Annotated in this window: 47 protein-coding genes, 2 tRNA genes and 4 pseudogenes (2 of these 53 cut by a window edge); 31 read left to right on the top strand and 22 right to left on the bottom strand. The window is 47.6% G+C overall.

Going from position 1 to position 57671, the window contains the following annotated elements; all coding sequences use genetic code 11:
- Both nrdA and ubiG read right to left on the bottom strand, forming a co-directional pair.
- A protein-coding gene (gene nrdA, locus PT300_11420) for a ribonucleoside-diphosphate reductase subunit alpha (GenBank protein ID MDF7681157.1) crosses the window boundary here: on the bottom strand, nt 1–268 show its beginning. The gene continues 2018 nt to the left of window position 1, outside the view; only the first 268 of its 2286 coding nucleotides appear in the window; its start codon is at nt 266–268; its stop codon lies off the left edge, out of view.
- A gap of 356 nt (nt 269–624) precedes the next feature.
- On the bottom strand, nt 625–1353 hold the full coding sequence (gene ubiG, locus PT300_11415; GenBank protein MDF7681156.1) for a bifunctional 2-polyprenyl-6-hydroxyphenol methylase/3-demethylubiquinol 3-O-methyltransferase UbiG: 729 nt from the start codon (nt 1351–1353) through the stop codon (nt 625–627).
- A 149-nt stretch (nt 1354–1502) separates the two neighbouring features.
- Here ubiG and gyrA point away from each other — a divergent pair, with 149 nt between their 5' ends.
- Nucleotides 1503–4136, top strand: coding sequence for a DNA topoisomerase (ATP-hydrolyzing) subunit A (gene gyrA / locus PT300_11410; protein ID MDF7681155.1), 2634 nt, complete (start codon nt 1503–1505; stop codon nt 4134–4136).
- 85 nt (nt 4137–4221) lie between these two features.
- A complete protein-coding gene (rcsC, locus tag PT300_11405) occupies nt 4222–7053 on the top strand; it encodes a two-component system sensor histidine kinase RcsC (protein MDF7681154.1) in 2832 nt (943 codons plus the stop codon).
- A 41-nt stretch (nt 7054–7094) separates the two neighbouring features.
- Here rcsC and rcsB read toward each other — a convergent pair whose 3' ends face one another.
- Nucleotides 7095–7745, bottom strand: coding sequence for a response regulator transcription factor RcsB (gene rcsB / locus PT300_11400; protein MDF7681153.1), 651 nt, complete (start codon nt 7743–7745; stop codon nt 7095–7097).
- 17 nt (nt 7746–7762) lie between these two features.
- Nucleotides 7763–10417, bottom strand: a complete 2655-nt coding sequence (gene rcsD / locus PT300_11395; GenBank protein MDF7681152.1) for a phosphotransferase RcsD — start codon at nt 10415–10417, stop codon at nt 7763–7765.
- A 543-nt stretch (nt 10418–10960) separates the two neighbouring features.
- On the opposite strand from rcsD, the gene ompC reads away from it, so the two are divergent.
- The 3 genes from ompC (at nt 10961) to mgtE (ending at nt 14843) form a co-directional block, all read left to right on the top strand.
- Nucleotides 10961–12061 (top strand): porin OmpC, encoded by a 1101-nt coding sequence (ompC, locus tag PT300_11390; GenBank protein MDF7681151.1) that lies wholly within the window; start codon nt 10961–10963, stop codon nt 12059–12061.
- A 79-nt stretch (nt 12062–12140) separates the two neighbouring features.
- On the top strand, nt 12141–13199 hold the full coding sequence (apbE, locus tag PT300_11385; GenBank protein ID MDF7681150.1) for an FAD:protein FMN transferase ApbE: 1059 nt from the start codon (nt 12141–12143) through the stop codon (nt 13197–13199).
- 207 nt (nt 13200–13406) lie between these two features.
- Nucleotides 13407–14843: a magnesium transporter gene (gene mgtE / locus PT300_11380; protein MDF7681149.1), complete on the top strand. Its 1437-nt coding sequence runs from the start codon at nt 13407–13409 to the stop codon at nt 14841–14843.
- Between the two features lie 227 nt (nt 14844–15070).
- On the opposite strand, the gene PT300_11375 is transcribed toward mgtE, so the two are convergent.
- The gene (locus PT300_11375; protein ID MDF7681148.1) at nt 15071–16183 is read right to left on the bottom strand and encodes an AI-2E family transporter; all 1113 of its coding nucleotides are present in this window, start codon (nt 16181–16183) and stop codon (nt 15071–15073) included.
- Between the two features lie 265 nt (nt 16184–16448).
- Here PT300_11375 and PT300_11370 point away from each other — a divergent pair, with 265 nt between their 5' ends.
- The 3 genes from PT300_11370 (at nt 16449) to rplY (ending at nt 18903) form a co-directional block, all read left to right on the top strand.
- Complete coding sequence (locus PT300_11370; GenBank protein ID MDF7681147.1) at nt 16449–16640, top strand: hypothetical protein; 192 nt, start codon at nt 16449–16451, stop codon at nt 16638–16640.
- 74 nt (nt 16641–16714) lie between these two features.
- Nucleotides 16715–18478, top strand: a complete 1764-nt coding sequence (locus PT300_11365; GenBank protein ID MDF7681146.1) for a DEAD/DEAH box helicase — start codon at nt 16715–16717, stop codon at nt 18476–18478.
- Between the two features lie 137 nt (nt 18479–18615).
- A complete protein-coding gene (gene rplY / locus PT300_11360) occupies nt 18616–18903 on the top strand; it encodes a 50S ribosomal protein L25 (GenBank protein ID MDF7681145.1) in 288 nt (95 codons plus the stop codon).
- A gap of 86 nt (nt 18904–18989) precedes the next feature.
- Here rplY and yejK read toward each other — a convergent pair whose 3' ends face one another.
- Nucleotides 18990–19997, bottom strand: a complete 1008-nt coding sequence (gene yejK, locus PT300_11355; GenBank protein MDF7681144.1) for a nucleoid-associated protein YejK — start codon at nt 19995–19997, stop codon at nt 18990–18992.
- A gap of 118 nt (nt 19998–20115) precedes the next feature.
- Here yejK and PT300_11350 point away from each other — a divergent pair, with 118 nt between their 5' ends.
- The 4 genes from PT300_11350 (at nt 20116) to PT300_11335 (ending at nt 22944) form a co-directional block, all read left to right on the top strand.
- Nucleotides 20116–20349 carry a DUF1414 domain-containing protein gene (locus tag PT300_11350; protein ID MDF7681143.1) on the top strand — a complete coding sequence of 78 codons (234 nt, stop codon included), beginning with the start codon at nt 20116–20118 and terminating at the stop codon, nt 20347–20349.
- A 19-nt stretch (nt 20350–20368) separates the two neighbouring features.
- Complete coding sequence (gene yejM, locus PT300_11345) at nt 20369–22132, top strand: LPS biosynthesis-modulating metalloenzyme YejM (GenBank protein MDF7681142.1); 1764 nt, start codon at nt 20369–20371, stop codon at nt 22130–22132.
- Between the two features lie 77 nt (nt 22133–22209).
- Nucleotides 22210–22286: transfer RNA gene (locus tag PT300_11340), tRNA-Pro, on the top strand.
- A 190-nt stretch (nt 22287–22476) separates the two neighbouring features.
- A complete protein-coding gene (locus PT300_11335; protein MDF7681141.1) occupies nt 22477–22944 on the top strand; it encodes an integrase arm-type DNA-binding domain-containing protein in 468 nt (155 codons plus the stop codon).
- Here PT300_11335 and PT300_11330 read toward each other — a convergent pair.
- The 3 genes and pseudogenes from PT300_11330 to PT300_11320 form a co-directional block, all read right to left on the bottom strand.
- Nucleotides 22936–23781 (bottom strand): IS5 family transposase, encoded by an 846-nt coding sequence (locus tag PT300_11330; GenBank protein MDF7681140.1) that lies wholly within the window; start codon nt 23779–23781, stop codon nt 22936–22938. The genes PT300_11335 and PT300_11330 overlap by 9 nt on opposite strands.
- 990 nt (nt 23782–24771) lie before the next feature.
- A complete protein-coding gene (locus PT300_11325; GenBank protein ID MDF7681139.1) occupies nt 24772–28023 on the bottom strand; it encodes a hypothetical protein in 3252 nt (1083 codons plus the stop codon).
- A gap of 102 nt (nt 28024–28125) precedes the next feature.
- Nucleotides 28126–28416: pseudogene (locus PT300_11320) on the bottom strand (tyrosine-type recombinase/integrase).
- Between the two features lie 275 nt (nt 28417–28691).
- Here PT300_11320 and PT300_11315 point away from each other — a divergent pair.
- From PT300_11315 to PT300_11295, 5 genes are all read left to right on the top strand, one after another.
- On the top strand, nt 28692–28898 hold the full coding sequence (locus tag PT300_11315) for an AlpA family transcriptional regulator (GenBank protein ID MDF7681138.1): 207 nt from the start codon (nt 28692–28694) through the stop codon (nt 28896–28898).
- Nucleotides 28899–28975: 77 nt separating this feature from the next.
- Nucleotides 28976–29669, top strand: a protein-coding gene (locus PT300_11310; GenBank protein MDF7681137.1) for an IS1 family transposase whose coding sequence is annotated in 2 segments (ribosomal slippage) — nt 28976–29229 and nt 29228–29669 — 696 coding nt in all. Because the reading frame shifts where the segments join, the coding sequence is not laid out codon by codon here.
- A 46-nt stretch (nt 29670–29715) separates the two neighbouring features.
- A complete protein-coding gene (locus PT300_11305) occupies nt 29716–29955 on the top strand; it encodes a hypothetical protein (protein ID MDF7681136.1) in 240 nt (79 codons plus the stop codon).
- Between the two features lie 44 nt (nt 29956–29999).
- Nucleotides 30000–30578 carry a DUF6402 family protein gene (locus PT300_11300; protein MDF7681135.1) on the top strand — a complete coding sequence of 193 codons (579 nt, stop codon included), beginning with the start codon at nt 30000–30002 and terminating at the stop codon, nt 30576–30578.
- Nucleotides 30579–30603: 25 nt separating this feature from the next.
- On the top strand, nt 30604–30954 hold the full coding sequence (locus tag PT300_11295; protein ID MDF7681134.1) for a hypothetical protein: 351 nt from the start codon (nt 30604–30606) through the stop codon (nt 30952–30954).
- 340 nt (nt 30955–31294) lie between these two features.
- On the opposite strand, the gene PT300_11290 is transcribed toward PT300_11295, so the two are convergent.
- Nucleotides 31295–31989 (bottom strand): IS1 family transposase gene (locus PT300_11290; GenBank protein ID MDF7681133.1). Its coding sequence is split into 2 segments (ribosomal slippage): nt 31295–31740 and nt 31740–31989, totalling 696 coding nucleotides; the frame shifts between segments, so codons are not numbered across the junction.
- A gap of 95 nt (nt 31990–32084) precedes the next feature.
- On the opposite strand from PT300_11290, the gene PT300_11285 reads away from it, so the two are divergent.
- The 3 genes and pseudogenes from PT300_11285 to PT300_11275 all read left to right on the top strand — a co-directional run bounded on the left by PT300_11285 (nt 32085) and on the right by PT300_11275 (nt 33143).
- The gene (locus PT300_11285; GenBank protein MDF7681132.1) at nt 32085–32294 is read left to right on the top strand and encodes an HNH endonuclease signature motif containing protein; all 210 of its coding nucleotides are present in this window, start codon (nt 32085–32087) and stop codon (nt 32292–32294) included.
- 3 nt (nt 32295–32297) lie between these two features.
- Nucleotides 32298–32582: a bacteriocin immunity protein gene (locus PT300_11280; GenBank protein MDF7681131.1), complete on the top strand. Its 285-nt coding sequence runs from the start codon at nt 32298–32300 to the stop codon at nt 32580–32582.
- A gap of 312 nt (nt 32583–32894) precedes the next feature.
- Nucleotides 32895–33143: pseudogene (locus tag PT300_11275) on the top strand (S-type pyocin domain-containing protein).
- Between the two features lie 43 nt (nt 33144–33186).
- On the opposite strand, the gene PT300_11270 reads toward PT300_11275, so the two are convergent.
- Nucleotides 33187–33881 (bottom strand): IS1 family transposase gene (locus PT300_11270; GenBank protein MDF7681130.1). Its coding sequence is split into 2 segments (ribosomal slippage): nt 33187–33623 and nt 33623–33881, totalling 696 coding nucleotides; the frame shifts between segments, so codons are not numbered across the junction.
- Nucleotides 33882–33935: 54 nt separating this feature from the next.
- Between PT300_11270 and PT300_11265 the strand changes: the two genes are divergently transcribed.
- Nucleotides 33936–34181, top strand: coding sequence for a hypothetical protein (locus PT300_11265; protein ID MDF7681129.1), 246 nt, complete (start codon nt 33936–33938; stop codon nt 34179–34181).
- Nucleotides 34182–34753: 572 nt separating this feature from the next.
- Here the strand turns inward: PT300_11265 and PT300_11260 are convergent.
- Nucleotides 34754–34841: transfer RNA gene (locus PT300_11260), tRNA-Ser, on the bottom strand.
- A gap of 275 nt (nt 34842–35116) precedes the next feature.
- Between PT300_11260 and PT300_11255 the strand changes: the two genes are divergently transcribed.
- Together PT300_11255 and PT300_11250 are read left to right on the top strand one after the other, a co-directional pair.
- Nucleotides 35117–35854: a phosphatase gene (locus tag PT300_11255; protein MDF7681128.1), complete on the top strand. Its 738-nt coding sequence runs from the start codon at nt 35117–35119 to the stop codon at nt 35852–35854.
- 143 nt (nt 35855–35997) lie between these two features.
- Nucleotides 35998–36558, top strand: coding sequence for a molecular chaperone (locus PT300_11250; protein MDF7681127.1), 561 nt, complete (start codon nt 35998–36000; stop codon nt 36556–36558).
- A gap of 45 nt (nt 36559–36603) precedes the next feature.
- Here the strand turns inward: PT300_11250 and mdoC are convergent, their stop codons facing one another.
- A complete protein-coding gene (gene mdoC / locus PT300_11245) occupies nt 36604–37797 on the bottom strand; it encodes a glucans biosynthesis protein MdoC (protein ID MDF7681126.1) in 1194 nt (397 codons plus the stop codon).
- A 257-nt stretch (nt 37798–38054) separates the two neighbouring features.
- Here mdoC and mdoG point away from each other — a divergent pair, with 257 nt between their 5' ends.
- Both mdoG and mdoH read left to right on the top strand, forming a co-directional pair.
- Nucleotides 38055–39608 (top strand): glucans biosynthesis protein MdoG, encoded by a 1554-nt coding sequence (gene mdoG, locus PT300_11240; protein ID MDF7681125.1) that lies wholly within the window; start codon nt 38055–38057, stop codon nt 39606–39608.
- On the top strand, nt 39601–42135 hold the full coding sequence (gene mdoH / locus PT300_11235; protein MDF7681124.1) for a glucans biosynthesis glucosyltransferase MdoH: 2535 nt from the start codon (nt 39601–39603) through the stop codon (nt 42133–42135). The genes mdoG and mdoH overlap by 8 nt, the downstream gene beginning before the upstream one ends.
- 107 nt (nt 42136–42242) lie before the next feature.
- On the opposite strand, the pseudogene PT300_11230 reads toward mdoH, so the two are convergent.
- Nucleotides 42243–42731: pseudogene (locus PT300_11230) on the bottom strand (Tn3 family transposase).
- Between the two features lie 45 nt (nt 42732–42776).
- Here PT300_11230 and PT300_11225 point away from each other — a divergent pair.
- From PT300_11225 to PT300_11210, 4 genes and pseudogenes are all read left to right on the top strand, one after another.
- Nucleotides 42777–42992: pseudogene (locus tag PT300_11225) on the top strand (resolvase).
- 63 nt (nt 42993–43055) lie between these two features.
- Complete coding sequence (locus tag PT300_11220; protein ID MDF7681123.1) at nt 43056–43580, top strand: PAAR domain-containing protein; 525 nt, start codon at nt 43056–43058, stop codon at nt 43578–43580.
- 3 nt (nt 43581–43583) lie between these two features.
- Entirely contained in the window at nt 43584–44747 is a 1164-nt protein-coding gene (locus PT300_11215) for a hypothetical protein (protein ID MDF7681122.1), read from the top strand.
- Nucleotides 44748–44749: 2 nt separating this feature from the next.
- Nucleotides 44750–45145, top strand: a complete 396-nt coding sequence (locus PT300_11210; protein ID MDF7681121.1) for a hypothetical protein — start codon at nt 44750–44752, stop codon at nt 45143–45145.
- A gap of 149 nt (nt 45146–45294) precedes the next feature.
- Here the strand turns inward: PT300_11210 and PT300_11205 are convergent, their stop codons facing one another.
- The 7 genes from PT300_11205 to mdtH form a co-directional block, all read right to left on the bottom strand.
- Nucleotides 45295–45621: a DUF1493 family protein gene (locus PT300_11205; GenBank protein MDF7681120.1), complete on the bottom strand. Its 327-nt coding sequence runs from the start codon at nt 45619–45621 to the stop codon at nt 45295–45297.
- Between the two features lie 3 nt (nt 45622–45624).
- Nucleotides 45625–46830, bottom strand: coding sequence for a multidrug efflux MFS transporter MdtG (gene mdtG, locus PT300_11200; GenBank protein ID MDF7681119.1), 1206 nt, complete (start codon nt 46828–46830; stop codon nt 45625–45627).
- A gap of 122 nt (nt 46831–46952) precedes the next feature.
- Nucleotides 46953–47873 carry an LpxL/LpxP family Kdo(2)-lipid IV(A) lauroyl/palmitoleoyl acyltransferasee gene (locus PT300_11195; GenBank protein MDF7681118.1) on the bottom strand — a complete coding sequence of 307 codons (921 nt, stop codon included), beginning with the start codon at nt 47871–47873 and terminating at the stop codon, nt 46953–46955.
- Between the two features lie 203 nt (nt 47874–48076).
- Nucleotides 48077–49195: an N-methyl-L-tryptophan oxidase gene (gene solA / locus PT300_11190; GenBank protein ID MDF7681117.1), complete on the bottom strand. Its 1119-nt coding sequence runs from the start codon at nt 49193–49195 to the stop codon at nt 48077–48079.
- Nucleotides 49196–49304: 109 nt separating this feature from the next.
- On the bottom strand, nt 49305–50360 hold the full coding sequence (gene pyrC, locus PT300_11185) for a dihydroorotase (protein ID MDF7681116.1): 1056 nt from the start codon (nt 50358–50360) through the stop codon (nt 49305–49307).
- 67 nt (nt 50361–50427) lie between these two features.
- The gene (locus PT300_11180; GenBank protein MDF7681115.1) at nt 50428–50991 is read right to left on the bottom strand and encodes a lipoprotein; all 564 of its coding nucleotides are present in this window, start codon (nt 50989–50991) and stop codon (nt 50428–50430) included.
- 114 nt (nt 50992–51105) lie between these two features.
- Nucleotides 51106–52314, bottom strand: a complete 1209-nt coding sequence (mdtH, locus tag PT300_11175; GenBank protein MDF7681114.1) for a multidrug efflux MFS transporter MdtH — start codon at nt 52312–52314, stop codon at nt 51106–51108.
- Between the two features lie 568 nt (nt 52315–52882).
- Here mdtH and rimJ point away from each other — a divergent pair.
- A complete protein-coding gene (gene rimJ / locus PT300_11170) occupies nt 52883–53467 on the top strand; it encodes a ribosomal protein S5-alanine N-acetyltransferase (GenBank protein MDF7681113.1) in 585 nt (194 codons plus the stop codon).
- A gap of 122 nt (nt 53468–53589) precedes the next feature.
- Nucleotides 53590–55125 (top strand): murein biosynthesis integral membrane protein MurJ, encoded by a 1536-nt coding sequence (murJ, locus tag PT300_11165; GenBank protein MDF7681112.1) that lies wholly within the window; start codon nt 53590–53592, stop codon nt 55123–55125.
- Nucleotides 55126–55225: 100 nt separating this feature from the next.
- On the opposite strand, the gene rne is transcribed toward murJ, so the two are convergent.
- Nucleotides 55226–57671, bottom strand: partial view of a ribonuclease E gene (rne, locus tag PT300_11160; protein MDF7681111.1) — the 3' portion only. It continues 476 nt past the right edge of the window; only the last 2446 of its 2922 coding nucleotides appear in the window; its start codon lies off the right edge, out of view; its stop codon occupies nt 55226–55228.

The following is a 57671-nucleotide window of genomic DNA, read 5'->3' as shown; positions in this document are numbered from 1 at the left end:
GCAGGTGGAAGATAGCCAGTCGTGCGGCGAGATACTGGTAATCCGGGGCATCGCGAGAGATCAGATCTGCCGCTGCTTTGATAATGGTCTCATGAATATCAGCTGTTTTGATGCCATCGTAGAACTGGATGTGGGATCGTAGTTCTACCTGTGAGATCGAGACATTATTCAGTCCTTCTGCCGCCCAGTCGAGGACACGGTGGATTTTATCAAGATTAATTCGCTCGCTGCGTCCATCACGCTTTGTCACCAGCAAACTTTGATTCATGTCAGTAATACCTGCCGATATAAGGAAAAAGATCCCCTGTTTATCTGGTAGACAAATTGTGACTGACCAAAGAGATAAACACTATATATAGGGGTGTGGAGATAAATGAAACCCAAGATGGTGAGTATTCTAGTAAGGATTCTTTTGAGTACAAGAGTTGATTTTGGCGTAAATTTGAGATCGAAAAATGCTATCAGCAGGAGAAGCACGCCCCATAAGGGCTGATGGAAAAGTCAATAAACTAAAAAATAAAAATCCTGGTCATATCGGCTGCTGATTTCTTCGACGGCGAACAGAATGACGCTGGTGATGGCTGTGTCATTCTGATTCTGGTCATCGGCGAACATCGCGGGAATTTATGCCTGACAGGCGATGGTATGTAGCATATAGTTGGCCTCTACGCCTGCTGCCAGCCGGAAGCTATCGCTGAGTGGTTGATAATGCAGACCAATAATATGCTGCTCTTTGAGATGTGCCTGACCGGCCCAGGCGATCAGTTCTGCGGGCTTGATGAATTTTTTACTATCATGCGTGCCTTGAGGCACCATTTTCATCACATATTCCGCCCCGATAATCAGGAGTAACCAGGCTTTAGCCGTACGGTTAATGGTGGAGAAGAAGACATGCCCTCCTGGTTTGACCAGCTGCGCACAGGCCCGCACCACCGATTGCGGATCAGGGACATGCTCGAGCATTTCCATGCAGGTGACGATATCATAGCGCCCGGGATATTGTGCGGCGTGTGCTTCGACCGTTTGCTGAACATAATCCAGCTGAACACCGCTTTCCAGGGCATGGAGACGCGCCACCTGTAGCGGTTCTGTTCCCATGTCAAGGCCGGTGACAGTCGCCCCTTCACGGGCCATGCTTTCGGCAAGGATCCCCCCACCACAGCCGACATCAAGCACCGTTTTAGCAAACAGACCACCGCAACGCTGGATAATATAGTCAAGACGCAATGGATTGATGCGGTGTAAGGGTTTGAACGCGCCTTCACTGTCCCACCAGTGGGCAGCGATGGCGTCGAATTTGGCAATTTCATGATGATCAACGTTGTCGCTCAGCGGTTGTTTTTCACTCTTCATCCGCGCAAGGTCTCCTTGTTCTGTGTATATCTCCTGAGTATATCAGGCTGTGATGATGAATAAACGGTAATGGTTTAGCTCTGTCATCAGGGTTATGTTATAATTCGTGACTTTTAAACCCGGGATACATGTAGAGGGATAGCGGTTAGATGAGCGACCTTGCGAAAGAAATTACACCGGTCAATATTGAGGAAGAGCTGAAAAGCTCATATCTGGATTACGCGATGTCGGTGATTGTTGGCCGGGCGTTGCCAGATGTCCGTGATGGTCTGAAACCGGTACACCGCCGTGTACTTTACGCCATGAATGTGTTAGGCAATGACTGGAATAAAGCCTATAAAAAGTCAGCGCGTGTCGTCGGCGATGTCATCGGTAAATATCACCCTCATGGCGATACTGCCGTTTATGACACCATTGTTCGTATGGCGCAGCCATTCTCCTTGCGCTATATGCTGGTCGATGGCCAGGGTAACTTCGGTTCTGTCGATGGCGACTCCGCCGCCGCGATGCGTTATACCGAAATCCGGATGGCGAAAATCGCCCATGAACTGATGGCGGATCTGGAAAAAGAGACGGTCGATTTCGTCGATAACTATGACGGCACGGAACAGATCCCTGACGTTATGCCAACCAAAATCCCCAATTTACTGGTGAATGGTTCATCCGGTATCGCCGTGGGTATGGCGACCAATATTCCGCCCCACAATCTGACCGAAGTGATCAACGGTTGCCTGGCGTATATTGACGATGAAGATATCCCGCTCGAAGGGCTGATGGCGCATATTCCTGGGCCTGATTTCCCGACCGCCGCGCTGATTAACGGGCGTCGTGGTATCGAGGAGGCGTACCGTACCGGGCGTGGCAAAATTTATATTCGTGCGCGGGCTGAAGTGGAAACAGATGCCAAAAGTGGACGGGAAACCATTATCGTTCATGAGATCCCCTACCAGGTAAATAAAGCGCGGCTGATTGAGAAAATCGCTGAGCTGGTAAAAGAGAAGCGGGTTGAGGGTATCAGTGCGCTGCGCGATGAGTCTGATAAAGACGGGATGCGGATCGTTATCGAAGTGAAACGCGATGCCGTCGGCGAGGTGGTGCTTAACAACCTCTACTCCCAGACGCAGTTACAGGTTTCTTTCGGGATTAACATGGTTGCGCTGCATCATGGTCAGCCCAAAATCATGAACCTGAAGGAGATCCTCTCGGCGTTTGTGCGCCATCGTCGTGAAGTGGTCACCCGGAGGACCATTTTTGAGCTGCGCAAGGCACGTGAACGTGCGCATATTCTGGAAGCGCTGGCCATTGCGCTGGCCAATATCGATCCGATCATCGAGCTGATTCGCCAGGCACCGACCCCTGCAGAGGCAAAAACCGCGCTGGTTGCCCGCTCATGGGCGCTGGGTCATGTCGCTGCGATGTTAACCCGTACCGGTGATGATGCCGCTCGTCCTGAGTGGCTGGCCCCTGAGTTTGGTGTCCGTGACGGACAATATTATCTGACCGAACAGCAGGCGCAGGCGATTCTGGATCTGCGTTTGCAAAAACTGACCGGCCTTGAGCATGAAAAACTGCTTGATGAATATAAGGATTTGCTGACTCAGATTGCTGAATTGCTGCATATTCTCAGCAGCGCAGATCGTTTGATGGCTGTGATCCGTGAAGAACTGACCGCGATCCGCGATCAGTTTGGCGATGCCCGGCGTACTGAGATCACTGCCAACAGTGCAGATATTAATATTGAAGATCTGATTAATCAGGAAAATGTGGTTGTGACGCTGTCACATCAGGGCTATGTGAAATATCAGCCACTGACCGATTATGAAGCGCAGCGACGGGGTGGGAAAGGGAAGTCTGCGGCCCGCATTAAAGAAGAAGATTTTATTGACCGTTTGCTGGTCGCCAATACCCACGATACGATCCTCTGCTTCTCCAGCCGTGGCCGTCTCTACTGGATGAAAGTCTACCAATTGCCTGAAGCCAGTCGTGGTGCCCGTGGTCGTCCTATCGTTAACCTGTTGCCTCTGGAGGCTGACGAACGTATTACCGCGATTCTGCCAGTACGGGAATATGAAGAAGGGGTTAATGTCTTTATGGCGACCGCCAGTGGAACGGTGAAAAAGACGGCGTTAACTGAGTTCAGTCGCCCGCGCTCTGCCGGTATTATCGCGGTCAATCTCAATGATGGTGATGAACTGATTGGCGTCGATCTGACCCACGGCAATGACGACGTGATGTTGTTTTCTGCCGGTGGTAAAGTGGTGCGTTTCAGGGAAGAGGCTGTGCGCACGATGGGACGTACGGCAACAGGGGTGCGTGGCATTAAACTGGCACCGGACGATAAAGTGGTCTCGCTGATTATCCCGCGTGGTGATGAGGCTATTTTAACCGTAACGCAAAATGGTTATGGCAAACGTACTGCGGTAACGGAATATCCAACCCGCTCCCGTGCCACCCAGGGGGTGATTTCGATCAAAGTGACCGAACGTAATGGTACGGTGGTGGGAGCGGTGCAGGTAGCCGATTGTGATCAGATTATGATGATCACGGATGCCGGTACACTGGTGCGTACCCGGGTTTCGGAGGTCAATATCGTTGGCCGTAATACCCAGGGCGTGATTTTGATCCGTACCGCACCGGATGAGCATGTCGTCGGGCTACAACGGGTAGTGGAACCGGTTGATGATGAAGATCTTGATGCGATTGACGGTAGCGCCGCAGAAGGTGATGACGATATCATCCCGGAAGTGGAGATCGATGATGATGATAACGCCGACGATATTTAGTCAGTCGCGGCGATAAATATGCGCTGAAGGCGTCGGGAGATTTCTGACGCCTTCTGTCAGGCTTTTAACAGCCGGATTGACTATCTTGAAATATCTTGCCTCTTTTCATACAACGCTGAAAATATCGCGCTATCTGTTTCGGGCGCTGGTGTTATTGTTGTGGCTGGTGATTGCCGGTATCAGTGTGCTGTTTATCACTCATGCACTGCGTAACAGAGAAACAGAAATTCTCCTGGCCTTTAATCTTAATGCTAACCAGGCTCAGGGCTATATCCAGCATGCTGCCGATATCATTAAAGATCTGAAATACATTGCCAGTAATCAACCGATCAGCAGCGAAACTAGCTCACTGAAAGTGAATAATCCACTGACTGTGACCGATTTTACCCCGCTGGATAACCATGCGGATTGTGACACGATGAACGAGCGCTGGCGTGATTTACTACAGTCACTGACTGGATTTATGCATTACTGGCGGGATAATTTTTCCGCCACTTATGATTTTAATCGCCTCTTCTTACTGGACAATAATAATCGCTGTCTGATCAATCTCGGTTTACACAATATATCGCGGGAGCATGAGTGGGCTCTGAAGGTTTTGTATCAGCGTGTTGAGCACTACCGTGATACGCCACGTAACGAACGTGCCGCGAGTCTGTTCTGGTTAACGCCGGGCATCGGTCAGGGTATCGGCTATTTTTATGTATTAACGCCGATATACCGGGATAATCATCTGCAGGCGATGTTAGGTATAGAGCAAACGCTACGCAAAGAAAACCTGTTGATACCCGGCAGTTTGCCGATGTATGTGGCGATCCTGGATGAAAACGGCCAGCCCTTGCTCTCTCTGAGTGAGAAGGATCACCCTGTTCAGATTGACATTCGTCATCGTCAGGAGCGCGTCTGGTTTGGTTATACTGCTGACTTTCGTGAGCTGGTATTCAGCAAACGCTTATCGCCGTCATCGTTCAGTATTGTCTATTCGATACCGCTGACGCAGATCCTCGGACATTTGCGGATGTTGATTATCAATCTGCTCATCTTCAATCTCCTCTGTGCGCTTATCCTTTTTATTCTTGCGCGTCTTTATGAGCGGCGTTTTTTTATTCCGGCGGAAAATGAAGCCCAGCGACTGACCGAGCATGAGCAGTTTAATCGTAAAATCATTGCATCGGCCCCGGTGGGTATCTCTATTTTACGCATCGTTGATGGCAGCAATATACTGAGTAATGAACTGGCACATAATTATCTCAATATGTTAACCCATGAGGATCGGCAGCGATTAAAGCAGATCATCAGTGGCCAGCAGCTCAATTTGATCGATGTATTGACCAGCAATCATACCCATCTGCAAATAAGCTTTGTCCATTCGCGTTATCGTAATGAAAATGTTGCTATTTGTGTGCTGGTGGATGTCAGTACACGGGTCAAAATGGAACAGTCATTACAGGAGATTGCACGGGCTGCCGAACAGACCAGTCAGGCGAAGTCGATGTTTCTGGCTACCGTCAGTCATGAGTTACGTACACCTTTATATGGCATTATCGGTAATCTCGATCTGCTGCAGACCAAAGCACTGCCGCAGGAAGTTATCCGGCTCATTATGGCGATGAGTAACTCATCCAGTCTGTTACTGAAGATTATCAGCGATATTCTCGATTTTTCGAAAATGGAATCCGAACAACTTAAAATCGAGTTGCGTGAGTTTTCACCCCGCGATGTGGTTAATCATGTTGCGGCTAACTATCTACCGTTAGTGTTAAGTAAACAGTTAGCGCTGTACTGTTTTATCGAGCCGGATGTTCCTTCAGTGATGTCGGGTGATGCCATGCGTTTACAGCAGGTGATCTCTAATTTACTGAGTAATGCGATTAAATTTACCGGTACTGGCTGTATTGTCATTCATACCCAATGTGTGGGGGATTATCTGCAAATCAGTGTGCGCGATACCGGATCGGGGATCGCGGCAAAAGAGGTGATACATTTGTTTGAGCCTTTTGTTCAGGCAGGAACCGGTGGGCAACACGCTTTCCAGGGAACGGGGCTTGGACTGGCGATCTGTGAAAAATTGCTCACCATGATGGATGGTGATATTGCGGTAATAACCGAACCGGGCATTGGCAGCCGTTTCACCCTGCGCATTCCTTTGTATGGGGTAAAAAATATCGCTGCTGAGAGCAGCGATAGTCTGGCAGATAAATGTTACTGGCTGGCGATCCGTAACAGCGCGCTGGCGGCGTTTATCACTTCGTTGTTGCAATATCATGGCTTGCAGGTACGCCTCTATCATGGACAGCAGCCGGAAAGTGAAGGTATTCTGCTGTGTGACGAACCGTGGGAGGCCTCGTGGGCGGGAAAAGCAAAGATCATTTTTAGCTGTCATCATATCGGTATGCCACAGGAGCGTAAGGCCGGTGAGTGGGTACATGGTGTGACCACTCCCCATGAATTACTGTCGTTATTAACGATTATCTTCCGCCCTGAGACGGTCGTCAGTGAGCAGAAGTCTGTGCCAGCGATATCGACGACGGATCATAGCGATAAAATCATCCTGATCGTCGATGACCATCCGATTAACCGCCGTTTACTGGCCGATCAGATCAGTTCGCTGGGCTACTCGTGTGTAACAGCCAATGATGGTATTGATGCGCTCAACGTGCTGATGAAACAGCATGTCGATGTCGTACTGAGTGATGTTAATATGCCGAATATGGATGGTTATACCCTGACGCAATGTATCCGGGCGCGCGGCATGCAATTACCGGTGATCGGTATTACGGCTAACGCGCTGGCGGAAGAGAAGCAGCGCTGTCTGGCGGCCGGAATGGATAGCTGCCTGTCTAAGCCTGTTACCCTCGATATCCTCAGACCCGCTTTAGCGTTATACGTTGCACAAGCCAGCAATCAAAATCCCTAGCCGCGCCACGGATTTACCCGCCAGAATAAAACAGCAGGGTATCAGGTTTTGTCAGCAGTATTCAGCGAAACGGAGGAGAGATAATTGAGCAAAGCGATATCATTTTCGACACCGAGTTTCATCATGGCTGATTTTTTCTGACTACTGATCGTTTTGATACTGCGGTTTAATTTCTTAGCAATTTCGGTAACCAGAAAACCTTCTGCAAACAAACGCAGGACTTCACTCTCCTTGGGCGACAGATGTTTGTCACCGTGCCCATTGGCGCTGATTTTTTCCAGCATACGTAATACGCTTTGTGGGACGAATTTTTTGCCCTTGCGTAATGCTGCCAGCGCCTTGGGTAGATCGGTTGCAGCGCCCTGTTTTAGCACCAGTCCATTAATATTCAGGTTCAGTATGGTACTCAGAATGGCGGGATTATTATTCATCGTTAAAATGATAATCGAGAGATGCGGGAAATGACGCCTGATATATTTGATCAACATGATCCCGTCGCCATATTTATCGCCGGGCATGGAGAGATCGGTAATCAGCACCTCAGCCGTCGATTGCGGTAGATGAGTGATCAGCGATGTCGAGTCTTCAAATTCGCCAACAATATTGACGGAGTCGATTTGCTCAAGTGATTTACGAATACCGAACAGCACTATTGGATGGTCGTCAGCAATAATTACGTTCATTATGTCCATGTTATTAAGTTACCTTGCTACAGCAAACTTTTGACGTAATTGTCCAGTTCGCTGATATGTTTTTTTATGTTTTGTGTCTTTTTTTCACTAATCAGATGCTCAATTATTTCACATAATTGTTTGCCCGTATTCAGATTTAGCATCGCGAATACGCCTTTAAGGCGATGTGTTATTTGTGCCAGGGTCGTGAAATTATCGGCTTCAACTTCAGTATACAGTTTGCGTAGATCATCGGGAACTGTATCGATAAAGAGGGCATAATAGCCACTGGCATGAAGCATGGCGCGGCTGTCATCAGATAAAGAAGATGACGGCAGGGCGGGGGGCTGTGCCAGTTGTCGTTCGATCAGGTACAGAATAGCTTCCTGCAGGGCTGAGCTGATATTAAAATTAACCCGCAATTTATCCTGACTAATTTTGCCGATCCCGATTTCATCGGCAGTGAGCAATATGCCTGATGTCGTAAGATGATCGGGATTATCGGTTAAAAACAGATCGCAGGGTTGTTTGAGCGGTCTCTCATCTGATGTCATACAATTCGCCCCCCAGCCGGTGAGCTGGCGGCTGACTATCTGCCGGACTTCACTGGCGGTAATATCAAGCATCACCATCATATCATTGAGCAGATGTGCACAGGAAGTCTGCTTTTCTTCGCTGACCGCCATAGTGAGAGCCAGGGTGTAGTGTGTGCCCAGTGATTCACAGGAGGTAATATTCATCTGCCCCTGCAGCTGATGCACCAGACGATTGCAGAGCCAGAAGGTGAGGGCATTGGCTTTACCATAACGATCGGACTGTGTTTCGTGGAGAAACGGGAAATGAATATTATCGACTTCATCACGCGACATGCCATTGCCGGTATCACGAATATGAATTATCAGTTGATCCGCTTTGTCTGGCTGCTGACTGATATCAAGCGTAATTTTGCCCATTGAGGTTGTGGTTACTGCATATTGTATTAACAGCAGAAGGATATGATGCAGCGTATTGCGATCACCGTAATAGTGTTCATGAACCGGCAGCGTATTGTTAACCAGTAATTGCAGACCTTTACGTTTGAGGAACGGTAAGATTTCCGTCACGATGTCATCAAGCAGCGTCTGGAACGAGAAGACCACGGACTGGCTTTGCCAGTTGTCGCTTTCCAGCAGATGAGCCAGTTGCATTTCATCGACTAATTGTCGGATCTGGTCCGTGTGTTGCTCCAGTTGAGCGCCTTGCGTGCTATCTAACGCCGCCGCTTCTTCTGCCAGCTTCAGTAATGGTTGCGTTAATGCGCTGGTAATATGTTGCATAAACGCGCTGTATCCCTGGCGGTTTTTTTCATACAGGCGTTGTGCTTGTTTGAGCTTCTGACGGGTTAATAATTCCTGATCCTGATTGCGAATAATGAAAACCTGTATCTGCGGCTTCACCTGGCTGTGATACTGACGAATTTCATACAGCTTGTTATCAATCGTCAGCTGGATCACCCCCTGGTGTTGATCGGCGATGGTGATGATGTCAGATAAATTCAGGTGGGGCAGCAGGTGGTCGGCAAGGGGATTACTGATAACCGTGCGCTGGGTTTGCTGATCATGCACCAGTAATCCCAGTGGTAACTGGGAAATAATCTCTTCATTCAGCGCCTGCAATGCCAGTGACTGGCTGTCCGCAACCGTGGGCGCCGCAGGGTGAATCGGGCGGTTATCAGCAGTGGTGTGACGAAATGCTATCAGGCCAGACAACATGAATATCAGTAAACAAAACATCAGCAACACAAGCAAGAAGTTGTTTTGCAAGACTTCTGCTATCAGGGTTGTCAAGGGAACTTCCCAGATAAGGCGCATATTCATATTATCAACCGGCATAGTGATCGCCAGTCGTGAACCGACAAAATCAATATGATTAATCAGTTTGCCTTCTGCGCTGCTGGTTGCCTCTGCCGTAGTCTCGGATTCAATACGGAAATTATCGGCCGACATTCCAGGGGGGATCAGATCATTAATCGGCATATCTAAAGCGATAACCGTCGCCAACAGACCGGGCTGATTAAAGGTTGTGCGCAAGGTAAAATAACGCTCATGATGCCAGGGCAGATAGCGCAGGGCAGAAAATGTCTCTCTCTGATCCAGGGTGTTGGCCTGTAATAACATTTCACCCCGTCGCGAGGCGACAATATGGGTGACGGAAGGTTCCTGCGCATGGGACAATAACGCTCTTAATGGCAAGGTTGATACCAGGATCAGACTATTATCGACACCGTTAAGATAATACATCGACCAGGGAAGCGTTTCTGCTCCCCACAGAATATCAAAATAGCGGGAGATAATGTCGGCGATTTCCAGCGAGGTATTATCATGAGAGCCAAAAATAAGCGCTTCTGTTTTCCGTGGTGATTTTTCCAGTGCGTAGACATCCGTTTGTAAGCGCATCTCCTGTCGCTGGTTATCGGAGCGCGAGGCAGGAAGGGCGGCAATATCGTCATAAATCTGCCAGGTGGCATAGCGCCAGGTGGCCATGCGCTGCTGTAGCGCATGGCTCATGGTGATAATCTGATCATTTCTGACCTCTAGCCAGCCATGAATGGCATTGTGCACCATGACGCCGATTATCAGCAGTAACAGGCTGATAATTAAAATGAAGAAACGGCCAGGGTTATTCGCTATAAAAGACAATTTTTTTGCGATCATCATGTAGCAAAGCAATTCGTCAATGTGAGTCAGCAGGGCATGCGCTTCAGATTATTGAGCGCTGAGCCAGTATATTGAGCAGTATAAAGACTAATTGATTAAATCCCTACTCCAGATTATGCGCCCATCAGGCGGTATGCCAGAAATCAAAAACATCCCAGCTTAATTATAAATCATTATCGGTTGTTTGGTGATTGTCTCAGGGACAGCCTTATCAGCACTATTTTACCGCACACGCTGAACAAATAAATAATAACTGATATAAATAATATTCACAATAATCATTGTGTTATTAATTTATTCAGCGCGTGATTTTCACTGATAGATGACTGTCTTATTATTTTCTGTCAAGATGAGAAAGTTCCCTTATATTTACAATTTGAAACATATTTCGATAAAAATGTAACGTTTTAGAAGGTTCAGTATCATTTTCTTGTTGGATTATTCTGCATTTTACCGCACAATAGGTGCGGCTAACTGGTTAGGACAATTAATCAGTGCGCAGTGGTAATAAAAAAGCATATAACACAGAGGGTTAATGACATGAAAGTTAAAGCACTGTCCCTACTGATACCAGCACTGCTGGTAGCAGGCGCAGCGAATGCGGCTGAAATTTATAATAAAGACGGTAATAAATTAGATCTGTACGGTAAAGTCAAAGGTCTGCACTACTTCTCTGACGACAAAAGTCAGGATGGTGATCAGACTTTTGCACGTCTGGGGCTGAAAGGCGAAACTCAGGTGAATGATCAGCTGACTGGTTATGGTCACTGGGAATACAACATGAAGGCGAACCAGGCTGAAGGTGAAGGTAGCCACTCATGGACACGTCTGGCTTTTGCCGGTCTGAAGTTTGCTAACGCGGGTCAGCTCGACTATGGCCGTAACTACGGTGTTGTTTATGACATCACTGGCTGGACTGACGTACTGCCTGAATTCGGTGGCGATACCTACGGTTCTGATAACTTCATGCAACAGCGTGGTAATGGCTTCCTGACCTACCGTAACTCTGATTTCTACGGTCTGGTTGATGGCCTGAATTTTGCTCTGCAGTACCAGGGTACCAATGGTAGCGTCAGTGGTGAAAACGATGTGACCAATAACGGTCGCGGTGCGCTGAAGCAGAATGGTGATAGCTATGGTATGGCTATTGACTATAACTTCTGGGACGGCATGAGCGCTGGTTTCGCCTACTCGCACGCAAAACGTACTTATGACCAGAACCAGCTGGGCTTCGGTGAAGGCAAATATGCTGAAACCTACACCGGTGGTCTGAAATATAACGCAAACGATATCTATCTGGCTGCTCAGTATACTGAAACCCGCAATGCAACCCGTCTGGGTGACATCGGTTTTGCTAATAAAGCACAGAATTTAGAACTTGTTGCTAAGTATACGTTCAGCGACTTTGGTCTGACCCCATCTCTCGCTTACGTGCAGTCCAGAGCGAAAGATATCGATTATCAGATTGGCAACCAGGATCTGGTCAAATATATTGAAGTCGGCGCTACTTATGCCTTCAATAAGAACATCTCCACCTATGTTGATTACAAGATCAACCTGCTGGATGACAACGACAACACCAGAGCCTTAAACATCAGCACTGATGACATCGTCGCTCTTGGCGTTGTTTACCAGTTCTAAGTCTGCTTGTTGCTATCAAAAAAGACGCCGACAGGCGTCTTTTTTATTTCGCTATTCTCCCTTTCTGTTTGGCTGGATCATGAAAATCCCTTTTATCCCCATGATGTTCCTGGGTCTCTGTACGCTCGTAGCTAGTTGCGATTCGTCACTTTCATCTTCAGCGCCCGCACATCGGGCAACGGTGCTTGAGGGCAAGACGATGGGGACATCCTGGCGGGTCAGTATTATTGATGTCGGGGAAGATCGCCTGCCGGCATTACAACAAAAAATTCAGGCGCAAGTCGATGCAGATGATTATCTGCTTTCCAGCTGGAAAAATGACTCTGCGGTGATGCAATTTAACCAGGCAGTCACAACCGCACCGTGGCCAGTGAGCCCTGAGCTGGCGGATATTGTCACGCTTTCCTTGCGCATTGGTGCCAGAACGCACGGTGCGATGGATATTACCCTCGGGCCATTGGTTAACCTCTGGGGATTCGGCCCTGGCACACCACCGCTGCAGACGCCTGACCCGCATCAGATTGCCACCGCCAAAGCGCGGATCGGATTGCAGCATCTGCAGGTGATTAACCATGCTGACGGTCAGTATTTGCAAAAAGATATTGCCGATCTCTTTATTGACCTCTCGACTGTCGGCGAAGGCTATGCCGCTGACCATCTGGCACGGTTAATGGAGCAGGAGGGCATTTCCCGTTATCTGGTATCGGTCGGTGGGGCGCTGGTGAGTCGCGGGATGAATGCGCAAGGCGTACCGTGGCGCGTGGCGATTCAGAAACCGACGGATCAGGAAAACGCGGTACAGGCGATTGTCGATATTAATGGCCACGGGATCAGCACTTCCGGTAGCTATCGTAACTATTACGAACTGGATGGCAAGCGTATCTCACACATTATCGATCCGCGTACAGGCTATCCGATCGATCACCATTTAGTCTCCGTCACCGTCATTGCGCCGACCGCACTGGAGGCGGATGGCTGGGATACCGGGCTGATGGTACTGGGGCCAGAAAAAGCACAGCAAGTCGCTCTTGAACAGGGGCTGGCGGTCTATATGATCATCAAAGAGGGAAATGGATTTACCCGCTGGATGTCGCCGCAATTTCATACTTTCCTGTCAGAGGAAAAAAACCGATCATGATATTTTTTATCTGACAGCAAATAGGACTTTCTTTATTAAGCGCGTCACTTAACGCTTGTGGTACTCAACAGTGACCTGTCTCGCAGCCTGCGAGATCAGTCATATTTTGTGGTTTATTTGTCTCTGCCGATGGCACTACCTTATCGGCCGTTTTTATCTCTTCACGCTATGCTTATATGATCCAGGTTGTTAGCAGGGTTATCTGTCATGTCTGTTATCTATAAAAAAAGCGCCCGGTTGCGTGATGCCCAGCGTATTCGGCTGATCTGGCTGCTGACTTTCGATAAAGCGATAACTTCTGCACTCTCGGGCCATTTAACCCTTGCGGAACGCTATGATGATGGCAGCCTCGAGGATGATTTACGGGAGGTGAAGTGGCTGGTGAATTATCTGCCCGCCGCCGATCTTGCCGATGCGCTGGAGGCGTTACCGGAAGATGGCCGTCGTGCGCTCTGGCAACAAATCAGTGATGATAAACGCGGTACAGTGTTGCTCAATGCCTCAGAAAGTGTCAGAGGGGATCTGATGAATACGATGAGCGATCAGGCGCTGCTGGAGGCATGGCACTGGCTGAATAGCGATGAGCAGGTCTCTTTAGTGCAATATTTACCCGCCAAACTGGCGCACCGCCTGCTGATAATGTTACCTGTGGCGCAACGTACACAGATAAGCCAGGCGATGGGGTATGCCGATGACAGCGTTGGCGCGCTGATGAAGCCGGGCGTTATCACTGTGCATGCTGATATGACGCTGGCAGCGGTACGACACCATTTGCTTGAGCTGGAAACAATACCGGAAAATACCGATAAACTGTTTGTGATCACCGATGATCAGCGTCTGTCTGGCGAGCTGACGCTGCAAAAAATATTACTGAATGATGCCCGGATGCCGGTAAGTTGTGTGATGGATAAAGAGCCAGTGACTTTTCATCCGGATGAACAGGCGGAAAAGGTGGCAAGAACCTTTGAGCGTGATGATTTAATCAGTGCCGCCGTGGTTGATGATCAGGGAAAGTTATTAGGTCGTCTGACCATCGATAAAATTGTCACCGTGATTTATCAGGCAACGGACAGTGATTTTCGGGGTATGGCGGGACTCAGCAGTGAAGAAGATGTTTTTGCGCCGATCAGCAAAACCTTAAAAACCCGCTGGCCCTGGCTGGCGGTCAATTTATGCACCGCTTTTATTGCTTCGCGGGTGATTGATGGTTTCGAGCACACCATTGCCCGGCTGGTGGCGCTGGCTGCGCTGATGCCTGTTGTTGCTGGTATCGGTGGCAATACCGGTAATCAAACCATTACCATGATTGTGCGGGCGATGGCATTACAGCAAATTCATCCCGGTAGCTTTTCGTTTCTGTTACTGCGCGAAATCAGTGTGGCGCTGATTAATGGCGTGGTATGGGGGGGATTGATGGGCGTGATAACCTGGTGGCTGTATCATGATTTACGTCTGGGTGGCGTCATGATGCTGGCGATGACCCTGAATTTATTACTGGCGGCGATCATGGGCGTGCTGATTCCGCTGATCATGGCCAGGCTGGGTCATGACCCGGCCGTGGGATCGAGTGTGATGATTACTGCGATAACCGATACCGGCGGTTTTTTTATTTTTCTCGGACTGGCGACGATATTTCTGATGTAACTCATCGCCTTTGATACTCTCTTGCTACCAGAGGGATCGCTGGCGATGGATAATCTACCGGTCGTTCTTGGCTTTGTTGAATAATAGTGAATCATGCTGTTTTATCACACCTGTTTTGGTCATAAATGCTGGTCTCTACTGCGAGAAGCTTCCGACCCTGATCTTAACCTTCTGATTTTACGTTGAGGAAGACCGATGTTTTTGTAGGCACGCAGCATAATATCTATTTATTCAACAAAGCCGTCGTTCTTTCCTTCGGCAATAAAGGCAGCGTCAATTTCATCGGTATTATCGGCATGTTCCCGGCCAGATAATAAATTCCAGCAGGCAATAAACAGGGCGGCAATTAACGGGCCGATAACAAAGCCGTTAATACCATACACTTCCATCCCGCCGAGTGTAGTGATCAGAATAAGATAATCGGGCATTTTAGTGTCCTTACCCACCAGTAACGGACGCAGAATATTATCCACTAAGCCAATAATGATAATAAAGAAAGTAACAATAAATATACCCTGCCAGAGTCTGTCGGTGGCAAAAAGGAATATTGCGGCAGGAACCCAGACAATGGCAGAACCGACAGCGGGAATAAATGACAGAAATGCCATAATCGCGCCCCACAGAATGCTGCCATCCAGACCGGCGATATAAAAGGCAATCCCGCCAAGCAGCCCCTGAACAAGAGCGACGGCGACGGTGCCCTTAACGGTTGCGCGCGAGACGGCGGCAAACTTAGCAAACAGATGCAGCTTAACGTAATTAGACAGCGGTAAGGCTTCAAGGAAGAGCATGATCAGATAAGGGCCATCTTTAAGCAGAAAAAATAACAAATAGAGCATGATGCCAAAACTGATGGTAAAACCAAAGGTGCTCTTGCTAATTAAAAAGGCGCTACCGGCGAGGTATTGGCCGCCTTTGAGTGCCGCATTAGCCAGCTGCTCCTGAATTTGGCTGGCACTATCGAGATGATGTTCTGAAAGAAAGTTCCGCGCCCAGTCAGGAAGATGTGCAAACAGGCTGGCCACCACCGCAGGAAACTGGGTGTCATTATGCTGGAGTCGGCTATAGACCATATTCAGTTCGTAGGCCAGCGAGGAGAGAATAACCGCCAGTGGCGTAAAGACCAGCAGGCAAATCATGATGACAGTTACCAGCGAAGCCAGGCCATTACGGTTACCAAAACGCAGGCGTAATTTATTTTTAATCGGATTAAAAATAACAGCCAGAATAGTGGCCCATAAGATAGCGGAATAATATGGGGCGAGAATAGCAAAAAAGGCAAGACTGACCGCCAGTAAAATCAGGATGAAGAAACCTTTTGTAATCCCATTGACTCTCATCTTGATGATCCTCGTATCCGCACAGAGATACGTCGAATAATAGAAACTATTTTCTGTTTTACAATGATCAGCGGGTTTTAGAGCCTGACCCACCAGGCTGAAATTGCCCGGTATCCGATGTACGCGGTAGTGACTCGCTCTTTTTCAGAGGGTGACGTTACCGCTATAATATGATTAAAAGCAGGATGTTAATGATGGTTTTATCGGCCGCTGGCTTCCCGTTGGTTGCCGATGTGCTTTTTCTGCCACAGAACAGGGGGAAATTATGCAGACGAGTAAAAAAATGACAGGTGCTGTTTTCCTGCTGTTCCTGATTTTGTTTATCAGCGGATGTTCAGCGGAAAAATCAGAGAAATCGTCGCCCCCTGCCTGCTCAACGAGATCAGCGCATATTATTTGCGACTGGAATAATGTCTCAGGTAACTGGGATACGGTGACAGACGACGATATTGAGTGATCTGATCAGCATCGCCGTGCAATAGCCGATAATTTTGGTTATCATCACTCCATGTATATATAACCAGTATTTGTATGTCTTTTACCTTACGTCCTTACCAGCAAGAGGCGGTCGATGCAACGCTCAGCTGGTTCCGTCAACATAGCGAACCTGCGGTGATCGTTCTGCCAACCGGGGCGGGCAAAAGCCTGATTATCGCCGAACTGGCCCGACTGGCACGTGGCCGGGTGCTGGTACTGGCGCATGTTAAAGAGCTGGTGGCACAAAATCATGCGAAATATTGCGCGCTGGGGCAGGAAGCCGACATCTTTGCCGCCGGATTGCAGCATAAAGAGAGCCACGGCAAAGTCGTTTTTGGTAGCGTACAATCGGTTGCGCGTCATCTTACGCAATTTAAACATCAATTCTCACTGTTGATTATTGATGAGTGTCATCGTATCAGCGATGATGATGATAGCCAGTATCGGCAGATTATCAATCAGTTACAGGAGATGAACCCCCACTTGCGTCTGCTGGGGCTTACCGCTACCCCTTTTCGCCTCGGCAAAGGGTGGATCTATCAGTTTCATTATCACGGCATGGTACGGGGTGACGAAAAGGCATTGTTCCGTGAATGTATTTACGAGTTGCCGTTGCGTTATATGATCAAACACGGTTATCTGACCCCACCGCAACGCCTCGACATGCCGGTAGCGCAGTATGATTTCAGCGGCATACAGCCACAGGATCATGGTTTATTTCGTGAATCTGACCTGAACCAGGCACTCAGCAAACAGCAACGTATTACCCCGCATATTGTCAGTCAGATAGTCAGTCTGGCACAAACCCGCCATGGGGTGATGATTTTTGCAGCGACGGTCAACCATGCACGGGAAATTACCGCCCTGTTACCGGCAGGCGAAGCCGCGCTGATCACTGGGGAGACCTCCGGCCCGCAGCGTGATTGCTTGATCGAAAATTTCAAAGCGCAGCGTTATCGCTATCTGGTGAATGTGGCGGTACTGACCACCGGTTTTGACGCGCCGCATGTTGATCTGATTGCTATTCTGCGTCCCACGGAGTCTGTCAGCTTGTATCAACAAATTGTGGGTCGTGGTCTGCGTCTGGCGGCGGGGAAAAGCCACTGTCTGATCCTTGACTATGCGGGTAATCCTCATGATCTCTATACCCCCGAGATCGGCACGCCAAAAGGGGAGAGCGATAATGTCCCGGTACAGGTATTTTGCCCGGCGTGTGGCTTCGCCAATACGTTCTGGGGCAAGATAGCGGCTGACGGTACGTTAATAGAACATTTTGGTCGCCGCTGCCAGGGCTGGTTTATCGACGATCAAGCCAGCGGTCATCGTCAGCAATGTGATTTTCGGTTTCGTTTTAAAAACTGCCCGCAATGTCATGCCGAAAATGATATCGCCGCCCGTGGCTGTCATCAGTGTGGTGCGGTGCTGGTCGATCCGGATGATCAGCTCAAGGCGGCGTTAAGACTGAAAGATGCGCTGGTGTTGCGCTGTAGTGGGATGGCTTTACAGCCTGGCACCGATAGTCAGGGGGAGTGGCTAAAAATCACCTATTATGATGAGGATGGCGCGGAAGTCAGCGAGCGTTTTCGTTTACAAACTGCCGCACAGCGCGCTGCCTTTGAGCAGATCTTTCTCCGTCAACACAGCCGAACGCCGGGCGTTCCCTTATGCTGGACCACTGTGGCTGATATTCTCACTCAGCAATCGCGGCTGCGCGCGCCTGATTTCGTCATTGCCCGCAGGAAAGGGCAATACTGGCAGATCCGTAGTAAAATATTCGACTACCAGGGGCGTTTCCGGCGCGCTAACCAACTGCGCTAATAGCTAACCGGCACAGGTTTTCGTTGCCGTTATGCTGGCTGAAGGCTATAATGCCGCCCGCTTTTGCATTCGCAAAGTGGATCATCTGCCTGCTACTGGGTCGCCTGTGGCAGGAATCAAACCAAAGAAGAGAGATTATGATTACAATCGACGCACAAGTACGTAAAGAGCAGGGTAAGGGTGCGAGCCGCCGCCTGCGTGCTGCTAACAAACTTCCGGCTATTATCTATGGCGGAAAAGCAGAGCCAGTAGCCATCGAACTGGATCAGGACAAACTATGGAACCTGCAGGCTAAAGAAGAGTTCTATACTGATGTGCTGACTATCGTTATCGATGGTAAAAAAGAAGAAAAAGTCAAAGTTCAGGCTATTCAGCGCCATCCGTTTAAACCTAAACTGGAACATATCGATTTCCTTCGCGCTTAAGAGCGAATGATACGCTGAAGAGTCAACGCCCCGGCCTGAATCAGGCGGGGCGTTTTAGTTTGCTTTATCGCGGGCTGTCTCCCACGCTATTGCGCGCCAGAAGTGCGCCGTTGCAGTTGATCGCGTAGATTAGGGGGCGTTCCTTTGATCGTCAGGGTATCTGTCGCCGGGTCCCAGAATATCCGCTCTCCCAGTAGCAGGGCATCAAAGTTAATCGTGAGTCCGCCACCACTGCCGGTAAATTTGGTGAGTTGACGTAATGTGCTGCGATCTGCCGGGAAGTGTTGCTCCAGATCATAGCCTTGTTCGGCAGTAAAGGTCTGGAAGCTCTTCTCGCTGACCCCGGCGAGCTCCTGAGAAAGCGAGGTCAGTGCAATCTCTTCACCCGCCTGGTACTGCTCATTGCAGTAGCTGTAGACCTGCTGGCGAACCTCTTGTCGCTCCGCTTTATCAAGCTGGGCCTCAGCGGCAAAATCATCCACCGCCTGCAATAAACTCCGGTTTTGCGCTTTGGCGTTTAACCCTTCCTGAGCACCGAGAAAATCCATAAAAAAATCAGAAACTTTTCTGCCAACCCGTCCTTTCAGAAAGGTCAGATAGCGACGTGACTGCGGATCGGTTTCCCATTCGGTTAAATCGATACGAGCGACGATATCGGCATGATTGATATCGAGATAGTGCGTCGCTCTGACATCCAGTTCTTCATTGACCAGCAGGCTGCTTAAGTTGTTCAGTACCGCCACAAGCAGGTACTCCACCGCCAGATAACGATACTGACAGAACAACACAATCCCGCCTTCGGCAAAAGGATACTTCGCCAGTTCATCACGCAAACGCCCGGTGGCAGCACGGCTGAACGGCAGAAAATCTTCTTCGCCACGGCGCTGCTGACGTAATGCCTGGGCCAGCTCGCTCTCGTCATTAAATAGACCGTAAGCTTTGTTTTTGGCACTATAGACACGATGCAGCTCAGTGATCATCTCCGTTACTGTCGCATTTGGCTCCAGTAAGGTATCACGCAGGATCAGATCAAGGTTTTGTTCATCGCGTTTAATTAACTGATGCAGGGCAATCTGGTCGATATCCAGACTCATGTTACACTCTCCTTCCAGGCCGAAATGCCATCATCACCGGGATGGCGAAAAAATGCAGAAAAAAAAACCCTGCTACGGTAATATGTCGCCCCTTGATGAACAATTAAATTTTGACTCTATGCCGCAATTATCCCGCTATAGTGATAAAGATGTTGAACAAATGCTCAGTGAAATCTGCCAGGTACTGGAAGCACACCAGGCAGCGATTGATCTGTCATTGATCGTATTAGGCAATATGGTGACCAATATTCTCATCAGGCATTTTGCCCCCGGAGATCGTGAGGAGATGGCCGAAGTTTTTGCCCGGACACTACAGGCTTCGATTCATAACAGTCACAAGCCACCACACTAAGGATAATCAGTAACTGAATATGGTGACTCTTCATCAACCTTACCGGGAAAAAATCTCCCAGATGATTAGCTGGGGGCATTGGTTTGCGCTGTTCAATATATTTTTGTCCATTGCCCTGGGGAGCCGTTATCTTTTGGTCACCGACTGGCCGGCAACGCTGGGTGGCCGTATTTTTTCCTATGTCAGCCTGGTGGGGCACTTCAGTTTTCTGGTCTTTGTCTGTTATGTCCTGATCCTTTTTCCGCTGACCTTCGTGGTTGTATCGCAACGCCTTATGCGTTTCCTGTCGGTGATGCTCGCCACCGCCGGAATGACATTATTGCTGATTGACAGCGAAGTCTTTACCCGTTTTCGTTTGCATCTTAATCCGGTTATCTGGCAACTGGTGATTAATCCTGACCGCAATGAGATGGCGCGGGAATGGCAATTGATGTTTATCTGCGTACCTGCGCTCTTTTTGCTGGAGCTGTTTTTTGCTTCCTGGAGCTGGAAAAAACTGCGCAGCCTGACCCGCCGCCGTCGCTATGCCAGGCCGGTCGCCGGGTTATTCTTTATCGCTTTTATTAGTAGTCATCTGGCGTATATCTGGGCGGATGCTAATTTCTATCGCCCGATAACCATGCAACGGGCAAATCTGCCGCTTTCTTATCCCATGACGGCCCGCCGTTTCCTCGAAAAACATGGCTTACTTGACGCCAGGGATTATCAACGTCGTCTGATGGAACAGGGGGCGCCGGAAGCGGTGGCGGTGGAATATCCGCTGAGTATGCTGCATTATCGTGATGCGGGAGCGGGCTATAATGTGCTGCTCATTACCGTCGATAAACTGAACTACTCCCATTTTATGCAGAATATGCCGGTACTGGCGGCCTTCGCGCAACAAAATGTCAATTTTACTCAGCACATAAGTGCTGGTAATACCACGGAGAATGGTATTTTCGGCCTGTTCTACGGCATTTCTCCCGGCTATATGGATAGTATCTTATCCGCCCGTATGCCAGCGGCGCTGATGACCGCCCTCAATCAGCAGCGTTATCAGCTGGGGTTATTCTCGTCTGATGGCTTCAGCAAACCGCTTTATCGTCAGGCTTTACTGTCTGATTTTTCCCTGCCGGGCATTAAAACACAAACCAATGAACAAACAGCAAACCAGTGGATCAACTGGCTGAACCGTTATACTCAGGATGACAAATGCTGGTTCTCATGGCTTTCATTGACCACGCCTGCGTTTCCTGACAACGGCATACAGAAAAATCAGCTACCACGTTATCTTCGTGCAATGGGTGATATCGATACACAGATTGAACGGATACTGACAACGCTGACGATGGCAGGCAAACTGGATAATACCGTTGTTATCATCACGGCAGGCTACGGTATGCCGTTAAATTCACCCGATAACCAGTTTGGCTGGTCACGGCAACAGCTACAGGTGCCGCTGGTAATACACTGGCCAGGGATTCCGGCACAGCGTATTGCGACACTCAGTAATAGCAAAGATGTTATGACCACTCTGATGCAACGCCTGCTCCATGTCTCTACTCCGGCGAATGAGTATTCGCAGGGGGAAGATCTGTTTAGTCCCGCGCGTCGCTACAGCTGGGTCACGTCGGCTAACAGCAATACACTGGCTATCACATTACGGGATGACACGATTGTGTTAAATCGTAACGGCACTTACACCACCTGGAACCTGGAAGGTGAAAAAATGATTAATCATAAACCGCCCTTCAGTCTGCTGTTACAGATCCTGACGGACGAAAAACGTTTTATCGCTAACTGATTGATTACTTATAAATCAATCGGAACTTTTCCGGCTTGCATTCAGGTAATTAACAGGTAATACTATGCACCACTTATCGGCACGTAGCGCAGCCTGGTAGCGCACCGTCATGGGGTGTCGGGGGTCGGAGGTTCAAATCCTCTCGTGCCGACCAAATTATCCCCAACGTTTTGTCTACTGAAGACAAGACGATAAACAACAGAATGAACAGCAGGTTGTACAAACCTGCTGTTTTTTTTGTTTTTCAGTAAAGTCCACGCTGATACCGTGAAATCCAACATTTTCAGGCATACAATCCATCATGTCGTCTGAGCCATATGCCTGACCAGTGGCTGGAGAATGAGATGGCGCGTCAGACCAAGTCCTTTAACAACACCGAAATTAAAAATGCCAAAGTGACCGAATGTGCCACTATCCTGTACGATGGGGATGGCTTAGAGCTACTGGTTAAGCCCGGAGGCTCAAAACTCTGGCGATTCCGCTATTACAAACCTTTCACTCGCAAACGCGCCATGATTAGCTTTGGTGCTTACCCTGCTGTATCTCTCTCTGAGGCTCGTCAACTTCGTGAAGATGCCCGTCTTCTATTGAGCAAAGATATTGATCCGCAGGAGCATAAAAAAACCGAACAGTTGCGGCAAAAAAGTGCCACTGAGAGCACCTTTGAAAAAGTTGCAGGAGACTGGTTTAAAACCAAAGAATCAGCGGGGCTGGCAACTCATACATTAAACGATATCTGGCGTTCAATGAGTAAATATGTTTTCCCACATATTGGCTCTATGCCCATTGCTAGGCTGTGTCCCTTAACCTAACAAGCGCCTTAAAAACAACCTGATTGCCCCCAGTTTTAGCATGCTCAGATAGTTTCTGGCTGTTTTTTCTGAGCGCGTGGCTATTCGACGGTTTTCTTTCAGTATTGCAAAGCAGCGTTCCACCACATTGCGCTTTTTATATAACTGACGATCCAGTGTTCGACGACCATCACGACTTGCTTTTTCGTTTGATTTGAAAGGAATAACTGCCTTTATTCCCTTCGTTTTTAAATAAATACGAAGATTACCGCCTGAGTATCCTTTATCCGCCAGCACAGCTTTGGGGCGCGACTTCAGACAACCACTTTTTCGAATAACACCGATTTGTCTGAGTAAGGGTTTTGCGTACTGACTTTCGTGAGCCTGCCCACCGCTCAGGCAGAAACTTAAGGGTAATCCTGTACCATCTGTTGCCAGATGGATTTTGGTGCCAAAGCCGCCGCGTGAGCGACCCAGCCCATGGTCATCTGAGTCATCGGGATATTTTTTTTTGCACCCGCAGCCGCTTTCAGGGCCCCTGATGTTACTTCCGTCAAGTGCGATGACATCCCAGTCAATCAACGATTTTTCATCAAGTATCTGAAGTAATTTATTGAAAATACTGTTCATTACGCCACTTTTTGACCACCGGTTAAAACGGTTATATATCGTTTTCCAGCAGCCGTAACGTTCAGGTAAATCCCGCCATGGGGCACCGGAACAAAGGATCCAGAATATGCCATTCATGACGTGTCTGTGAGAAAAATAAGGGCGTCCCCCTCTGGAAGAGGCTTTTTCAGGTGGTAGCATGGGAGAAATCAGTGCCCACGCCTCATCCGGGAAATCGTAGCGAGCCATATCTAAAGGACTTCCTGTAGTGAGACAGATACCAGATTGTACAAAAAATAGTTACGGGACACACCCTAAAACTGGGGGCAATCAGGTTGTTTTTAAGGCGCTTGTTAGGTTAAGGGACACAGCCTAGATATCACCCCATACCCTTATAGGATGGACAGCATTCTGTTTCTCCCTGATAACACACGAATGTACACAGGTAAGCAGGTCGATAATATCCGTCAAGCTCTGGTTGATGATCCCGACGTGATCAGGTGGTTGTACCTTGCCAGAAAACGATTTGAAATCTTAAATACTGGCGACCTAGCGAACCAGCATGGACGTATTGAATTGCCATCAAAATTAGCCAAAGAGTACAGCAAAGTTATGGATGAGATAGACAGGCTAAACTCTCGACTAAAACGCAGGTATTCATGACGAGAGCGTTGGGCAAATAGAGGCCTTACGAAGTTAACGAATTGAGGCAACTGTAACTTAGAGTGCGTACACTCAAGAATCTCCGATGGCGATGGTAGCAGGTGACAACACACCCATCATTAGCTAACTGACTGGCTTGCTCCGCGTTGATTGATACATAGTGATGTCAGCTTTATCCGCTTCTGGCACAGAACTGACGGAAGTGGCGACTCTAAAGGTCAGCTGTGAGCGAGGAGCGAAAGTTCGGAATGCATACTTACTTCGATGCGTGTTAAGCAATGGGGAGTAGGTCAGTAATTTATTGGCTTTGTTGAATAATAGTGAACCATGCTGTTTTATCACACCTGTTTTGGTCATAAATGCTGGTCTCTACTGCGAGAAGCTTCCGACCCTGACCTTAACCTTCTGATTTTACGTTGAGGAAGACCGATGTTTTTGTAGGCACGCAGCATAATATCTATTTATTCAACAAAGCCTAATTTATTGTGAAAGCAATAACACTAATAGCATTAGTGAAGAGGCTAAAGATTTGTTTAGAACCCGCCCCCTTAAGAGGCGGTATTCTTGGCAAACATTTTATTTACTGTTTATCAATTGCAATAATGGGATCTCAGCTACATCACTAGGAATATAGGGGTCATCTTCTTTTAAATTAACCCCAATGCAATCAACATCATTTAACCCAATTTCCCAAGCCCATCTAACATCTAACGTACTCATTTCTATCCCTAAACTATCTCTTTGTGGATGCTCAGGAACAATATTTTTTAACATCGCATCACATCCAAGATAGAATTTTCCACAAGCCTGATATGCAGCAAGAAACCTTTCTAAATTGACATCGCTATCAGGAGTCATCGTATTAATTCTACTGATCATTGTCATTCTTTTAGTTAACGGCGTTGTCATCATATTTTCAGATATTAGTACTCTATAATGAGTTGGGTTTTTAACTGAAATACCCTTGACAATACAAACCCGTAATCTGGCTTTACTATCTACCAAGCCTACTGATGATATAAGATCTTTGAAAATGTCCTTGCCTATATCGGGGTGTTTAAATAATAGATATAACCCTGGATAACACGATTTAAATTGAGCGAAGCCTACTCCTTGCCAGCGTGTTCTATCCCATAGACGAGGCTTGATTAGACTTTGTATGGAATAATCTTTATGTGTTATATTTTCGGAATTAAGTTCCTCTTCAGGCATTCTTCCTTTACCAGGTGTTGGAGCTTTTATATCCTCGATCTCCAACACTTTCGGAAATTCACTATCCCAGGATTTATCTCTTAAAAGAGGATAAGTTTTCTTTTCAGCACTGGTGGAATAAATTTTCTTAATTTGTTGATCAATATCATTTCCAAGAACATTTTCAATAGATTTGATACAGGCACCAAAACTAATTGCTCTGTCGAATGCAGCATCTTCGAAGATCATTTTTTCAATGTATTCCGTATTTTTTATAAAAAATAATTCAGGGATAAGATCAAATACTAATTTCTTGAATTCATTAGTGATTTTTTGTTGAGCCTCGATTCTAAAATCACTTGCATCAAAACCAGCGCAATTTATTGTAAGATTTAGTTTTCCACTATTGCTATTTATTTCATGTGATAAGGATAAGTCATCATCGTCATCTGCTATTACTTCAATAATTAAAAATGCTTCTTTAAGATGGATGTTGTCAATCGTACAGGTTGCAAAAGCACCCTCTAAAAGTGATAAGACATTAGTTGAAAATTCTATAAATGGTGACCGATTCGGAAAGTTAATTTCTATGGTGCATCCAAAAATAAAAGATGTATGTACTCCTCGTTTGTCATGGTTATCTTTTATGCCCTTACTATTAAATCCTGCATCAAAGTCACGTATTTTTTGCAAGAAATCATTATGATCTTTATCGGCAGTAACTTCGTACTCACGTTCAAAATCTTCAATATAACCTAAAGCATATTTAAGACATCCCGATGATACAAAAAGGCCTAATCTATCGAGTTCATCGGGGATATTACTCTGTCGATTTATTCCCTTTAGGTCAGTGTTCAAAATGAGTTGACTTATGTAAAAATCGACTTGCTGATTTTCTTTATCGCCGAACGAGCTATCACTGATATTCTCGTTAATTATTAAAAACAGTTCATACCATAAAAGGGCATGTGCTAATTTCCCTAGTTTTATTTCTGTTAGGCATAAACTATAATAAATCTCAGCCTGCTTTAATGATATCTCATCATACTTCCAGAAGTTATCTGTAATCAAAGAAGCGGATAGAAGCAAGCATGAACGTGAACTCCATAGCAATCCAATGGATTCGTAAGCATAAGCAATAGCTTTTAATGCTAATATAAATTTATCTCGTGATTCCTCTTTATAGAGTGGAATAAAAGATTTTCCTAAATACTTGATTGCCTGATAAGGGTGACCATTTTGAAGCCTCTTTATACCTCTTCGTAGATTTAATAATGCCCCTTTAACTTCACCACCTCTAACAGCAGATTGCTCAGTCATATAGTCTAATAAATTTTCATATGCATCTACATCGAAAAAAATGTCATCTAGTTCGTTCAAAAGTTGGAAGTTTTTCTCAAAGGGATAGCCTATTAAATTCCCACTATTTTTAAAAATTTCATGTAACTCTTCAAATACAACCGAAGCATCTTCTACATCTGAAAACGTTGTCAATTTATAAATGGCTTTGTGAGTTCTCGCTGTTAGCGCATTACTGGGACGTGAATCATCGACAGCTATCTCATCTAGTTTGGCGAGCATGTTACGTTCAATATTCTCAATGTCGATTGTAGATGTTGCGTTGTTAAGTCTAATATAACTTTTATGAACGGTAACTAAATTTAAAACTTTTTCCCATTTTGAGGAATTAGTTGATGATGCTATACTTTCATACGCTAATTGAAGATTTTCTTCGAAGAGATTAAAATCTTCCATCCAAAAATGGGACTTCCAGGCGTATTGATAATACGCATCTAGCAATTGTTGATTAGTCCCGAATTTTTTTGAGATTTTTATAGCTCTTTCAAATAGACCTTGTGTTTCAATTAGTGGTTTCTCAAGTTCAGCGCTTAACTCTGCAATTTCTAAAAAAACATCCACTTGTTCATATGAAATTTCAGCAGGGTTTATTTTCTCTCTAATATACTCGGTTAATTCTTCATATTTTTTATGTTTCTTATAATCATTTTCTCCAAAAATAACTTCTCTTTTATATTGTGTTGGAACTGACAATGAATCAATGACCAATTGCTCAAAATGGTTTTTGTAAATTTGATCTAATAGCCAATTAATATCTAATATACGGACATCTATTCCAGTTTTTGTTTTTAGTGTATCCTCAACCTCTGAACGAATATTGGACTTTGCAGATTGATTCGTTACGCAAAATACTTTAGTATACCCACGCTCTGTTTCTTTTATCTTAAGTACATCTTCATGACATTTTTTCTTCCAGTCTTTACGTGTACTTACCGCAAAGGCCCAACGTTCTTTATTTGATGCTTCATTAACACCTTCGAACCAAAGAAGCTTATTCTGTTCCGAAACAGGGAATGTTTGTGTGTCAGTTTTACCATCCCCCCCTGCTACAGGACCAGTCTGTTCAAGGAGATTAGGGCAAATTATTTTTTCACATATTTTTTTTGCAAAATCTTCGAATTGTAATTCTTGATTTCTTGTATTTAGTGTAGAGAGGAAGTGTTCCAGTACAACTCTATCTAAAGTACCAGTCTCTCTGATTGTTGAATCAGAAAATTTTTCAGGGCGACGGCGCCTTAGAAATTCTTTAGATGAAAATTTGGTTTCCTGTACATTCATGATTGTGACGCTCCTCTTGCTATCGACAATAAACCTTTGTATGCACCAACAAGATTTATTGTTCATACAGCCTTTTTGAAGAAAAAATTGCGGAAGTTTATTTCTAGACAAGCTATCTATGTAATCACTATACCACTGCATCATCTGTTGTCTCCCTTCCAAATATTGTGCATGATTGTAAGCCCCGTGAATAGCGTTCTTATCCACATGTGCAAGCAGTGTTTCGATCCATGCAGAGTTGTATCCTTCTACGTGCAGAATGGTACTCATTGTGTGACGAAAACCATGCCCCGTCAGCCTTCCTTTTTATCCTAATAGCCCAATTACCTGATTAATGCTTTCCTTTGAGATCGGCTTAGTACGATCATTACGTCCAATGAATACGATCGGATAGATGCGCCTAATCTTTTAACATCGTGTTTTCTATGTCCGTTCCAGGCACACAGGAGACGTTCATAGGGACGTGCGCCAATTGTGCTCCGTGGTCACCAGCTCACAGTTAGCTTAACTTTGCTGTCACTGTAAAAAACAGGGGAAGTTCAGGTAACGTGAAATTCCCCGAATCTGGACAGCACCAACTTCGATAACCTCCGTCTCAGGAGCTTCACTCCTTTCTTTTCCCGAAGATTTGTATAGTAGCCCCATCGCAACGACAAGGGGAAAACAAAATGAAAAATGAACCAACCCGTCTCATCCGTCTACCAGAAGTTCTTAAGCGTACAGGCTACGGTAAAGCGTGGATCTATCGTCTCATCAGTGAAGGGCGTTTTCCTCAGCCAGTGAAGATTGGACTCCGTGCTGTCGCCTTTGTTGAGAGTGAAGTCGAGGACTGGATTCAGTCCGTTATTGAAACGACCAGAAAAAATGTTGCCTGAATGGGAGAAAGAAAATGGGTCATGTATTCAACGTGTTTATCATGTTGTATAATCACTCTTTTTAACAGGTGCGCCAGATGGCTAAAATTGATGTAACATGCCCGTTTTGTCAACAAACTGAACCCGTTAAAAAGCATGGTCTGGGCAAAGCTGGATTTCAGCGCTATCGCTGTCAGTCATGCTGCCGTACTTTCCAGGTCGATTACGCTTACCGTGCCTGCCAGCCCGGCATGAAAGAACAAATTGTTGACCTTGCCATGAATAATGCCGGTATCCGCGATACCGCAAGGACTCTGCATATCAGCATTAATGCCGTTGTCCGCACTTTAAAAACTCGCCCCACGATGTGTAACCACGTTTCCGCTGGATAATCAGCAAATCCAGCTTATCTGTGAAGTGGATGAGATGTGGTCTTTTGTCGGCAATAAAAAGCAGCAACGCTGGCTGTGGTATGCATGGGAGCCTCGCCTCACACGAATTATTGCTCATACTTTTGGACGCAGAAGCAAAAAGACACTGCGCAGGTTACTGAAATTATTGTCAGGTTTTAATGTTGCCTTCTGGTGTACAGATAACTTCAGTGCTTATGATCTGCTGCCGGATGAAAAACATATCAGGGGTAAGCTTTATACACAGCGGATTGAACGGGAAAACCTGAATTTGCGTAACCGATTAAAGCGACTGAATCGTAAGACTCTGGGGTACTCAAAATCTTTTGAAATGCATGACAGGATCATTGGTACTTTTATTGAGCGCGAATATTATGTTTGAGACGAAATAAACACATTGAATACATCACCAGAAAAAGGGCTGGGAGATGGCAGCCCGGTTTATGAGAAAGTGGTTTAATGATCCATTTTATGAAATGACTCAAAAAGAGAAACTAAACAAAATTGATATCAGCACAATAGAAAAACAGCACATTCTCGACGATTTAGATTTTGAATGGTTATTAACTTCATCCTCGCGAATCAAACCAATCTATGATAACTTTGTAATGAAAGTTTCAAATATCATTGAATATGATGATTTTCTGGGGCGAAAAAACAAATTTTAAATCAGCTTTCGAAAGGACTTTGCTATATTTTGTACAGGCTGGAAATGGCTGGCTTTTTGGTTAACAATGAACTAAAAAGCTGTTATGTAAATTATGATAATATGTCAGCAATCGAATTGGATAAGACAAGTCAGTTTAACTTTATAAAAATCAGTAGTACATTGTGGGAGAAGGTAACTGATAGTCTGGATGATGTGTATGGTGCTTTAGGTTCTTTTATAATCAAAGTCGCATTTACAAATTTAAATGTAACAAGAGATCAAAGTGGGTTTATGAGACTGGAGATTAGAGAGCTTGGACTGTACGTCAGGGACACTTACGAGTTTATGAATGATAGTGATGATCAACCTTTAGGTTATTGGGGAGAGTGTGGAGTCATCAAACCCGGGGTAATTAGCGAAATTATGAAAAAAGAATTCATCGATGAGGATGGCTGTAGATACTTTAGGGTTACAAACTTATCCTTTATCAAATACAGAGAGAAATACAAAAGCGACAATAAAACTGGAGATTTTTTTGTATACTCCACAGTGAGGAAAATCCCTGCAAACATTGTCATTCATTTGAATAAAATAGATATGGAGGAGTATTTTCAATGGAAAAAGGAAAATATAAATGTATAGGTTTATAAAAAAAACAGGCATTATTATGTTGCTGCTGATTCTCTTTTGTTTTACCTTGTGTATGGCAGTCAAGATAATGGCTTATCGAAATGCCACAACACGTGATTCTATATGGAATTATAATAAACAGTGCAAGCTCGTTACTTATGTTCCTTATTATAGTCCGTATGGTGGAATTGGAAGAGTGTTGCGGTTATATTCTAATGAAGCTTTTTTCATAGTGTATGATGCAAGCGGAAATAAAATAAGAAGCTCGGCATGGTATTTTTGGCAAGCTCAGTTTGCCGATGTAGTAGCTTCAGAGTGGCATGGAGGACATGCGATCTATCCTACAAGTGATGGGTGGGCAGGATGGTATATTCCTGAATGCGGTTAACATTATCGCAATTCATGGTTGAAACAATTAAATGACCAGCCGTAAACAATATTGGTATTGAGGAATTTACGGCGATGGGTTAAAATATGCTTAGCTCAATCAAGTTTATAGTGAAAATGATATTCTTCTTATTTATATCACTATCTGTTTTTCTTCTGTCTGTAAAGATAATGGCTTATGTAAATGCCATACCCGATGAAGTAATGTGGAATAAAAAAGGCACTTGCTATGCTATTACTTACAGACCTAACTACAAGCCTTTTGGTGGTGTGGGGCGGGTATTACGTCTTTATTCAGATCATTCATTTTTCGGTGATGTATCCAATGTGTTTATCTCGTCTCAAACATAATATTTGCGCTCAATAAAAGTACCAATGATCCTGTCATGCATTTCAAAAGATTTTGAGTACCCCAGTGTCTTACGATTCAGTCGCTTTAACCGGTTACGCAGATTCAGGTTTTCCCGTTCAATCCGCTGCGTGTAAAGCTTACCCCTGATATGTTTTTTATCCGGCAGTATGTCATATGCGCTGAAGTTATCGGTACACCAGAAGGCAACATTAAAACCTGACAATAATTTCAGTAACCTGCGCAGTGTCTTTTTGCTTCTGCGTCCAAAAGTATGAGCAATAATTCGTTTGAGGCGAGGCTCCCATGCATACCACAGCCAGCGTTGCTGCTTTTTACTGCCGACAAAAGACCACAACTCATCCACTTCACAGATAAGCTGGATTTGCTGATTATCCAGCGGAAACGTGGTTACACATCGTGGGGCGAGTTTTTTAAAGTGCGGACAACGGCATTAATGCTGATATGCAGAGTCCTTGCGGTATCGCGGATACCCGCATTATTCATGGCAAGGTCAACAATTTGTTCTTTCATGCCGGGCTGGCAGGCACGGTAAGCGTAATCGACCTGGAAAGTACGGCAGCATGACTGACAGCGATAGCGCTGAAATCCAGCTTTGCCCAGACCATGCTTTTTAACGGGTTCAGTTTGTTGACAAAACGGGCATGTTACATCAATTTTAGCCATCTGGCGCACCTGTTAAAAAGAGTGATTATACAACATGATAAACACGTTGAATACATGACCCGTTTTGGCTTGCTGTGGCTGAGTGTCCAGAATTGATGCGTCAGTTTAAAAGCCTGAACCAAATGGAAATAAGAGAAGGTAATGCTCCTTTCAGCATAGTGCCAGAGCAAGTTGGTGGCAGGAAAAGATTTGAAATACACCATATAAAACGTATTATTGATGGTGGTGCTGTTTATGACTTTGAAAACATGCGCATATACACCGTTAGAAATCATATTAGTTTACACTCAAAGAAAGATAGGTGATTTATGGAGCTTAAGTCAAAACTTGAGGAATACACAGAAGATGAATTTAGATCGTTCCTAAATGAATTTTTCACAAACCCTAAAAAATTAAAAGGTAAAGAGCGACAACAATACATAGATAAATTAGTTGCACACTTTGACCTAATTGTAAAGCATCCTGAAGGCAATGGATTACTATTCTATCCGCCGGATGACCGTGAAGATAGCCCTGATGGAGTAATCAACGAAATAATAAGATGGAGAAAATCCCAGGGGCTTCCACTTTTCAAAGATAGTCAGAGAGAATAAGATTTTAAAAACACCTGCAATTTCAGGCGAGGAAAGGATGTTCGGATTTAAAAGGGGCTTGTTAAATAAATCGAATTACATTCCGTCTGCGGGTGAAGGGAGTGACAGGGTTCCCGGACGGGATGAATTCTGGTACGAAGAAGAACTGAGAGGCTTTGTTGAATAAATAGATATTATGCTGCGTGCCTACAAAAACATCGGTCTTCCTCAACGTAAAATCAGAAGGTTAAGGTCAGGGTCGGAAGCTTCTCGCAGTAGAGACCAGCATTTATGACCAAAACAGGTGTGATAAAACAGCATGGTTCACTATTATTCAACAAAGCCGAACTGAGACAGAAAGCCCTTACCGGAGCAAAAGCGACAACCCGGGTAAGATTCTTCTGGCGACAGGATGAGCAGGGCAATATGCGGGTCTATGGCGTCCATACCGGTGAAGGGACGCCGTATGAAGGTGTGCGCACGGCAAACATGGTGTGGAATAGTGAAAATAACCGCTATGAGTTCACACCGGCTCATGGTATCGACGGCCCGCTAATTACCTGGACGCCGGAGAGGCCCGAAGGCCGTGACCTTCCGGTGATGTATTCAATGTGTTTATTTTGTCTCAAACATAATATTTGCGCTCAATAAAAGTGCCGATGATCCTGTCATGCATCTCAACAGATTTTGAGTACCCCAGGGTCTTACGATTCAGTCGCTTTAAGCGGTTACGCAGATTCAGGTTTTCCCGTTCAATCCGCTGCGTGTAAAGCTTACCCCTGATATGTTTTTTATCCGGCAGTATGTCATATGCGCTGAAGTTATCGGTACACCAGAAGGCGACATGAAAACCTGACAGTAATCTCAGTAACCTGCGCAGTGTCTTTTTGCTCCTGCGCCCAAAAGTAGGCGCAATAATACGTTTGAGACGAGGCTCCCACGCATACCACAGCCAGCGTTGCTGCTTTTTACTGCCAGCAAAAGACCACATCTCATCCACTTCACAGATAAGCTGGATTTGCTGATTATCCAGCGGCAATGTGGTTACACATCGTGGCGCGGGTTTTTTAAAGTGCGGACAACGGCATTGATGCTGATATGTAGAGTCCGTGCGGTATCACGGATACCGGCATTATTCATAGCAAGGTCAACAATTTGTTCTTTCATGCCGGGGCGGCAGGCACGATAAGCATAATCGGTCTGGAAAGTACGACAGCATGACTGACAACGATAGCGCTGAAATCCGGACTTACCCACGCCATGCTTTTTAACGGGTTCAGTTTGTTGACAAAACGGGCATGTTACATCAATTTTAGCCATCTGGCGCACCTGTTAAAAAGAGTGATTATACAACATGATAAACACGTTGAATACATGACCGAAAAAAGTGATATATATGCCTATTCAGCAAGATTCATGATTAAACCTGATAATATAATAACATTAGAAAAAATGATTGAGTCTCATTTTCAAAAGAAAATAACAAAAGAAAAAGAATGCCTGCTAAATAATGAAAAAACGTTACATTACTATAGATTTGAAGAGTTTCATCAGACAGTAATCGATATAATAACAAACAACAATCATTTTATTAAAGCGCTGTGCGAAGAAGGCCTTTAATCCCCGACTCCAAATGATGTTTTTCCGTGTTGTGATTTTGAAACAATCGGTAGTTTGCAGGGAGGAATGGAATTCTGGTGGGATGTCTACTGGTCTCCTTTTTGGGTTTCTCTGTCGAATGAAGGGAAGAAAAAATATTTACAATGCAATCATATATCAAACGAATTAGCCGAATTTTTGTTTTTACACGATTAAGAGTCTATACCACTTGGTTATTGACGCAGCCAGTTTGGATACGGACAGTGCGGAGAAACCACAGCGTACACGTACCCGGTGGCGGGAACGGATTTGCAGTTTATCCAGCACATTCTTTCGGAGGTGGGGATCAACTGGTGCACGGAGAATAACGAAAAGCGCCCGCATAGCGCTATACCGCAAAGGAAAAGTGGGCTGGAGATCCTGACTGGCGGTGGAACTAAAAACAGGAGGGACGACACTGGCAGCGAGATGAAAGGGATGTGAGTTGTCCGTTGCCTGCTTAACTGAGCCAGAATAAGCCAGACGGTAAGGGTATATCGAAGAAACGGATAAAAGAAAAAGCGCATGTTAATTAATAACATGCGCTCGTAATATGGCGGTGAGGGGGGGATTCGAACCCCCGATACGTTGCCGTATACACACTTTCCAGGCGTGCTCCTTCAGCCACTCGGACACCTCACCATATTGTCATCCCCGATGCTAGCGGGAACGGGCGCTAATGTAGGAAAATCTCGATCATTCGTCAATAAACTTTTGCAAAAAAAAGCGTATTTAGCCAAACTTCAGGCAATTTGCAGCTTAAATATACGATTATCCCGCTGTTTACTGATGATAACGCTGATGCTGGCGTACATCCCGCTGGCATCGGCGCGCATAGTGGCGGGATGGCGCACTATTTTGTTAATCACCGACGCGAATTCCTGCTATCCTTGCCGCAAACAGAGGAGGAAAATGTGATGTATCCTGTTGACCTGCATATGCATACTGTCGCCAGTACCCATGCTTACAGCACCCTGCATGATTATATTGCGCAAGCAAAGCTTAAGGGGATAAAACTGTTCGCTATTACGGATCATGGACCCGAGATGGCCGATGCGCCGCATTACTGGCATTTTGTCAATATGCGTATCTGGCCGAGACGGGTAGATGGTATCGCTATTTTACGTGGCATTGAAGCCAACATTAAAAATGTCCACGGGGAAATCGACTGTTCTGACGCGATGTTATCTTCACTGGATTTATTGCTTGCCGGGTTCCATGAGCCGGTTTTTGCGCCACAAAATAAAGCGGTTCATACTGAGGCGATGATTGCCACAATGGCGAGGGGGGCGGTGCATATTATTAGCCATCCCGGTAATCCGAAGTTTCCCATCGATATCCCGGAGGTGGCAAAAGCGGCCGCGCAATATCAGGTGGCGCTGGAAATCAATAACTCCTCTTTTGTTTCTTCGCGTGCAGGCAGTGAACATAATTGCCGGGAGATTGCCGCCGCAGTACGTGACGCCGGAGGATGGGTGGCATTAGGCTCCGATTCCCATACTGCATTTACCCTGGGAGAATTCACGGCGTGTCGTAAAATTCTTGATGATGTTAACTTCCCTGAAGATCGGATCCTGAATGTATCACCACGTCGTTTACTCGACTTTTTAATCGCTCGTGGCATGCCAGCTATTCCGGAATTTGCTGATCTTTAGCGCCTGGCTTATCAGGCTATTTTACTTGCCATTTTGTCCCTGGGTAGTGCTCGAAAACCTGTACGCTGCGGTTTCTCCGCACTGTCCTTGTGCCAATAATGCCTGCTGGGCCAGGCGTTTAGTTTAATCACAGGAAAGAAAAAATGAATGAATTTTCCATGCTTTGCCGGGTGCTTGGCTCATTGTTCTATCGTTCGCCACAGGACCCGCTGTTAATACCGCTATTTGATGTGATCCGTGAAGGCAAACTCGCCGCAAGCTGGCCGCTGGAGCAGGATAAACTGCTAAAACGGTTACAAAAAAATTGTGCAATACCCGCACTGACCGCAGACTATAACGCCCTGTTTGTGGGGGAAGCATGCTCTGTTTCTCCACAAGGTGGGTGCTGGAGTGAAGCGCTGAATGAGCCAGATGTCCGCCACTTTTTGTCTCAGCATGGCGTGCCTTGTGAAGAAGGTAAGGCCGATCATATTGGCGCATTGTTGCTGGCTGCCTCCTGGCTGGAGGATCATCGCGCAATCAATGAAGATGAAAATGCCATTCTCGAAACGCTGTTTGCCCGCTACATTATGCCCTGGTATGCCACATTCCTCGGAAAAGTCGAAGCCCATGCGGTGACACCGTTCTGGCGCGCGATGGCTCCTTTAACCCGCGAAGCGATTTCGGCAATGTGGGATGAATTGCAGGAAAGTACGCAATCATAATTAACCGGTGCCGCAGAAGTCGCGGCACCTGGCAAAGGAGCGATCTCAGTCGGAAGAGCCGTGTACCGGGAAAGGAGTAGCCGCAGGTAGTAAGGAAGATTTTACTCCGGCGGCTGGATATTTTCCTGAAAAGAGAAAGCGTAATAGCGGGAGCCGCAAATGCGCTTCATACAACATCAGTGCGATACCCATAACGAAGACCAGGCCAGCGATAAAACCTGCGCCGTTGGATTGAATCATCGGCGCGATCCACACGCCATACAGCAGAGTCAGTGGATGATGCACCAGATAAATAAACAGCGATGCGTTAACAAAATACGTGACGCGAATTGACTGAAAATCAAGCAGTCGATAACCCAGCGAAAATACCACATTGACCATCCAGACGCCCAGTACCATGGTGATAATCGCATCCATTTCGTATAGCCATTCGCTGCCAGAACCATAGTGTTGATTCAGACGGTAGGCAATAAAGCCCAGTACAGCGCCGAGGAAGCATCCCGGTGATGGGGTGGTAAACCGTTTCTTAAGGCGCGGATTGATAAATATTTGTGCACCAAGCAGGAAGAAAGGCAGATAAAACAGTGTCTGCATAACCATGAAATGAAATAGCCCATTGCTGAGAACGGGCGCATATAAGATGAACAGCGTCCGACGAAACAGGGCATACAGCACACCCAGTAGCAGAAAGAGTAAACTGATTTTACTCAGCGTGACGGTGTCACTAAGTGGCGATAAATTTCTGCTGCGACGGTGGTTTAGCCATCTGAATAACACGACAGCCAATGATGTCAGCAATACCAGCACCAGTAAAAACCACAGATGTGAAATTAATTCCCATGACAGAATATTGAAGTGATCATAGCCAGAAAGGGTATGCCAGCGAGCCGCTTTACCACGGGTATATTGCAGCATGATAAACTGTGGTACTGTCAGCAGTGGGATAGCGGTCAGCATCGGAATGGCGACACGTTCAATACGGATAGTCCACCATTTCCTGAGCGGATAACGCAGGAACAGCATGTAAGAAAAGTAACCCGAAATGACAAAGAATACCTGCATACGAAAAGCATGGATGAAGTCGTTAAACAGGGTCAGACCCCACGAAGGCACGGCACTATTGACATGCCAGTGGTGGGTGGAATAGATCAGTGACAGGTGAAACGGGATACCCAGCAGCATCAGCCATGCCCGGATGCTATCCAGGAAATATTCACGTTGTGGTGGCGTATTTTTCATACAATAGAAGTGGCATTAAAATTTAATGAACTTGCCTTATTACAGAGGCAATAATATTTACTTTGTCAATCAATTTACATTAATGCTAATGGCCTGTCTCCAGGATAAATACGCAAAATGTATGTACAAGTGTTACTTTGCGCTGGTCAGTATTGATAGCATTAATAACGCAGGGTTTATGTTGTCGGATTACCTGGATTGCCATTAAAATAGCGCGGATCGACTTAAGCACATAAAGGGGGGAAGTGCTTACTTATATGAAAATAAAATCACAGATGATCCAGCTGCGCTGGCTAAGCGCAGTCGTGATGTTGTCCCTGTGCACTCCATCGGCATGGGCGTTCAGTATTGATGATGTTGCAAAAGAGGCCAGGACGTTAGCCGGAAAAAGTTATGAAGCGCCGAAGAGTAACCTACCCTCCGTTTTTCGTGATATGAAGTATGCGGAATACCAGCAAATTCAGTTTAATCACGATAAAGCCTACTGGAACAATCAAAAAATCCCGTTCAGGCTTGAGTTTTATCATCAGGGGATGTACTTCGATACCCCTGTCACGATCAACGAAGTGACGGCCAGTAGTGTCCGAAAAATCAAATATAGCCCGGATTATTTTGATTTTGGCAACGTTAAGTTTGATAAAAATACGGTAAAAAACCTCGGTTTTGCTGGATTCAAGATCCTGTATCCGATCAATAACAAAGAAAAAAGAGACGAAATCGTCAGTATGCTGGGTGCCAGTTACTTCCGTGTTATCGGCATGGGACAGGTTTATGGCTTATCTGCGCGTGGGCTGGCCATTGATACCGCCTTGCCTTCCGGGGAAGAGTTCCCGCGTTTTCGTGAATACTGGATTGAACGTCCCAAACCGCTGGATAAGCGTTTGACTATTTATGCGTTACTGGATTCGCCTCGTGCGACAGGGGCATACCGTTTTGTGGTTATGCCGGGTCGTAATACCACGGTTGATGTTCAGTCAAAAGTGTATTTACGCGATAAAGTCGGCAAACTGAGTATCGCGCCATTAACCAGTATGTTCCTGTTCGGTTCCAACCAACCTTCACCGACACTCAATTATCGACCAGAGCTGCATGACTCTGATGGCCTGGCGATACTGGCCGGTAATGATGAATGGATCTGGCGTCCGCTGAATAATCCAAAACGTCTGGCGGTCAGCAGCTATACCATGGAAAATCCTAAAGGATTTGGCCTGCTGCAACGCGGACGACAATTCTCCCGCTTTGAAGATCTTGATGATCGTTATGACCTGCGTCCGGGGGCGTGGATAACACCGAAAGGTGACTGGGGTAAAGGGAAAATCGAACTGGTTGAAATTCCGACCAACGATGAAACCAATGATAATATCGTAACTTACTGGATACCGGATCAATTACCGGAACCAGGAAAAGAGATGGAGTTTCAGTACTCGATTGTTTTCAGTCGTGATGAAGATAAACTGCATGCGCCAGATAACGCCTATGTTTTACAAACCCGCCGTGCTGTCGGTGACGTAAAACAATCCAATCTGACCCGTCAGCCGGATGGTACGGTAGCCTTTATTGTCGACTTCACCGGCGCTGAAATGAAAAAACTGCCTGCTGATACCCCGATAACGGCACAGGTCAGCAGTAATGATAATGCCGATATTATTGAAAATGTCGTTCGTTATAATCCTGCGGTGAAAGGATGGCGTATGATTCTGCGTGTCAAAGTGAAAGATCCGAAGAAAACCACTGAAATGCGGGCGGCACTGGTCAACGCTGATCAGACATTGAGTGAAACATGGAGCTATCAGCTACCTGCCAATGAATAATACAATCAAGTATATTAAAGCGCTGCCGCTGTCAGACGCTGAAAAGGCCGCGCTTCCTGATACCAGTCTGCAGGCCGTGCATCAGGCGCTGGATGCTGAACATCGTGTTTATCTGCGTGATGATGACTCACCGTTGGGTTCTGTCCGATCACGGCTGGAACATAGCTGGCCAGACTCGCTGGCAGGCAACCAGTTAACAGAAGATGCGGAAGATCGTACCCAGCTTCGCGCGACACCAAAAGTGAAACGTTTTCCGATGTCCCCTGATCCGTGGCGAACCAACCCATTTGGTCGCTTCTGGGATCGATTGCGTGGACGTGACGTCACGCCGCGTTATCTTTCTCGTCTGACCAAAGAAGAGCGGGCGATTGAGCAAAAATGGCGCACGGTGGGGACAATTCGGCGCTATATCCTGTTGTTGCTGACGCTGTCACAAACCGTGGTTGCCACCTGGTATATGAAAACCGTTCTGCCTTATCAGGGATGGGCGTTGATTAACCCGCTGGATATGGCCGGTCAGGATCTGTGGATCTCCTTTATGCAATTGCTGCCGTATGTGCTGCAATCCGGCATTCTGGTGCTGTTCGCCATCCTGTTTTTCTGGATTTCAGCTGGGTTCTGGACGGCATTGATGGGATTTCTGCAACTGCTGATCGGACGTGATAAATACAGTATCTCCTCTTCTGTTGTCGGTAATGAGCCACTGAATCCTGAGCATCGCACTGCGCTGATCATGCCTATCTGTAATGAAGATGTTGATCGAGTGTTTGCCGGGCTGCGTGCGACCTGGGAGTCGATAAAAGCCACCGGTCAGCAACAGCATTTTGATGTCTATATCCTCAGTGACAGTTATGATCCCGATATCTGCGTTTCTGAGCAGAAGGCCTGGATGGAACTGATTGCTGAAGTGCAGGGCGAAGGGCGGATTTTTTATCGCCGCCGCCGCCGTCGGGTAAAACGGAAAAGCGGTAATATTGATGACTTCTGCCGTCGCTGGGGTAGCCAGTATAGTTATATGGTTGTGCTGGATGCCGATTCGGTCATGACCGGGGAATGTCTGACGCAGTTAGTGCGTCTGATGGAGGCCAATCCGAATGCCGGAATTATCCAGTCCTCACCGCGCGCGGCGGGGATGGATACGCTCTATGCGCGCTGTCAGCAGTTTGCGACGCGTGTCTACGGGCCGTTATTCACGGCTGGTTTACATTTCTGGCAGCTTGGCGAATCCCATTACTGGGGACACAATGCGATTATCCGGGTGAAACCGTTTATTGAGCACTGCGCCCTGGCGCCTTTGCCGGGAGAGGGCTCTTTTGCCGGGTCTATTCTGTCTCATGACTTCGTCGAGGCGGCATTAATGCGGCGTGCCGGATGGGGAGTATGGATTGCCTATGATCTGCCTGGCTCCTATGAAGAACTGCCGCCGAATTTGCTGGATGAACTGAAACGCGATCGTCGCTGGTGTCATGGCAACCTGATGAACTTCCGCTTGTTCCTGGTAAAAGGTATGCATCCGGTACATCGGGCGGTATTTCTGACCGGGGTGATGTCTTACCTGTCGGCACCGCTGTGGTTTATGTTCCTTGCGTTATCGACGGCATTACAGATCGTACACGTATTGACCGAACCACAATACTTTTTACAACCGCGACAGTTATTCCCCGTATGGCCACAGTGGCGTCCGGAACTGGCGATCGCACTGTTCGCATCGACAATGGTGCTGCTGTTTTTGCCCAAATTACTGAGCATCATTCTGGTATGGTGCAAAGGTCCAAAAGCCTATGGTGGCTTTTTCCGCGTGACGCTTTCTTTGTTACTCGAAGTGTTATTCTCGGTGTTGCTGGCACCGGTGCGGATGATGTTTCATACCGTATTTGTGGCCAGTGCCTTCATGGGCTGGAAAGTGGTATGGAATTCCCCACAACGTGATGATGATTCGACACCGTGGCGTGAAGCGTTTAAACGGCATGGTTCTCAGTTATTACTGGGGCTGGTATGGGCGACAGGTATGGCATGGCTGGATTTGCGCTTTTTATTCTGGCTGGCACCAATTGTGTTCTCACTGATTCTATCCCCCTTTGTGTCGGTGATTTCCAGTCGGGCAACCCTGGGATTGCGTGCTTTACGTTGTAAACTCTTTCTGATCCCGGAAGAGTATTCGCCACCACCGGTCTTGCAGGATACCGATAAGTATCTGGTGGTGAATCATCAGCGAGCGCTGGATAATGGCTTTATGCATGCCATCTTTAATCCCTCATTTAATGCGCTAGCGACAGCGATGGCGACTGCGCGTCATGGTCAGAGTGAAGCGCTGGAAATAACCCGTGAACGCCATATAGAACAGGCACTGAGCGAAAAACCGGAAAAACTGGATCGCGAACATTGTCTGCTGCTGTTAAGTGACCCTGCCACAATGTCACGGTTGCACTATCGGGTCTGGGCGGCCCCTGAGCAATATGCGGCATGGGTGACGGCATATCAGCAATTAGTGCTTAATCCACAGGCACTGGTGTTGAAAACAAAATAATAAAACGGGAGTATGCGAAGGCATGCTCCCGTATATCTTCTGCCACGGTAGCAATACGGGATACCCGGCGAAAACAAGTACAAGGGGATCAGTTTGGATATCGAAAATTATTGTACGTTAAGGTCGTTTTTTAACCTCCCTGCTTTAGCTGGCCGCAGCCGACGAAACTTACCGGAAGCCGGTATTCGATTGCTTTTCCAGATATAATCGCCTGTAAGATTGATGTGTTCCCAGCCTGGCGAGGACAAATACGATAGCAGTTGCTCGTTGATCTTCATCCCTTTGCGCTTCAGGGCATCGACCGCTCTTTCCATATATACGGTATTCCACAGCGAGATAGCTGCCGTCAGCAGCGTCAGTCCACTGGCGCGGTAGCTCTGATGTTCCGGTTTACGATCCCTGATTTCACCCAGATGGTGCAGGAATACCGCGCGCGTCAGCGCGTTACGGGCTTCTCCTTACAGCAAGCCATCGAGAACAGGGGTTGAATCCCTGACCCGACTTATTATGCAGGTGTAAAATGGGCTGTATTGATCCGAAATATGGGTATAAAACTGACGTCCAGGCTCTTGCCCATATTTCGGGTTAATCTGCCCTGCATAGCGGCCTGAGCTAATTCTGTCCATCTGCCCTCAGAATGCCGCCAGCGCCAGAAGCAGGGAATTGAACGGTCACATACACTGGGGAAATACTGGGGTAAACAGGCCGATCAGGAGCGACATCAGAAAGTCCTGTACTACCGCCAGGTCAAGAAACTAAGCATTCGTGAAACGGCAGACGCGACAGGGTACAGGCCCTCCCGGATATGCCGCATTCAGGCACTGTACCGGCAATCAGAAGCGAGTGATTTTGATTAAGTTGTGATTGTTGTATGATGCTGGTGAGTATAACCGCTTATATGCTTATATATTGAGGGATTAATGATGGCAAGAGCACTGGCCTGCCTTGGCGACAAAACAAGTTACGGTGAAATTATTTCGGTAACGGCATCCTGGTTTGAAGGGAATAAAGCGATAGCCCGAACCGGCGATAAAGCCTCATGCAGCAAATGTAATGGCTATTTTGAAATCCTTGCCTCTGCACAGGACTGGGCAGAAGAAGGCAAAGCATATGCTGCCACAGGTGACAAAGTGCTGTGCCGTTGCCCCGATCACTATGTTTACGGTTCAGCCACACAGTCTACCAGCACAGGTACTGGCTCTCTGACCTCCCGCAATACCAGTCAGTCGCCTGTCCCGGCGCAGCAGGCACAGGATGCCAGCGCCCGGAACTGTATTCGCTTTCAGTGCGCTGGTGACGATGGCCAGCTAATGGCTGGTTGCCGCTACACTCTGATGTTCCCGGACGGACGTGCTGAAGCTGGTATTACCGATGAATACGGGGTTACCGGATGGCATTATGCCGAATCTGCTGAAAATATTAACCTGCATATATTAATGGATTAACTTATGGCTGTTTACCACCTCAGTACCCGTATTAAATCAAATGTTCCAGCGGATTCCCTCCGGTATGATCTGTGTATTTACCGCATGGACTCAGAAAGGAATAAATATCCACTGATTGATGTGAAGCAACAGTCGTTTCTGAGCAGTTATGAAACACAAAGTCACATGACCGGAAATATAAATGAGTCACTCTCGACTATTTATATTATGGAAATGAAACTTTACCGAAAAACCATGTTGCATACGCATTGTGTTACGCCCGTTCCGTTCACTAAAATGTATACACTAGAAGAATTTGCGTCAGGCAAAGCCTGGTCTCCTGTGAAGCGGGAGAACCCCTGTTACTTTGAGTCAAAAGGGACAATGAAACCGGAGAGTCAGGGGGGAGAAACAAAGCACATTAGAATTACTGTTCCGGAGCGGCCATTTATTGCGAAAGAGTATCCTATCGGAACGCCACAAGATCCGTTTGAAAAAAATAAAATTGAGTCTGATATAAATGACAGATTTTATCACCAGTCTTATCCATATCAGGCCAGTGCCAGTGTATGCGGTCCTGCTGCGTTTTTTTATTGCCTTCAAAAAGATCGTCCTGATGTGTATGCTCAGGCAGCAAGGGAGCTGTGGCGGTACGGGAAAACTAAAATCGGTGAGCTTAAGATAGCCCCCGGAGAGGGATGTAGACATCCTGTGGGTTATTTCTATGATGATATATCGGGTCTTGACTGGATGACTCTGGCAGGACTCAGAGATTCGGAGAATGCAATCTTTAGTTTTGATACACTTGATTCCCCTGTCGCCGGTATCACTATGTGGCGAACACTAACTGAATGGTTTGAAAAAGCAGGCTATGAAAAGGTATTCAGTAACGCGGGAATTACTCAGGCAGGTGCCCAGGGAATTAGGGATTTCAATAAATATATAGATCAAGGCTATACAGTCGTCACATTAATAAATGATGGACTTCTTGAAGGTAGCTCGAATAACACAACATTACCTACACACTGGGTTGTATGGGATAGTTGTGTAACGCAGGATGATAATGGATATGTTAATCTAAAATTATTCCCCTGGGGGAAGTCAGTCAACTGGGTAAAAAAGAAAAAAGATTTACCGTTTTTTATCAAAAGATTCTTCGGGGGGGTGGTTTTCAAACCATTAAAATAGCCATGAAGATATTTTCTGTTGTTTTTGTTTCATTTGCATTATCAGCGTGTACTTTACATGCTGATGTCACTCCTGACGGTAATGTTCTTAACAATGCCATAGTCGGAATGCCATATTCCAGTGAAATAAATATAAACGGTGGTGCAGTATTTTCTTTGGATTCTAACGGAAAAGAAAAATTTGTTGGTGAAATAAGCCCACCTGATACAGGATTAATTTTAAAATATTGTAATGATTCCCCAGCCCATAATTGCGTCAGGGTTCAGGGTATACCGATTAAACCCGCAGTTGTTAACGTACGAGTATCTGGCGGATTGTTTGGTACTAATGTAGCGACGGGAGGGCACTTTGATAAAACCTACACTATTACGATTAAGGGTCCAGAAGGATCTTCCTGAGATCGCTTGAGAGGTGTTCTCAGCATTGATCATCAAGATACGAGAACCCGCTCAGAGAGCGGTTTTCTCACATCTCAGTGGTAAAAAAACGACCTTAATGTGCAATAATTTTCGATATCCAAACTGACCCTTACAAGTAAATATGACAGTCAACGATAAAGCCAGCGCCCAGCCTTTGCCGCATCGGCGAACATTCGAATGGTTAATGGTTTTTTATTCTGCCGGACGGGTGTGCGGATAAACCACTTTCGGAAAAACCATGGAATTGACCACGGTAAATAATTTTCAATATTTAATGGCGAGATATCAATATTAAATGCTTCAGCATATTTATTTATCGCATGGGCAAGATCTTCAACCTCAGCATATTCCTGCAGGATCGTGTCTGGCGTGAGCGGAATTTTCTTTAAGAGTAAAGAGGTCACTAAAGGCAGTTCTTTCTGAAAGAACTTCAGGACATCATCATCTTTTACCATATTTTATTGTCTTCGACGCCACAAATGGCGGGCAGAATAGATAGCATTGAAGAATACTACGCCAGCCGTGACCAGAAAGACTGCGCGAAATCCGTAAGTTGCAGAAACTGCGGAGCCTATCAATGGCCCGGTGACGTTGCCGATATCACGAAATGATTGGTTATAGCTGAAAATACGGCCAGCAACCTGATTGGTTGAGTTATATACCAGCAGTGTCTGAACCGCGGGGATCAGGGCACCGTCGGCAGCGCCGAGCAGAAAACGCAAAACCGCAAGTTGTAAGGGAGTGTTGACCAGCGACATGGGAATTAAAAGCAGCACTGAAATAATCAGCGTGGTGATCAGGACTTTTTCCGGCCCGATGCGATCCCCCAGCTTACCAAGACGTGGCGTACTGATCAGCGCGGCAATACCCGGTACAGAAGCGATAACGCCACAAATAAAGGCAATATCGCCGGTATGGTTTACCAGTTCCCTGACATATAACGTCAGAATTGGCGCAATCGATCCGGTCGCAACCTGAATAATCATGGTGGTGATGAATAAGCTAAACACCAGGCGGGGGTTTTTCAGTGAAGAAAAAACCTCTCTGGCACTGCGCATCTCTTTTTTAGTGACCGGGACGAATTGTTCGCGGATAAAAAAGAGGGTCAGAAAAAAACAGACCAGCAATACGGATGCGGTGAGAAAGAAAACGAGGCGTAAGCCCCAGTGATCGGCGAGAAACCCGCCAGCCAGAGGGCCTAGCAGTGTTCCGCTCACCACCCCGGTTGATAACGTTCCCAGCGCCCAGCCACTTTTCTGGCGCGGGATTTGGGTCGCAATCAGCGCATTGGCATTCGGCACAAAGCCACCTAATAGTCCCAGCAGTGCGCGCAGGATCAGAAATTGCCAGATATTTTGCGCCATGCCGGTTAACAGCATCACCAGCGCCATGCCGAGCGCGGAACGTAACAGCATAATCTTACGCCCTTTACGGTCAGCCAGACTCCCCCAGAAAGGGGAGGCAATAGCGGAAAACAGAAAGGTGATACTGAAAACGCATCCTGACCAGATATTCAGCGCACGATGATCGGTTATCCCGAGTTGTTCGACATAGAGCGGAAGAAAAGGCATGACCAGGCTAAATGCAGATCCCGTCAAGAAACAACCCAGCCATGCGACAGCGAGGTTGCGTTTCCAGTTGATAGCACTATTTGCAGGTGACATAAAATCCGGGTATCCTGGCCGACTGATAAAAAATGCGCCTGTTAATTATGTGCCAGGGAGAAGCTCCCCGCAATCAAAAGGTCGCGTTAATCTCAGTCCGGGAAAAGTATTCCAGCCCTGACTTAATAACGGGAAGGTACACCCGCAGGGCGTGTTTTAAAACGGCGGTGGAGCCACATATATTGTTCTGGTGCCATCAGAATACATTGCTCGACGATTTTGTTCATCCAGGCCGCGGTGGTTTCGGCATCCTCCAGCGGTGGCTGACACTCCGCGGGCAGAATGATGAGTTCATACCCTTTGCCATCGGGCTTTCTGCGTGGTACGAAAGGCACAAAGCAGGCGTTCGACATTCTGGCCAGCATCCAGCTACCTGAAGTGGTTGCGGCCTGATCGACAGCGAAAAAGGGCACAAATACACTGGAGGTGGGGCCATAGTCATGATCCGGGGCATACCACAGCAGTTCTCCTTTTTTCAGCGCTCGCACCATGCCCTTCAGATCCTTACGATCCAGCATATCTTTATTGGAACGCAGACGCCCCCAGGTCTGTAGCCAGTCAATCAGCGGGTTATCGTTTGGCCGGTAGACACCAATACCCGGTGTGCTGACGCCAAATATGCGCGCGCCCAGCTCCAGTGTCAGGAAGTGAATACCGATAACGACGATGCCACGCTGCTGCGCCTGTATCGCTTTGACATGCTCAATACCGATCGTTTCCGACCAGCGCATAATACGCCGGTCTGACCAGAACCAGGCCATCCCGGTTTCCATTAATCCCATACCGACCGACTCAAAGTTGTCGACAACCAGCTGGTGGCGCTGTTGCGCACTTTTATCAGGGAAACAGAGTGCCAGATTGCGGTAAGCAATTTGCGCCCGTCGTTTCATAAAATACATCGCCAGACGGCCAAGGGTTTTGCCAAGGCGGTATATCAAGGGATAGGGAAGCTGTACAACCAGCCACAGCAGACCAATACCTGACCAGAGTGGCCAGTAACGCGGGTGTAATAAAGCGGCAGAAAATTTCGGTAGCTGGCTCATCTTAATATCTGTTTCATTCAATAACGAATCTCCGTTATCCATCCGTTTTTTTGATGACTGGTGAGGTTTGTCACCCCGATGGCACGTTTTGCCAGCCATCGGGAGGTATTTCTTTATTATCGCATTTTTTTTTCTGGTCGCCAAAAAGCGGCATGCTGTCGCAGGTGATTAGCGTGAAACAGCGCCGCGTTTTTGTGATATCGCTATTGCTGAAACCGTGTTAGCGAGAACGGGGTCAGATCGAATGCGGGCTGCTCTCCGAGAGCAAATTGCGTGGCGATTTCACCGAGTACGGGCGCAAATTTAAACCCATGACCGCTTAATCCACTGATTAACAATGTCTGCGGAAATTCGGGAAGCGTATCAATAATAAAGTCCCCATCGGCCGTATTATCGTAGGTACAGGATGAGCCGTGCAGACAGCCACCAATGCCGGGTAATACATTGCGCAGAAAACGGAAGGATTCGGAACCGTCTGTGGCTACCGTGCCGAAAGCGGTACGCTCTTCGGGGGTTGAGATCGGCTGACCGCCGTTATGTTTGCCAATTTTCAGCTCATTGTCCTGCGCCGGGAAACCGTAGAATTGATCACCATCGGGCAGCTCTCCGGTAAAGGCGGGAAAGTGATTTTTACTGCTATAACGACCATCCGCCTGGAACCAGGCAAAGATTTTCCGCACCGGCTGAACCGGCAGCCACGGAAGTAAGCGGGTAATCCAGGTTCCGGCACTGATCACTAGTTTTTTACCCTCAAAGCTGCCATCTGCGGTGTCAATCGTCACCCCATTTGGGTGGTGATGAATGGCGGTCACCGGGCAGTTAAACAGCTGAGCGCAGCCTGCCTCACGGGCGAGACGTATCCAGCTGGCGATTGCCTTTTCGCTATACAATACCCCGGCGTCAGGTTCGAATAAGCCACGGTAATCATCGGGCAGCTGAATTTGTGGCCAGCGAGTCATTATCGCTGAAGCGCTCAGTTCTTCAACAGTAAGCTCAAACTGACGGGCACTGCGCGTGGCATTAGCCAGAAAGGCGGAGTCTGCTGGCCCGAGGTTAATCACCCCGGTACGCTCAAAGAGCGCTTCTCCGCTGGCGGCGGTGAGTTGATCCCACAATGCCTGTGCACGCAGGGCCAACGGGACATATTTTGCCCCCTCACCATAAGCATGGCGCATCAGGCGAGTAGTGCCATGATGGCTGCCCTGTTGATGGGGTGGCTGATGAGCGTCAGTCATCAGCACATTAAGTCCGGCCTGGCGTGCGTAATAACCCGTAGCGGCACCGATGGAGCCACTGCCAATGATGATGAGATCGTAGTGCATAATCTGTCCTGGTTGTATCAGTCTGGTTTATCAGTCAATCGTACTGGTGAGTAGGTTACGATTGTTTGGTGCGCTTGATCAACAAACAGCCTGCGCCCGTAGACGAGCATCAGGAGACCCGTTTTTTTACCGTCCAGGGAAGGGTTTCACCAGCAAGAAAAGGGATCAGCGTATCGTCCGCCAGGACGATGCAGTCTGGTACGCGATACGTTTCGCGTACCAGTTCGATATAGCTCTCATTTAGCGGTAATCCATAGAAACGTGGCCCATTACAGGAACAGAACGCTTCAAGGTGTTGCAGGGCATTCATCTGTTCAAATACCGTGGCATAACATCCCAGTGCGCTGGGGGCGTTAAAACACCCGGCACATCCACAAGCGCTCTCTTTATGATGGCGGAGATGGGGGGCGGAATCTGTTCCGGAGAAGACGCGAGTAAAACCACTGGCCACCAGTTCACGCAGTGCACGCTGATGAGCATGACGTTTCAGGATCGGCAGACAGTAAAAATGTGGCCGAACTCCCCCGGCCAGCAGATGGTTACGGTTAAACATCAAATGCTGAGGGGTGATGGTGGCTGCCAGCAATTCATTACTGGCGCGAACATATTCGGCGGCTTCCCGCGTGGTAATGTGCTCCAGCACAATTTTCAGACCGGGTAAACGCTGGCGCAATGGGTCAAGGACGGTGTCAATAAAACGCGCTTCACGATCGAAAATATCCACGTCGGCATCGGTCACTTCGCCGTGGATCAGCAGTGGCATTCCCCATTGTTCCATGCCGGACAGCAGGGGCATAATGGTATCAATACTTGTCACCCCGTGGCGGGAGTGGGTTGTTGCGTTAGCCGGATAGAGTTTTGCGGCGGTAAAAACGCCCGCAAGAAAGCCACGTTTCAGTTCGTCAGCATCAAGGGTATCGGTCAGATAGCAGGTCATCAGCGGGGTAAAATCATGCCCGGCAGGCACCGCGTCAACAATACGCTGGCGATAGCGAATGGCTGCATCAATGGTGGTAATCGGTGACAGCAGATTTGGCATCACCATCGCCCGGCCATAGCATTCACTGGTACAGGGGACGACGGCTTTCAGGATTTCGTCATCGCGCAGGTGAACATGCCAGTCATCAGGGCGACGGAGAGTTAATAGGCCGGGGGAGGGGGTCATAGGATATTCCTGCTCATCAATGTCAATGGGTTGCTGAATAGCCAGGCGGCCCTTGCTGACCGCCTGGCTATTCATTAAGAAGTGAAATAATAATCTCGCCAGGTTTAACTTCGATATTTTTGACCAGTTTTTTCGCCAGCGCTTCACCGGTACTGGCATCTTCGCGCAACACATAGGCGGGATGCTGATTAAAATAGCTCCGTAGCGATTGATTCAGATAGGGAAGCAGTGTTTGCCCCACCGAATGCAGTTTGCGCGAAGAAAGGGTCATATCGATCAGTTCCATATCCCGCAGAAAGATAGCACCGCGGGTTTTATCAAAAACCGGTAATGCCTGAAGCTTCAGGTTGAGGGTGGTGCTCTGACGCCCGAGTAATGATTTCAGATCAAGGCTGGCGGTACCGTTGAGAATGATTTTATCCGGTGCTTCCCGGCCAATGGCACTGGTCAGATCATGGAGTTCAAAATGGGCGTCAGCGAGACCGGGCAACTGAATATCTTTTGTGAAATGATGACGTTTTTGCAACGCATCGTTAATCGCCTGCTCACTGACAGCATAGTGGATGGCAGTATCACAACCGATTAACAGCGTATTGATAATCAGTATGACTGCGATAAGGATCTTTTTCATTCGGATACCTGATGAGTATGCCAGGGCGCTATCCTGACATAAATCGATGTCCTCTGCCAGTGATCAGCGCTGGCAAAAGAGAAAGCTGAAAAAATAGTATCATTTTGATTTAAATCAGCTATGTGGTTTTATAATGCCTGAAGGAAATGAGCGCTGGTGAAATTGCCACCATAAAGCGGCTGCCGTCATCAGGCCGATAGTTCCTAAGATCAACCACGGTAACTCGGGCTGGTTGAGCGCTTTCCCCGCATCGAGGATCCAGCCACCACCGGTATAGCCAATCGCGCCACCAAAGGCCAGCCCCAGACGGCTAAATCCGATATAACTGCCACGCGCCTGTGGATCAGCCAGTGAAGCCCCCAGTGTTTCCCTCGCGGGTTCCGCGATGATCGAACCAAAATAAAAGAGACAGATGAGCGCGAATAACGGAGGTAAATGATGGGTTAACCCGATCGGAAACATGGCGGATGTCATGATTAACAGCCCGGTTATCAGGCGCGATTCGAGGCTAAAATGTCGTTCGCTCCAGAGGGCGATAGGATACAGCAGCGTGAGTGAGAGAACGGCCTCAATGGCATACATCCATTTGACTGCCGTGACCGAGCCTGCGATGTCATTGACCATAATCGGCAGCATCAGCATCACCTGAACACCCAGCATATAATAGCCGGTCAGGCTCAGTACATAGATAACAAAGCGTTTATCACGCATCACCCGTCCCAGGCCTTCACGGACAGGTGTTTTCACCGTTGACAGTTTCCACGCGGGCAGATAGCGGGCATTAAATGCCGCACAAATGAGGAACAGAACCGCACCGGCGATACAAACAAAGCGGAAGTCATATTGCAGCAGCCAGCTCCCCAGTAATGCGCCAATGACCGCGCCAGCGCTGTCCTGCATCATCAGCAGAGAAAAAAAACGGCCACGCAAATGCGGGCGCACCAGTTTGACAACCAGGGCGCCACGTGGTGGATCGAACAGCGTGCCGCCAAGCCCGGATAAAATGCAGGAGAGCCACAATATCCAGGGTTCATGGGCGACAGCCATCAACCCAAATCCGCCTGCACGCATCAGCATTCCGATGACAATCATCGGTTTAGCTCCCAGACGATCGGCGATAGCACCGCCAAAAATACCTAATCCCTGTTGCACCAGTTGACGCAAGCCGAGGGCGAGTCCCACCAGCAGAGCCGCCCAGCCCAGTTGATCGACAAAACGAATAGAAATAAGTGGAAAAACGACAAAGAAACCGAGAACAACCAGCATATTATCGACTAACAGAAAATACTTACCGAGGTTCCTTGCTTGTGCAACGTGAGACATTTCCCCTCCAGGGAAAAAAGCATGCTGGCATCGTCACTGCCAGGATTCTGGTTAAATGACGATGAATCAGCGTCTGGATAAACAGTAGCCGGGGGCCATTCTTAATACGGGTTAATCGCGGGATAACCTGCTTTAGCGCCTGGCCCATTAGGCTATTTTACTTGCCATTTTGTCCCTGGACAGTGCGCGAAATCCTCACGTACGACCTGTACGTTGCGGTTTCTCCGCGCTGTCCGTGTCCAGACTGGCTGTGTCAATAACGCCTGATGGGCCAGGCTCTTATTCATCACTTCTGTTATTGAGCATTGGGCTGGGATCTTATTGCCGCCAACTGACTGATCAGAAAGTAAAATGAACGTCGCGACACAGGATAGCAAGAAATCTGACAAGACTAAAGTCAGCAACAGTGCTTATAGACAGATGGTTATCAACGCTTGCCTGACAGTCTGCTAATTCTTTATCGATGGTGAATATTTGTTCAGAAAAAAGGCGTGTTTTCACAACATGCCATGTGGCAGATATAATACCAATACCCAGAAATCGTCTGTCCGGAGATCAGGATAAAGTGATATTTAGCTATCGTCATAACTTACCACAGGTACGACTGACAACCGATCGCTTGCTGGTGCGACTGGTCTGTGAGCGTGACGCCTGGCAACTGGCAGATTATTACACTGAAAACAGAGCGTTCTTAAAGCCCTGGGAGCCGGTGCGTGATGAAAGCCACTATGACTTCGCTGGCTGGCAGGCACGTTTATCGATGATTAGCGGATATCATCAGCAGGGTTCAGCATTTTATTTTGCTTTGTTTGATCAACAGGAACACGAGCTGCTTGGTGTGGCCAATTTTTCCAGCATCATGCGCGGGGCGTTTTACTCCTGCTACCTTGGCTATTCTCTCGCTCAGAAATGGCAGGGCCAGGGACTGATGTTTGAAGCGCTGACATCGGCGATCCGCTATATGCAACGCACACAGCATATCCATCGAATTATGGCCAATTATATGCCGCACAATCAGCGCAGTGGTGATTTACTGGCACGTCTTGGTTTTGAAAAAGAAGGGTATGCGAAAAACTATCTGATGATCGATGGGCAGTGGCGTGATCATATTCTGATGGCATTAACCACGCGCAACTGGCGTGCGGGGCGCTAAAAAGTGGGCAGATATCTCAGGAAAGAACGCATGCGGAAGTCGTAATTGATCGTAAACCTGGTAAACTATCGCCATTTTTCAGCGCCCGGATGACGGACGTTTTATTTCAGGATTGTGGATCAATGAATTTATTAAAATCGCTGGCGGCAGTCAGTTCGATGACGATGATCTCCCGGGTTTTAGGATTTGCGCGTGACGCTATCGTGGCGCGCATTTTTGGTGCTGGCATGGCAACTGACGCCTTCTTTGTGGCCTTTAAATTGCCCAATTTATTACGGCGTATTTTTGCCGAAGGGGCGTTTTCTCAGGCTTTTGTGCCGATCCTGGCGGAATACAAAAGCAAACAGGGCGAAGAAGCCACACGGGTATTTGTGGCCTATGTTGCGGGTCTGTTAACACTGGTTCTGGCGCTGGTCACCCTGGTGGGGATACTGGCCGCGCCGTGGATTATCATGGTGACCGCGCCAGGGTTTGCTGATAACGCGGATAAATTTACCCTGACCACCCAATTATTACGCATTACCTTTCCTTATATTTTGCTGATCTCACTGGCATCGCTGGCCGGGGCGATCCTCAATACCTGGAATCGTTTTTCCGTCCCCGCCTTTGTACCCACGCTACTGAATGTCAGCATGATTAGCTTCGCGCTATTCGCTGCACCCTATTTTCATCCGCCAGTGCTGGCACTGGCATGGGCGGTGGTGGCTGGGGGGGTATTGCAACTGGCTTATCAACTGCCATATCTGAAAAAAACGGGGATGCTGGTTCTGCCACGTATCAACCTGAAAGATGCGGGAGCGATACGGGTCGTCAGGCAGATGGGGCCCGCCATCCTGGGGGTCTCTGTCAGTCAGATTTCTTTGATTATCAATACCATTTTTGCCTCATTTCTGGTCTCCGGTTCCGTCTCATGGATGTATTACGCCGATCGGCTGATGGAGTTTCCGTCAGGGGTTCTTGGGGTGGCTCTGGGCACTATTTTGTTGCCATCACTGTCGAAAAGTTTCGCCAGTGGTAACCACGATCAGTACTGTCGGTTAATGGACTGGGGACTACGCCTCTGTTTTCTGCTGGCGCTACCGAGCGCGGTGGCATTGGGTATTCTGGCAAAACCGCTGATTGTGGTGTTATTTCAGTACGGTAAATTCAATGCCTTTGATGCCGCGATGACCCAACGTGCGCTGGTCGCTTACGCCATCGGCCTGATGGGGTTGATTGTGGTAAAAGTATTGGCTCCTGGTTTCTATTCACGTCAGGACATCAAAACACCGGTGAAGATTGCGATCGTCACGCTGATAATGACCCAGGTGATGAATCTTATCTTTATTGGCCCATTGAAACATGCCGGTCTGTCACTCTCTATTGGTCTGGCGGCCTGCCTGAATGCCAGCTTATTGTACTGGCAGTTACGTAAGCAGAAGATCTTCACGCCACAGCCGGGCTGGTTAGTGTTCATCCTGCGCCTGCTGATAGCTGTCGCCGTGATGTCATCGGTACTGCTGGGGATGATGTATCTCATGCCTGAATGGTCACAGGGTGCCATGCCATTACGCCTGTTGCGGTTAATGGTTGTCGTGGTGGCGGGGATCGTGGCTTATTTCGTCACGTTGCTGCTGCTGGGATTCCGGCTGAGAGAGTTCTCTCGTCGCATCGTTTAAAGAGTACGTGCTCAGATGATATTAAAAAGGGTTCATGCGGATGCATGAACCCTTTTATTATGTCTGGCTATTGACGATTGACTGACATCAACGCGCCATTTTACGACGCTTCCACTGGCTGTGGGCGAGTGGCATCGGCTGCGGCATGGTGGCTGGCGCTATGAGCACCGGCTGCCCCTTTACCGTTAAACACGAAAGGTGGACGAACCCAGTCACTCACCGGCACGACTTCAGGCAGATAGTCTGGCGCGGGGGCGCGAGTGACCGACGCGCTGACATGGCATTGCGTCGTGACAGGGGTTTCGGCAGCAGAAGGTATCGCTACCGTCACTGTTTCCTTCGCAGCGGCAGATGTTATTTCCGGTTCAGCTTGTGTGCTCAGTGATCGCGTCGCTTCGCGGACGGCTCCACTGTCGGCCACCACCGGCGCAACCGGGCTATTAGCGATCGATTCAGCCGCAGCAACGGCCGTAGTGGGCTGGTCAACTTCAGCGACCGCGACAGCTTCCTGTGACTGCACAACAGGATAATGGACCCAGACTTTACCGGATGCCATTTCCGGTGAGGCGCAAGCGACAGTCAGTGGCATCGGTGATTGTGGCAAACAGCGTTCATCACGATAACGACGACGACGCTGGCCACTCACCCGCAGATGACGCGGTGAACGGCGGGAGCGACGTGGCATGCCATTAGATTCCCGGGCATCGTTATAATTGCTATTGCGGTTATTGCCATTATCAACCGCTGGCGCTGCTTTCTCTGCCTCAATCTTAGTATGTGGATCGGCAACCACTGGCAGAGCCACCACCGCGGTCTCCTGGTGGGTTGGGAGTACGGCTTCAGTGACTACCGTGTCGGCATTGAGGCGCACTTTTTGGCTTAACTGCCGTCGCTGACGACGCGGCATCACCACCGTGCGCTCTTCCGCTAGCGTATTCAGTTCTTCGCCGGATGACGTCTGTGGCTCTTGTTGTGCCTGACGTTTATCATCATGGCGGCGACGTTGACGCTCACGACGCGCTGACTGATCCTCACGGTTTCTGTTTTTCTCTGTCTCATCAGGGGTGGCGCTACGGGAACCACGCAGTTCCGCATTTTGTGGCTGTTTTTCGCGACGGTTACGGCGATTGTCTTCGCGTGTCTCCCGATTTTCGCCACTCTCCGCACGGTTATCGCGGCGCACATTGCGTTCCCGACGATTGTTATTACGCGATTTACGCTGTTCCTGTTTCTCTTCAGCTTTTGGCGCTTCGCTCTGTCCAGCAGCCGGTTGAGCACTCGTTTCGCCAGCAGAGAAGATATTTTTCAGCGTGCCAAAGAAGCGGGTGAATAACCCTGATGATCCCGCCGGGGTATCGCTGCTTTCTGGTGCGGTTGCCACTGTCGAAAGCGCTTTCTGCTCTGTGACTGTCGGCGCGTCTGACATGGCAAAGGCAGAGAGCGCGGGTTGTTCCTGACGTTTCCGCTCTGCTGGCTCTTCATCGGCTGATAATGTCATCTCCTCATGCAGTTTCGGCAACAGATAGCTCAGGGTTGGCGTCGCTTCCCCTTTACGTACCCGCAGCACCGAGTAGTGTGGGGTTTCCATCTCATTGCTTGGCACGATGATAACCCGGACATCCCCCTGACGACTTTCAATCGCGCTGACTGCGGCACGTTTTTCGTTCAGCAGATAAGAGGCGATAGGCACAGGTACAATCGCGTGAATTTCCTGGCTGTTTTCTTTCAGCGCTTCTTCTTCGATGAGCCGCAGGATGGAGAGTGACAGGGATTCGTTATCACGCACATGACCTGTCCCGCTACAGCGTGGGCAGACGTGATGGCTCGATTCGCCCAGCGACGGACTCAGTCGCTGACGTGACATCTCCAGCAGCCCAAAACGAGAGATATGGCTAATCTGAATACGTGCCCGATCCTGACGAACCGCTTCACGCAGCTGGTTTTCAACCGCACGCTGATGACGAACCGGGGTCATATCGATAAAATCGATTACGATAAGACCGCCGAGGTCGCGCAGACGTAACTGACGGGCGATTTCATCGGCCGCTTCCAGATTGGTGTTAAGCGCGGTTTCTTCAATATCGCCACCGCGCGTAGAACGCGCCGAGTTGATATCAATCGCGGTTAATGCTTCGGTGCTGTCGATAACGATGGAGCCACCGGAAGGCAAGCGCACCTCACGCTGAAAAGCAGACTCGATTTGTGACTCGATCTGATAGTGGCTAAAGAGCGGGATCTCACCGGTATACAGCTTGATTTTACTATTAAAATCAGGTCGCCCCAGCGCTGAGATATGCTGGCGAGCCAGCTCCAGTATCCGGGGATTATCGATGAGAATTTCACCAATGTCCTGGCGCAGATAATCACGGAAAGCACGAACAATCACGTTACTTTCCTGATGGATCAGAAAAGGTGCGGGACGATTTTCGGCGGCTTTCTGTATCGCCTCCCAGTGTCTCAGGCGGAAGCTCAAATCCCACTGTAATGCCTCAGCCGATTTTCCGACCCCGGCAGTACGCACGATAAGCCCCATACCTTCCGGTAAA

The sequence above is a fragment of the Enterobacteriaceae bacterium ESL0689 genome (genome assembly GCA_029433525.1).
Classification (GTDB): domain Bacteria; phylum Pseudomonadota; class Gammaproteobacteria; order Enterobacterales; family Enterobacteriaceae; genus JAQTIF01.
This window is presented reverse-complemented; position numbering and strand designations above follow the sequence as displayed.

Bases quoted from the DNA above. Each gene is read 5' to 3' on its own strand.
- PT300_11350 (MDF7681143.1), top strand. From the start codon at position 20,116: ATGCCGCAATTATCCCGCTATAGTGATAAAGATGTTGAACAAATGCTC.
- PT300_11325 (MDF7681139.1), bottom strand. From the start codon at position 28,023: ATGAATGTACAGGAAACCAAATTTTCATCTAAAGAATTTCTAAGGCGC.
- PT300_11250 (MDF7681127.1), top strand. From the start codon at position 35,998: ATGAATGAATTTTCCATGCTTTGCCGGGTGCTTGGCTCATTGTTCTAT.
- PT300_11365 (MDF7681146.1), top strand. From the start codon at position 16,715: ATGTCTTTTACCTTACGTCCTTACCAGCAAGAGGCGGTCGATGCAACG.
- rcsB (MDF7681153.1), bottom strand. From the start codon at position 7,745: ATGGACATAATGAACGTAATTATTGCTGACGACCATCCAATAGTGCTG.
- gyrA (MDF7681155.1), top strand. From the start codon at position 1,503: ATGAGCGACCTTGCGAAAGAAATTACACCGGTCAATATTGAGGAAGAG.
- PT300_11205 (MDF7681120.1), bottom strand. From the start codon at position 45,621: ATGGTAAAAGATGATGATGTCCTGAAGTTCTTTCAGAAAGAACTGCCT.
- mgtE (MDF7681149.1), top strand. From the start codon at position 13,407: ATGTCTGTTATCTATAAAAAAAGCGCCCGGTTGCGTGATGCCCAGCGT.
- mdoG (MDF7681125.1), top strand. From the start codon at position 38,055: ATGAAAATAAAATCACAGATGATCCAGCTGCGCTGGCTAAGCGCAGTC.
- PT300_11285 (MDF7681132.1), top strand. From the start codon at position 32,085: ATGCGTCAGTTTAAAAGCCTGAACCAAATGGAAATAAGAGAAGGTAAT.
- solA (MDF7681117.1), bottom strand. From the start codon at position 49,195: ATGCACTACGATCTCATCATCATTGGCAGTGGCTCCATCGGTGCCGCT.
- PT300_11255 (MDF7681128.1), top strand. From the start codon at position 35,117: ATGTATCCTGTTGACCTGCATATGCATACTGTCGCCAGTACCCATGCT.
- PT300_11210 (MDF7681121.1), top strand. From the start codon at position 44,750: ATGAAGATATTTTCTGTTGTTTTTGTTTCATTTGCATTATCAGCGTGT.
- PT300_11215 (MDF7681122.1), top strand. From the start codon at position 43,584: ATGGCTGTTTACCACCTCAGTACCCGTATTAAATCAAATGTTCCAGCG.
- mdtG (MDF7681119.1), bottom strand. From the start codon at position 46,830: ATGTCACCTGCAAATAGTGCTATCAACTGGAAACGCAACCTCGCTGTC.
- ompC (MDF7681151.1), top strand. From the start codon at position 10,961: ATGAAAGTTAAAGCACTGTCCCTACTGATACCAGCACTGCTGGTAGCA.
- ubiG (MDF7681156.1), bottom strand. From the start codon at position 1,353: ATGAAGAGTGAAAAACAACCGCTGAGCGACAACGTTGATCATCATGAA.
- mdtH (MDF7681114.1), bottom strand. From the start codon at position 52,314: ATGTCTCACGTTGCACAAGCAAGGAACCTCGGTAAGTATTTTCTGTTA.
- PT300_11265 (MDF7681129.1), top strand. From the start codon at position 33,936: ATGACCGAAAAAAGTGATATATATGCCTATTCAGCAAGATTCATGATT.
- PT300_11330 (MDF7681140.1), bottom strand. From the start codon at position 23,781: ATGGCTCGCTACGATTTCCCGGATGAGGCGTGGGCACTGATTTCTCCC.
- PT300_11295 (MDF7681134.1), top strand. From the start codon at position 30,604: ATGTTGCTGCTGATTCTCTTTTGTTTTACCTTGTGTATGGCAGTCAAG.
- rcsD (MDF7681152.1), bottom strand. From the start codon at position 10,417: ATGATCGCAAAAAAATTGTCTTTTATAGCGAATAACCCTGGCCGTTTC.
- PT300_11180 (MDF7681115.1), bottom strand. From the start codon at position 50,991: ATGAAAAAGATCCTTATCGCAGTCATACTGATTATCAATACGCTGTTA.
- PT300_11280 (MDF7681131.1), top strand. From the start codon at position 32,298: ATGGAGCTTAAGTCAAAACTTGAGGAATACACAGAAGATGAATTTAGA.
- apbE (MDF7681150.1), top strand. From the start codon at position 12,141: ATGAAAATCCCTTTTATCCCCATGATGTTCCTGGGTCTCTGTACGCTC.
- PT300_11300 (MDF7681135.1), top strand. From the start codon at position 30,000: ATGGCTGGCTTTTTGGTTAACAATGAACTAAAAAGCTGTTATGTAAAT.
- mdoH (MDF7681124.1), top strand. From the start codon at position 39,601: ATGAATAATACAATCAAGTATATTAAAGCGCTGCCGCTGTCAGACGCT.
- PT300_11370 (MDF7681147.1), top strand. From the start codon at position 16,449: ATGCAGACGAGTAAAAAAATGACAGGTGCTGTTTTCCTGCTGTTCCTG.
- PT300_11195 (MDF7681118.1), bottom strand. From the start codon at position 47,873: ATGAGCCAGCTACCGAAATTTTCTGCCGCTTTATTACACCCGCGTTAC.
- yejK (MDF7681144.1), bottom strand. From the start codon at position 19,997: ATGAGTCTGGATATCGACCAGATTGCCCTGCATCAGTTAATTAAACGC.
- PT300_11375 (MDF7681148.1), bottom strand. From the start codon at position 16,183: ATGAGAGTCAATGGGATTACAAAAGGTTTCTTCATCCTGATTTTACTG.
- yejM (MDF7681142.1), top strand. From the start codon at position 20,369: ATGGTGACTCTTCATCAACCTTACCGGGAAAAAATCTCCCAGATGATT.
- PT300_11305 (MDF7681136.1), top strand. From the start codon at position 29,716: ATGGCAGCCCGGTTTATGAGAAAGTGGTTTAATGATCCATTTTATGAA.
- PT300_11335 (MDF7681141.1), top strand. From the start codon at position 22,477: ATGGCGCGTCAGACCAAGTCCTTTAACAACACCGAAATTAAAAATGCC.
- rplY (MDF7681145.1), top strand. From the start codon at position 18,616: ATGATTACAATCGACGCACAAGTACGTAAAGAGCAGGGTAAGGGTGCG.
- PT300_11220 (MDF7681123.1), top strand. From the start codon at position 43,056: ATGATGGCAAGAGCACTGGCCTGCCTTGGCGACAAAACAAGTTACGGT.
- mdoC (MDF7681126.1), bottom strand. From the start codon at position 37,797: ATGAAAAATACGCCACCACAACGTGAATATTTCCTGGATAGCATCCGG.
- PT300_11315 (MDF7681138.1), top strand. From the start codon at position 28,692: ATGAAAAATGAACCAACCCGTCTCATCCGTCTACCAGAAGTTCTTAAG.
- murJ (MDF7681112.1), top strand. From the start codon at position 53,590: ATGAATTTATTAAAATCGCTGGCGGCAGTCAGTTCGATGACGATGATC.
- pyrC (MDF7681116.1), bottom strand. From the start codon at position 50,360: ATGACCCCCTCCCCCGGCCTATTAACTCTCCGTCGCCCTGATGACTGG.